Raw genomic sequence first — 57,671 nt, 5'->3', positions numbered from 1 at the left:
CACGCCGACGACACCGGGATGGAGCTGACCGACGCGCTGGCGCAGCTGCCGCGGGTCTTCGCCGCGCAGCCGGACCTCGACGAGGCGACCGACACCGACGACCTGCCCGCGGCGACGCGGATCGCGGACGGCGTGCTGGCCGCGGACGGGCTCCGCGTCGTGCGCCTGGTGGAGGACGACCAGTCGTGGCCGCTCGTCGTGCTGCCGGAGGAGCGGGTGAAGGACGTCCTCCGGGCGACCGCCGCCTGCGGGCAGGAGGCGTCGCTCGGCGGCTGAGCGCTCAGGCCTCGGCGAGGCGCCCGAAGAGCGCGGAGTACTGCTCGAGGAGCCGGCCGGTGGACTCGCGGACGAACTCGGTGTGGTCCGGCTTCGGCGCGGCGAGGTCGATGGCTGCGGCCGCCGCGAGGTTCTTGCTCGTCCGGAACGATCGCGCGAGGCGGGCCAGGGTCTCGTCCTCGGCGGGGCTGAGTCGAAGGGTCATCGCCATGCCTTCAACCTATGGCTGAGGGTTAGGGCCTCGGGCAGGACACGCTGCGGTGCCGGAGAACGTAGAAGGGGTGAGAGGCAGTGCCTCCCACCCCTTCTACTGACCAGCGTCAGCCCGCGGCGCCCCGCGGTGGCTTCGCGGGATTGATCTTCTTGCCGAAGAAGTCCCGGGTGACGCTCTTCGGGATCGCCACGCCCTTCGGGAAGGTCGACGGGTGCCTCGGCTTGTAGCCGCTGAGCGTCTTGAACCCAGTTCGTCCGGATCCGGGGTGCTTCAAGCCCGGGCTCGCCCACGAGGTCTTCGAGTCGGTCGGGCGTCCGGCTCCGTGTAGACCGACGAGCGTGTTCGCCTTGGTGGTTCGCTTCGTGGGCCAGAGGTACGTGCGGTTGCCGTAATTGATGAGCACGTTGTTGTTGAACGATATCTTGGAGCCGTGTGCGCCGTTGAAGTAGCGGACGATCTTTGCGCCGCTCTTGCGTGAGTTGTACACGGTGTTGTTGTAAATCCTCGTGTCCTTCGCGGGGATGGAGCCGATAAAGGCGAAGGCCGACCTCTGATTGTTCTGCAGGATGTTGAATCGGGCCGTCGTGCGCAGAGATCCGCAGAAGAGGATGCCGCCGCCCTGATTGTCGTGGAGATAGTTGTACTCGACGACCGTGTCGACCGCGCTCCGGTCGACGTCGATGCCCTCGCCGTCCCCGCCGAGTGCGTGCTCTCCGTACACCTCGTTGTGGTCGATGCGCGTGCGCTGCGATTCCGCTGGCCAGATGCCGGCGTTCGCGGTGTCCGGGCTGATGCCGCCGCAGCGAGTGCAGGGGAACATGTTCGAGCCGTTCACGCTGAGGTTGTGGTCGATCCGGCTGTCCCGCGAGCCGCGCAGGATGATACTGTCGCCCTTCACGGCGCGGACCGCGTTGTAGGCGATGCGCACTCGATCGTCCCAGGCCCGGGGCTCGGCGGTGTGGTTGGCGACGACGATGCCGGAGCGGCCGACGCCCGTCACCTGATTGTGCAGAATCTTGAGACCGTCATAGCCGCCGCCAAGATGGCCCCAGGTCTTCGCGATGATGCCGCCGAACTCGCGTGAGTCGGCGCCCTTGGAGGCGAGGTTGCTGACGACGTGATCGACGGTGAGGCGCTGCACCGTCATGCCGGGCAGCGTTCCGACGTTGTCGTTGAGGAGGAGGACTGCGCTGCGGTAGGCCCCCGTCGAGCTCGCCTTCCCGGCGTTGGTCACGTGCAGGTCCTGCACGGTCCAGTCGTGCACGTTCTTCAAGGTGAGCGTGGCCGTGTTGGAGGGCGTTCCGTCCCCCCGCAGGATGGGCTTAGCCCCACGACCGAAGGCGCCGAGGACGATCTTCCGCGCCGATGTGCCGGATCCGCGGGGTTGCAGCCTGCCCGTGCAGGTGGTGCCTCGGCGGACGAGAATCCTGTCACCCGGACCGAAGGAGGCGTGCCGGTTCACGGCCGAGAGCGAGTTGAAAGGGCGAGATCGACCGTCGCCGGTCTTTCGCTGTGAACAGTCCACACGATAGGTGGTCCCGGTCTTGGCGGAGCTCGCCGCACTGGCGGCGGTAGCGGGCAGCGTGGCTCCCATCAGCGCGACGGAGAGTGCTCCGGCGAGCACGGTTGCACGGAGGGCCTGAAGCCGGCGCATGAAAGGTCCTTCTGTCGTCGGAGCCGCGAGGCGGCGCATCAGCGTCGCAGGTCGCGACCCAATCGGTCTCGGACTCGATCGGCGTTGCGCAGATGGTTCGCGGGATTCAGCGATCTGCGTCGAGGTGGTGCTGGAGCGCCGTCCGCCAGTCCTCCGGCTCGAAGCCCGTCCTGGTCAACTTCTCGAGGTCGAGCGTCGACCTGAGCGGGCGCTCCGCCTGCTCAGGTCGCAGGTAGTCCTTGGACGACACGCTCTTCACCGCGGTCGACTCCCTGCCGACGCTCGTGAAGACACGGCGTGCGACGTCCGCCCAGGACGCCGGAGGTCCGCCGTTCGACAGGTTGTACGTCCCGAAGGGGGCGTCGGAGGCGAGCAGATGCGCGATGCCTCGGGCCAGCTCCGTCGCGAAGGTGGGCCGACCGACCTGGTCGTCCACCACCTGGGGAGACAGGCCTCGAATCGCCAGGGATTGCATCGTTCGAACGAAATTCTTGCCATCGCCGATCACCCAGCTCGTCCGCACGATGTAGTGGAACGGGGCTGTGGAGATGACGGCGTCGGCCGCGGCCTTGGTCTGTCCGTACACGCCGAGCGGGCTGAAGGGCTCGTGCTCGTCGTGCTCCCGCGCACGCCCGTCGAAGACGTAGTCGCTCGAGATGTGGACGATCCTCAGGTCGTGGGCGACCGCGACCCGCGCCAGGGCGGCGGCGGCGGAGACGTTGACCGCCCAGGCGCGCACGCGCCCCTCCGGCGTCTCGGCCTCGTCCACTGCCGTGTAGGCGGCGGCGTTGATGATCGTGCCGTAGTCGCGCCAGCGGCGTGACGAGAAGGCGGCCGGATCCGTGACGTCGAGCTCGGCGCGCGTGGTGAACTCCGCGTCGGGGAAGACCTCGCGCAGCGCCCGGCCGAGCTGTCCGTTCCCGCCGAGCACGAGCGTCTTCCTCGCCGCCATCGGGACCACGTCGGCGAGCCGCGGATGCGCCATGTCCTTCGCGGAGATCTCGACGCTGTCGAGCGGGATCGGCCAGTCGATGGCCACGGTCTCGTCCGCGAGGTTCAGGAACGTGTAGGCGGCGTCCGGCGACCAGTGGTCGTTGACCAGGTAGGTGTACGCCGTGTCGGGCTCGAGCGTCTGGTAGCTGTTGCCGACCCCGCGAGGCACGAGGATCGCGCGGGACGGATCCAGCTCGGCGGTGAAGACCGCGCCGAAGGTCTCGCCCTCGCGGAGGTCGACCCATGCGCCGAAGATCCGGCCGGTCGCCACGGAGACGTACTTGTCCCACGGCTCCGCGTGGATGCCGCGGGTCGTGCCGGCGGCGTCGTTGAACGAGATGTTGTTCTGCACCGGGCCGAGGTCCGGCAGGCCGAGGGCGAGCAGCTTCTCCCGCTGCCAGTTCTCCTTGAACCAGCCGCGGTTGTCGCCGGGCACGGGGAGGTCGACGAGCAGCAGCCCGGGGATCGGTGTCTCGTGAACCGCGAGCGCCTTGTCGTGCGCGAACGCGGCGCTCATGCCTGCCCCTGCTGCTGGTAGCGGGCCTCCGTCGCGGCCTTCTGCGCCCGCCACCAGTCCTCGTGCTCCCGGTACCAGGTGATCGTGTCCGCGAGCCCTGCGCGGAAGTCGCCGTAGGCGGGACGCCAGCCGAGCTCGGTCCGCAGCTTCGTCGAGTCGATGGCGTAGCGGAGGTCGTGGCCCGCGCGGTCGGTGACGTGGTCGTAGGCGTCCTTCGGCTGTCCCATCGCCTCGAGGATCGTCTCGACGACCGACCTGTTGTCCTCCTCGCCGTCGGCGCCGATGAGGTAGGTCTCACCGATGCGGCCCTGCTCGAGGATCGTCAGGACGGCGCTCGAGTGGTCGGAGGCGTGGATCCAGTCGCGCACGTTCTGCCCGGCGCCGTAGAGCTTCGGGCGGACCCCGTCGATCACGTTCGTGATCTGGCGGGGGATGAACTTCTCGACGTGCTGGTAAGGCCCGTAGTTGTTCGAGCAGTTGGAGATCGTCGCCCGCAGCCCGAACGAGCGCACCCATGCACGGACGAGCAGGTCGCTGCCCGCCTTGGTCGAGGAGTACGGGCTCGACGGGTTGTAGGGGGTCTGCTCGGTGAAGCGGTCCGGATCGTCGAGCTCGAGGTCGCCGTAGACCTCGTCGGTCGAGATGTGGTGGAAGCGGGTGCCGTGCTTCCGGGCGGCCTCGATCAGCGTGTAGGTGCCGACGATGTTCGTGTCGAGGAACGGGCGCGGGTCGTGCAGCGAGTTGTCGTTGTGGGACTCGGCGGCGTAGTGGACCACCGCGTCCGCCTCGCCGGTGAGGCGGTCGACGAGCACGGCGTCGGTGATGTCGCCGACCACCAGCTCGAACCGGTCGTCGGGCAGCCCGTCGAGCGACGCACGGTTGCCGGCGTAGGTGAGCGCATCGAGCACGACGACGGAGTGGTCGGTCGTCTTGAGCACGTGGTGCACGAAGTTCGAGCCGATGAAGCCCGCGCCTCCGGTGACGAGCAGCTTCATGCGTGGACCCCTCTCTCGAGCAGCCCGAGCAGGTATTGCCCGTAGCCCGACTTCGTCAGCTTCTCGGCCCGCTCCCGCAGGCCCTCGTCGTCGAGGAAGCCGAGCCGCCAGGCAACCTCCTCCGGCGCCCCGATCTTCAGGCCCTGCCGGTGCTCGATGGTGCGCACGTACTCGCCGGCGTCGTGCAGCGAGTCGTGCGTGCCGGTGTCGAGCCAGGCGGTGCCGCGGCGCAGCACCTCGACCTGCAGCCTCCCGGCGGACAGGTAGGCCTTGTTCACGTCGGTGATCTCGTACTCCCCGCGCGGTGAGGGGGCGAGGTCGCGGGCGATGGCCTTCACGTCGTTGTCGTAGAAGTAGAGGCCGGGCACCGCGAAGCTGCTCTTCGGCCGCGCCGGCTTCTCCTCCAGGGACACCGCCTTGCCGTCGGCATCGAACTCGACGACGCCGTAGCGCTCCGGGTCGGCGACCCAGTAGGCGAAGATCGCCCCGCCGTCGAGGTCGTGGTACCGGCGCAGCTGGGTGCCGAGGCCGTCGCCGTAGAAGATGTTGTCGCCGAGCACGAGCGCGACGGAGTCGTCGCCGATGAAGTCCGCGCCGATGACGAAGGCCTGGGCCAGGCCGTTCGGCTCCGCCTGCACCGCGAACTCGATCGAGATGCCGAACTGGCTGCCGTCGCCGAGCAGACGCCGGAACTGGTCGGCGTCGTGCGGCGTCGTGATGACGAGCACGTCGCGGATGCCCGCGAGCATCAGGGTCGACAGCGGGTAGTAGATCATCGGCTTGTCGTAGACCGGGACCAGCTGCTTCGAGACGCCCATCGTGATGGGGTGCAGGCGCGTGCCGGAGCCGCCCGCGAGGATGATGCCGCGCATTGCGGCCATTGTTCCGGAATCCAGAGGTCGGCGCTCGTTCAGGCTTCGTGGAGCGCCGTACCATCGGGCGGCATGGCCCGAGGAACGCTCGCCGGGGCGTTCCGCGTGCGGTTCGTCACCGTGCTCGCCCTGATGTACGTCGGGGTCGTGCTGCTCGTCACGCTGTGGCCGACGACGGTCGACCGAGGCCTCGACCCCTACATCGAGCGGTTCCTGCAGGAGCTGCACGAGCGCGGCGTCCCGAGGTTCATCGACTACGGGTTCGTGGAGTTCGCCGCGAACATCGTGTTCTTCGTGCCGGTCGGCTTCCTCGGCGGGCTCCTGCTGCCGCTGCGCTTCTCCTGGCTCGCGGTGATCGCCGGCGGGCTCTTCTCCGCCGCGATCGAGACGACGCAGCTGCTGCTGCTGCCGGGGCGGGTCGCGAGCCTGGCCGACGTGGTCGCCAACACGTCGGGGGCGCTGATCGGGTTCCTCGTCGCGCTCGCGGTCCGGCTGCTGATCCTGCACCGCGACGTCCTCGTGATCCGCGATGTGCTCGAGGGACGGCGTGCCTCGGACGGGTTACCCGTCCGGCACTAGACGCTGAAGGCCTCATTGGTTCGACGACACGGGAGGCAGAGGTGGCAGTGACGACCGAGCGTCCGACCCTGCGTGACGAATTGCCGCGCGTCCAGCCCGTCCGACGATCTGCTCTCCGCGTTATGCCGCCTATTGGGGCGGCGATCGGACGGTCCCGGCCGAAGTGGGAGCGGGCGTACCAGCGGCGGCTCCTCGTCACGGATTTTCTGATCCTCGTGACGGTGCTGCTCGGGTCGCAGCGACTCTGGATCGGACTCGACGCCTCACAGAACGTGGCGAGCGCGGGGCGGGCAGCGGCCGTTCCGTACTGGGCCGCGACTCTCGTGCTGCTGGCCGTGTGGCTCTTGGCGTTGAAGCTCGCAGATTCACGCAGTTCGCGCATAATCGGCTCCGGATTCGCGGAGTACACCCGTATCGCCGACGCGAGCTTCCGCCTCTTCGGTCTTGTCGGGATCGTGGCGCTGCTCTGCCAGTTCTTGCCTGCCCGCGGCTACATCGTCACCGCCTTCCCGGTCGGCGTCGTGCTGCTCGTCGCGTCTCGATGGGCCTGGCGTCAGTGGCTTCGGCGTCAGCGGGGGCGAGGGCGCTACCTGGTGCGCGTTCTGCTCGTCGGGGCCGCGGCGTCCGTGGACCACGTCTATGACGAGTTTCGGCGCCGCAGCTACCTGGGCTTCGAGATCGTTGGAGCATGCATGCCGCCCGATGCCTCGGGCACGGGCCTGCCCCTGCCGCGGCTCGGCTCCTTCGAGGAGGTCGCTGCGATCGCCAGGAGAGAGCGGGTACATGCCGTCGCGCTCGCCGGCTCTGCCGAGCTGCCTCCCGAGGCGGTGCGGCGTATTGGCTGGCAGCTCGAGTCGACCGGCGTTGATCTGATGGTCGCGCCTGCGATAACCGAGGTCGCGGGCACTCGCATCCACACCCGGCCAGTAGGCGGAATGCCGCTGATGTACGTCGACTCGCCGGCTTACGAAGGGGGCAAGAAGGCGACCAAAGCCGCGATTGACTTTGGTGTCGCATGCGTCGCCATCCTGTTGTCGGCCCCGATCATGATTGCCACGGCCATCGGGGTGCGACTCACGTCCCCGGGCCCGGTCGTGTTCCGGCAGCAACGGATCGGTCTAAACGGCAAGGCATTCAACGTGTTTAAATTCCGCTCTATGCGGGTGGGAGCCGACGCGGAACTCGCAACGCTCCTTAAGGATCAGGGCACGGACGACAAGCCACTCTTCAAGGTAGAGAACGATCCGCGAATCACCCGCTTTGGTGCGTTCATCCGCAAGTACTCGCTGGACGAGCTGCCGCAGTTCTTCAACGTGCTGCGAGGCGAGATGAGCATCGTCGGACCGCGACCGCAGCGGGCAGAGGAGGTCGCGCTCTACGACAACGCGGCGGGCCGCCGGCTGCTCGTCAAGCCGGGCATCACTGGCCTCTGGCAGGTCAGCGGGCGCAGCGACCTGTCATGGGAGGACACGGTGCGCCTCGACCTCTACTACGCGGAGAACTGGTCGCTGCTCGACGACTTCGTCATCCTGCTCTGGACCGTCAAGACGGTGCTGCAGTCGCAGGGCGCGCGTTGAAGGACCGCTCGGCCTGACCCCGAGATGAGCGAACCCCAGACGCCTTCAGCCTCGCGCAGTCGGTCCACCTATTGGCGAACGAGTTCAGCAGCTGCAGTTGACGATCGGCAGGGCTCGTATCGCGCGCTTCCGAACCGTCAACCTTCTGCAGAGTCTCTGCGTAGGCGGTCGATGACTTTTCCCCCTGAGGAGGCAGTTGTCGGCCCGCGACACAAGGGATGGGTTACCCATCTTGTTCTCGGCTTGAACGGGGGCCGCCTGCCGCATCTGAATCGAGCGGGAATGCTGCTCCGGCGCGATCCATCGGGTGGAGCAACCGGTCCTCGTGCTGTATGTCGGCTTAGGGGTTTCTGCGCGACGATGCACTCCTCCAGGGGCCGAGCGGCGGCGAGGGGCCACCTGCGGGCGGTCCCCTGTCCGTGGCCGCGATGAGCACTTCACCTCCGCGCGAGCGGACGCGCCTTGATTCGCTCACCGGCTTGCGTGCTCTGGCTGCCTGCGCCGTATTCTTCGGCCATATCCACGGAATGCTCGGTGGATCGATCGCCGCCTACACTCTGCCCCTAAGTAGGCAGGGGTATCTCGGTGTGTCGTTCTTCTTCATTCTGTCGGGCTTCGTGCTCACCTGGTCGACGCGTCAGGAGGACTCAGCGAGGAGCTTTTACCGCCGCCGTTTTGCACGGGTCTACCCGCTCCACATCGTCACCTGGGCGCTTGCGGCGCTCCTGCTTCCCGCGCTCGGACTGCAGACCGGGCTCGCCTTTGGGGTCCTGGCGGGAGTGCCTCTTCTGCAAGCGTGGGTGCCGGACCAGCGCGTGTTCTACGCCGTGAACGGCGTCGCTTGGTCGCTCTCAGCGGAGGCGTTCTTCTATCTAGTTTTTCCCCTCATCCGGCGACGTCAATTCGACCTCCGACAGCGCACCCGGTGGGCGCTTCTCAGCGGCCTCTTTTTGATGATCGTCGCCGTCGCCGCTGTAGCGGCGCTGCACGTACCGAACGCCCAGATCGTCGGATCCGACCCCTCCGGCCGCTGGTTGTGGTTCTTGTACAACTTCCCGCCGACCCGACTCCTCGAGTTCGCTGTCGGATGCCTGCTTGCGGCAAGTGTCCGGGCGGGTCTTCGGCTTCCGGGCTTCTGGCGCTGGTTTGTCATCGCCCTCGCTGCTTACGTGATCTGCGGCGTCTGGCCGTCGACGTTCGCTCGAGCGGCCCTCACGCTGGCGCCCTTCTGCGCGCTCCTGGTAGCCGGCGCATCTCGCGATCTTGCTGAAAGGCCCACCTTCTTCGCTCGCAGACGACTCGTCCGACTCGGCGAGATCTCCTTCGCGTTCTATCTCGTGCACCAGATACTCATCCATGCGTTTTCTGCTCGAATTCCTGCCATCTCCTCGCCCGTCATCGCAAGTTCAGTCCTAGCCGCTTTCTTGGGGGCCGGTTGGTTCCTTGCCTGGGTACTCCATCGCTTCGTTGAAGTTCCTGCCGAGGTCCTGCTTCGGGGCGGCAGGAGAAGTGCTTCGGCACAAGGGCGACGCTCACCGAACAGCTCGGCTTCTTCCTCGCCTCGCGCGGCAGATGAGGGCTCCGTTGTTGTAGCGGAGCCCACCAGCCGGGGTCGATGACACTGGTGCTCAATCGTCGTGCGTATCCCGGACCTGTCGACGTTCGAGGAGATTGTGCCAGCGGCTCGATTCGGGGCAGGTGCCGGTGGTGCCTGAGTCCTTACTGCGTTCTCGTCAAAAGGCGTCGACGGGCGCCTGTTGTGCGACTACGCAAAGTGCTCCGTTGCTAGAGGTGCTGAAGCGTGCGACACGCAAGCTCGGCGTCAGGCGACGAGGCTGTGGCCGTTGAAGCGCGACAACGCTGAGGGCCACCCGCTCCTCAGCTGAGTGCGCCGTCAGTCAGGCCTTCTTGCACCCAGGCCTTCAGCCGCGACTCGAACATCGCGGTCGAGAATCTGTCGGCGTGGCTCGCCACCGGCGCCCTGTCGAGGGTAAGGAGTCGGTTCACCGACGCTCGGATGCCCGTCGCGCTCTCATCCTCAATGAAGATGCCGGTGCGTCCATCGATGACCGTCTCTGCGGTTCCGCCCAGGCGGCGCGCGAGGACGGGGGTGCCCGTCGCCATCGCCTCCACGGGCATGATTCCGAAGTCCTCTATCGCAAGGAAGACGAGGGCTGCCGCGCGTGCGTAGAGCGAGGCAAGCATCGCATCGGTTGGCTCGAGAACGAAGTACACGGGCACGGTCGCCTCTGCGGCACGAGCCCGCAACGCGATCTCCTCGGGGCCGCCGCCGGCCAGTACGACGGGAAGATCCGCAGCCTCTCCGACCTCGATCGCACGGTCGAGCTGCTTGTACGAGACAAATCGGGAAGCTCCGAGGAGGAACACCTCGGGAATCTGCTCCAGCGCCGAACGCTCGGCATCGCCGAGCTGCTCGGGCGCGGCTGCGAGTCGCCTCACCCGGTCGACATCGACCGGTGGGTGGATGACGGTGGAGTCCCGACCCCAGGTGCTCTTGATGCGGTCACGCACGAAGGCGCTGTTCGCGGCGATCCGCCGCGCTTCTTGTGCCCGCCGACGGTCGAGCGGCTTCAAGACGCTACTGGCCGTCCGCGCGAGCAGATTCGCGCCTCGAGCATCGAGGTCGGGGTTCCAGATATAGCGCGCCGGTGAGTGCACATACACGAACTTCGGAGCTGGCCCATCACGTCCGGGGACCCGGACGTGATGTGAGAAGAGATGGCTGCTCGCGATCACCCACTCGTACTGAGTGCCCGTCGGCACCATCGTCCGCCACGCGAGCGGCAGCACCAGTGCCGCGAGGGGCTTACTGCGTCGCACCGGCGTCCTGGCCAGGATGCTCTGACGAACGTCATGCCCAGTCAGGCGCTCGGGAGCGTTGGACCAGGGCGTCAGGACCGGCGCGTCCGGGTAGGCAGCTGCGATCGCCTCGAGCACGTTCTCAGAGCCTCCCCGTCGTTCGATCCATTCGTGAACGATGAGACCGGTCATCGAGGCGCCTTCCTGGTCCTGCATGTGCTTTCGATGTCCTCGTGACCGCTTTTCAGTGGCGAGCTTGCGCATCCCCGCGGCCTCTGCCTAATCAGCCCCTTGTCCTAGTCCCGGGGGCCAGGAGCAGGTCGTTGCCGGTCGCATTCAACAGCGCTCCCCGTTGCCGGGCCATGCGTGCGAGCGGGATCCAGAGCGCGCAGCCGACGAGGACGGCTTGCATCAGAGCCAGGAGAGGGAGCGGTAGCACTCCTTGTCGGAAGAGGAAAAAGCTGTACGAGAGAAGTGCGGTGACCTGAAGCGCCCCGGCAAGTGGGATGTATCGCCGATCCGTCAGCGCGCAGATCGCCGCCAGGCAGTTGCCGATGAAGAAGTAGCGTTCGTGCATACTGGGCAGGCTGTATGTCATGAGCAGCGCGCACGCGCAACTCAACTGCAGGACGTCCCTCAAGTCGAACGATCTCGCCCCCGTTAGGCGGAGCACGGCGACGCACAATAGTGCGACGAGGCCGAGCGCGAAGAGCACGCCTGAGGACCGAAAGAAGTTGGTCCACACTTCGGGCAGCAGGGCGTAGAGCGTCGGCGCATTGAGCGTCAACTGCGGATACTCGCCCGCCTGCTTCGTGTAGATGTTCAGCAGTGACTCGACCGACCGGCCGGCGATGAGTGCTGGGACGAATGTGAGGAGCCCGCTCGCGACGCCGATCAGCGGGGCTTTCCAAGGATGCCGGTCCTTTACGAAGAGCAGGAGCATCACAGGCAGGACGAACAGTGCCTGCAGCTTGAAGGACAGTGCCAAGACGTAGAGTACCCAGGCGAGGGTGGCTCGTCTCGTCGAAGCAGCCCATGCCGCCCACACGATCATCGCCGTGTAAAGCGAGTCGGCCTGCCCCCACACGGCCGAGTTCGTCAACACCTCGGGCAGCAGCAGCATCACGGCCGCAAAGGCGGCTGCGAATCGCGGCGTCCGGCCGGCGCGGATGGCGAGCATCGCAGCGCCGGCGGCGAGGGCCACGTCGCTCAACCCTCCGAGGAGCTTGACCCAATGCAACGCGGACGCCGGCGTATTGGTGCCAACGTAGAGGAGGTAGAGGTAGGGCACGTTGTAGTCGGCGAACTCGTCGCCGAGCCCCGCGAATCCGTGCGTGCGCAGGTAGTCGAACCAGTGCACCAAGAAGGCGCTCATGTCGATGCTGACGGTCCCGAGCAGTGCGAACCTCACCCCGATGCAGGCGCCCAGGATGGCGAGCCACAGTGCGCCCTCGGCGAGCTGCTCGCGCGTGCAGCTCCTGAGAAGTTTGCGAACTCGAGGTGCGAGGAGTTCGAGCGGCGCCCCTGCGGATCGGCTCGTCGACGACACCGTCATGGCAGGGTCTCCTTCGGATTGAGGCGAACCAGATAGAGGTCGTCCTGCTGGACGATCCGGCGGAAGCGCAGCGGCTGCTCGTCTACCGCCTTGTCGGTCGACGAGCCCCGACGGATCAACATCAAAGGCAGGGTCGACGAGGAAGCGGCAGCTTCAAAAGCCTGCAGCCCGCCGTCCCGGGGTGCGAGCCCCCCGCTCATCTCGGCGGTGGCGACCATGCTCTGCGTCCATGAGGCTGCGTCGGGGTCGAGGAACACCGGATGGAGGCGCCCGTCGTCCGGCACCTTCGTCAGCGCGACCTGCGCCGCGACGGCCGGCTCATCGTGGCGAAGTCCGGCTATGAGCTGTTGGCTCTGCACGAAGGCGAGGAGGAGCGCGAGGACGAGAACCGGACGGAGCGCGCTCGATCCCTTGAACGAGGACGCGGCGGAGCAGCCCGTGAGGGCGCAGACCAGTGGCAGACCAGGCGTCGCGTACCACCCGAGCTTCGTACCGGCGAGCGAGAAGGCCAACAGCACGAGCGCCGGCCAGAGCGCAAGCGCCAGGATTGTGAGGCGCCGATCCGACCAGTGGGTCAGATGCGGGCTCACCCGCGTCGATCGACTCAGGACGACGCAGACGGTCGCCGACCCGACCGCGAGCCACGGGCCCCACTGCTCAAACCAGAGTGTCAGGTAGTACCACCCGTCCCCGGTGTGGCCCTCGATCGCGTTGCTGCCGCGGTTGAGCAGGTCGTACTGCACCATGCCGTCGAAGAACCGCAGACCGTCGAATCGGAAGCGCAGGCCCGCCCAGACGAGGACGGGGAGGAGGCCGAGCGATGCTGGCAGGAGAGATGCACCCCGCAGCCGTCCCCGCAGCCCCGGAGTGAAGGCCAGAAGCGCGATGAAGACCAAGAGAAGTCCTGCGTGCCAGGACTTCGTGAGGAAAGCGAGGCTGAAGGCGATGACAGCGACGACGAGCATCCGCGGCCTCGATCGTGCCTCGATCCCGGCGACGACCCCCGCCGTCATCGCGAGGATGAAGAGTGCGTCGGGGTCGCCGGTGCGTCCGGAGTGCAAGTTGAGGAGCAGGTTGCAGGAGGAAAAGGCGGCCAGGGCGATGACGCCGGCGGCTCGACCGAAGCGTCGTGTCGTCCAAGCCCAGATCAGCAGTCCTGTGCCGAAGGTGAACGCGGCCGACGGGGCACGCAATCCGAGGGGCGTGAAGCCGAACACCTGGTAGCCAGCCATGATGGCCCAGAAGCTCAGGGGCGGTTTGAGGTTCCAGTAGTCCGGCGACCCGCGCCAGGTGTTAACTAGTAGGTCGCCGCGCTGGGACATCTCGTAGGCGCTCACCGCGTGTCGCGACTCGTCCCAGTCATGCAGATTTTGCGTCGCGATCCCGCTGAGCAGCGTGTGGGCGGTGAGAAGGAGAAGACCTCCGCTCGCAGCCGCGAATGCGATCGAGCGCACCCAAGGGATGCGAGTGATCTCGGCGAAGAGCAGGCCGCGTCCTGCTGCTGCTCCCGGACGAGCACGGACCGAGATCGGCTCCGAGAAGCCCGTCATGCGTCGTCCCGCGACATGACGCCGGTCTGCCCGGTCGTCATTGCGACGCGCGAGCGGAAGACGAATCTCGAGTACCAGAGGTAGTTCCACACGAGCCCGACGAGCACCGCCGCCAGCTTCGGTACTACGGTCGCCATCAGGTCGGACCCGCTCAGGGCGCGCTCCGCAGGAGCCGCGAAGGCGAGCAGGACGAGAGGCTGCACGCACCACAGTCCGACGCCGGTGACGAGGAGGAACAGGACGGCCTGCTTGCGGGGCGCCGACGACACCCGGTCGCTAAAGGTGAAGCCGCGGTTCGCGGCGAAACTGAAGGCGAGGCCGCAGCACGTTGAGACGAGGTTCGCCAGCACCACGGGTGTCCCGAAAGCGCTGAGAAGGAGGTAGATGCCGACGTCAATGCCGGTGTTGATCACTCCCACTGCGGCGAACCGCGCCGGCTGCGCGAGCCCGCGCAAGGAGGCGTCGAGGGCGGTCACGAAGCGACGAGGACGTGCTCGGCGCCCTTGGGTGCGGAAGCCAGCTGCCCGCGCGCCGTCACCGACACCGTGTAGAGCGGACGGTTCTGTGATTCAACGTAGATCCGGCCCACGTAGTTGCCGAGCACGCCGAGCATGAGCATCTGCACGCCGCCGATGAAGAACACGGAGACCATCACGAAGGCCCAGCCGGGAACGGTGGTCGCGGGTGCTAGCAGGCGCTGCGCCAGCACGTACACGACGCCGAGCGCTGCGACGGCGGACGTCAAGGCGCCGAAGCGGCTGATCAGCTGCAGTGGCACGGTCGAGAAGCCGAAGATCCCGTCGAGCGCGAAGCGCACCATCTTCTTCAGCGGATACCCTGTCGAGCCGGAGAACCTGGCATCGCGGTCGAAGAGCACCGCCTCCTGCTGGAATCCGACGTGGCTCACGAGCCCCCGGAGGAATCGGTCGTGCTCGCGGTACTTCCGCAGCTCCTCCACGACCTTGCGGTCGAGCAGACGGAAGTCGCCCGTGTTGCGCGGGATCTCGATCGAGGCGAGCCGAGCGAGCGCCCAGTAGAAGGAGTGCGCCGTGAAGCGCTTGAAAAAGGTGTCCTTGCGGGACCGGCGCTGGGCGTACACGACGTCGGCGCCCAGCTCCCAGCGCTCGATGAGTTCGATCGCGACGCGAGGCGGGTCCTGCAGGTCGGTGTCCATGATGATCACGGCGTCCGCCTCCGCGGCGTCGAGGCCCGCCGTGACGGCGAGCTGGTGCCCGAAGTTGCGCGAGAACGAGAGCACGGTCGCCCGATCGTCCTTCGCTCGCAGCTCGAGGAGCGTGCTCAACGAGTGATCGGAACTGCCGTCGTCTACGAAGATGAATTCAAAGTCGTAGCCCGAGGTGATTCGAGAGGTCACTGCGACGAGTTCTTCATACAGCGGCAGGATGTTGGTCGCCTCGTTGAAGATCGGGAGGACGAAGGCGATGCGCTTCTTGGTGAACACTCGGCGTCCCTGCTTTCGGATCATGTGATTCCGTGCCCCTGTCGGGGACGCGGAGACCATATGAGCGGCGAGGGCGGGTGCCTCGTTCGGGGGCGGCGTGTCGAGCGATCCGGCCGTGCTCAGTGCACCGCTGTGGTGGCCGCCGGCGTTCCATCGAGCAGCTCAAGGTAAGAGACGGCCGCGGCACGCCAGGTCCTGTCCTGCACCGTGCTCCGAATCGCCTGCGGATCCGTTCCGAGCGAGTTTGCGGCGAGCAGCTGATCGGCGATGTCCCTCGGGTCTACCCGACAGGCGAAGCCGTTCACTCCCACGTTGAGCAACTCGTCTACGGGGCAGTGTTCACTGAGGACCGCCGGCAGCCCTGTCGCCAGCGCTTCAAGGGCGACCATGGGCGTTCCCTCATAGTGGCTCGGCAGGCAGAAGACGTCCATGGCGCGGAGGAAGGCCGGGGTGTCCTCGACAGTGCCCAGAAAGTGGACACGCGAGCTCACGCCGGCCTCGTCCACAAGGTGCTGGAACGCATCGATGTTCTGGGATTCTCCTCCAGCGACGAAGAGCTCGAAGTCTGCGGGTAGCAGAGCGAAGCCCAGAATGAGCTCTGGAAGGCCTTTGCGTTTGAACTCGTGACCGATGAAGCCGACTGCGCGCGTCCCGTCCTGCACCTTGAAAGACATCCGCGCCTCACGGCGGTCCTCTTCGCCAGCGGGATGGAAGCGATCAAGATCGATCGCATTCGGAATCGCCGCTACATGATGCCGTCCTCGCGTGAGCTCCTCGACCTCGGGGACGGCCTGTGAGGACACGGCGACGAATGTGCGCCGGCCGATCGGTGCTGCGAGGATGTGCTCCTTCAGCACCCGCATCGCGCGAGTCGGGTTCGCGAGCGCGAGCAGCAGACGCAGGCGGCTGAGGCGTCGCCTGCGCAGCTCCGCGGAGAAGACGTTGTGCATCACGATCACGCTGCCCACTAGACCCTCGCAGTTGTGATTTATCACTGACCACCCCGAGCGCTGCAGACGTCGACCGGTCCATGACCCTGCCGCCGTGAATACAGCGATCTGCAGAGCGTGACGCGCGTGCCAACCGAGGCGGATCCGCGGACGCCAGGCGAGCAGCCGCCCGCCGAGGGGTGTGGAGATGACGCGGATGCCATCAGGAAGGTCGGTGAGTTCCTCCTTTGGAGTATCAGTGACGATGCAGACCTCAGAGCCCAGGTCGTGCATCTGCTTCGCGAGCTGACGGACGACCTCGCCTCCGCCCGTTCGTCGGATGTCCCGGGCGAGGTGGCAGACGGCGACGCTCATGCGCCCACGTTGTCATGTGCTCGCCGCGCCGACCACTCGCCGACTCCGTGTCGCGCTCCGGCTGAATCCGCGACGCTCCGGCGCGGTGCCCTATTCGGGGGTGACCCGTTCTTATGGTGTGGCCATGCGTGCCTTTGCGACCTGCGGGGATCGTCGTCCGTGACGGCCGACCTCATCCGGCTCGCCGTCTTCGGCGCGGCAGCAGTGGTCGCGTGCTGGCGGCTGAGCCCGGCAGCGGTGCTTACCGCGACGCTGGCGCTCGACGTGCTACAGGTGTTCGCGACAGATGCGTTCGCAGTCTCGTTTGCAACTGTGTGGCAGCTCGCGGCGGTCGTCGCGCTCGTTCGCGCACGCGGGCAGCTGCCGCGGCTGCGGCTCGTCGCAGGGCTGTTCTCCGCCTACCTCCTGCTGTCGGTCGCGGCTCTCGCGTGGAGCCCCGACCGCGAGGCTGGACTCGCGCTCTGTGCGCAACTCTTCGGTCTCGGGGTGACCACCGCACTGGCGGTCGTGGTGATCCGGCAACGACGCACGACGCTGCCGCTGGCCGTCTTCACGGCGCTCCTCGGCGTCTCAGCGGTCAGCATCCTGATTTTCCGATTCGTTCCCTCGCTCGAGGACCAGTACTTCCACTCGGCGCTTTTCGGCCTGCTGAACGGGCACGGCCTGGCCGACGGGTTCTTCACGACCGATCGCAACAACGTGCTGGACAAGGCGAAGTCCGGCGGACTCTTCTTCGTCAACGCGAACGCGGCGAGTCTGTTCAGCGGCGCTGGGGGCGCCCTGGCGGCACTGCTCGCGCTACGGCAGCGCGGTGTCGGGCGAGCCGCTGCGGGCAGCGTCCTCGGCCTCGATCTCGCCGCCGTGCTCGCGACCGGCTCGAAGAGTGGTCTCTACCTGTCCGTGCTCGCGATCGGTGTGCTCGCCCTCGTCATCGTGGTCCGGCTGCGTCGCCGGGCCGTCGTCGCGCTCGGTCTGCTGCTGAGTGGTGCGCTCGCTGTCTTCGTCGCAGTGCTCGTGGTCGCTCCGGGCGTCGCGCAGCAGACCTCCGCGGTGCAGAGCGCGTCTCCCGCAGCCGAAGTGTCGGTACCGCCGACCGAGCCGTCAGTCGCTCTAGATCCGAAGCCTGCTTCGGAGCCTGCTGCGGAGCCGCCGCTCGTCCTCGTCCCCGCAGCGGCACCGCTTCAGCCGGACCTGGCGGTGCGTTCGATGGACGCCATCGGCACGAGGTTCGACATCTGGAGGATCGGGCTGCGGCTTGCGCAGCAGCATCCCTACGGTGGGTTCGGGTTCGGGGGCTGGGCCGGACAGTACGGCCCCCTGGCCCCGGCCGGGGACCTGAACCCTGCCTTCCCGCCTCATAATTGGCCGCTGCAGGTCTGGTCCGACACGGGTGCGCTGTCCCTCTTCGTCGTCCTGCTGCTGCTCGCCGCGATCGTTCGCACCGCGGTCTCCCATCGACGGGGCGGCTCTCCTGACGCCGCAGCGTCTCGAATTCTCGGCGTGATCGCGTTCGGCTGGGTCCTGCTGCACGGCCTGGCGGACAATACCGGCGTCTACGGCGGACCGCGCCTCATCGCCATCACCGCAGTCGCGATCGCCCTGCTCCTCGAGCGCCGTCCGGGCCGTCTCGATCGATCGTCCCTAGTGACCCGGAGGCTGTCGGTCGAGAGACCTGTCTCCGATCGAGCTCGGGTGGAGCTCGTCGGTGATTGAGACGGATCAAGTTCGGAGTCGTGCGATCGATTTCCGAGCGAGGCAGAGGCTGCAGTGAGGATCGCGGTCATCACGCGTGCGCTCCCGGCGCACGGCGGCGGCGGCATGGAGCGGCTCACAGAGGACCTGATGAATAGTTGGACGGAGGGCGGGCACGACGTCGTCTGCTACACGACCCCACCTCCGTCGGGAGCCCACTTCGAGCGGTCCGACGTCGTGATACGAGCCCTCCCTGGTCGCAGCGGGCATTACTCGGCGGGGTGGCGACGTCGTGTGCGTCAGACTGTCCGGCCCGAGGATCACGACGTGATCCTCGGGGTCAGCTCAGGTGCCGCCTCCTTGGCGGGACACGCCGGCCGCACGCCAGTCGTGATGCAAGCGCACGGAACGGCGCTCGCGGAGATCCGCACGAAGCTCGCCGGCCCGACGGCACGAGGGCTCGCCGGTGTCGCCAAGAACTGCATCAACCTCGCGTCGGATCTCCGGACCTACCGACGTTACGACGGGCTCGTCGCGATAGGACGAGGTGTCGCGTCGGATCTGCAGTCCGTCCCGCGTCCTGTGCGGCCGAGAGACGTCCAAGTGATTGTCAACGGCGTGCCGAGCTTCATCGAACCGGGGGTGGAACGCGCACACGGCGATACGGAGCATGTCGTCTTCGTCGGCCGACTTAAGCGGGAGAAGGGGGTTGACCTGTTGCTGCGCGCTGCACAGGCTCGGGCGTGGCGCGTCTCCGTCGCCGGAGACGGACCCGAGGAGCAGGGACTGCGCGCGCTGGCAGGGCAGCTCGATCTCGAACACCGGGTCGAGTTCCTTGGGAGCGTCAGCCGTGACGAGGTCGGTGCGCTGATGACGACCGCGGACGTCGTGGTCGTCCCGTCCCGGCGACGCGAGGGGCTGCCTCTCGTCGCGCTCGAGGCGCTCGTCCTCGGACGCCGTCTTGTCGTCAGCGAGCAGGCTGCGCAGTCCATCCCCGCCGGTCATGGCCTCGTGAAAACGGCGAGAGCGACTGCTGAGGATCTGGGCGCCGCGGTGGACGAGGTGTTGTCGCAGCCTGTGCCGGCTCCGGAACCGGCGTTCCGCATCGAGGAGTGCGCGGCCTCGTACATCAAGTACTTCGAGCGACTTCGTCGGAAGCAGGCAGCTCGGTGAAGGCGTCGCAGGACCGGAGCCACTTCTTCCGGGGTTTCGTCGTCCTCTTCATCGGCAGTCTCATCGGCAAGGTCGCAGGGCTGGCTCGAGAGGTCGTGTTCGCCGCGGCATTCGGCTCAGGGCCGATTGCGTCGGGATTCAAGAGCGCGCAATCGAGCGTGCTCGTATCGGCCAATCTGGTTACCGGGGACGTCCTCTCCTCCGCCTTCGTGCCCGCGTACGCTGAGACCCGCGCCGCGGATCCGCTGGGTGCCAGGCGGCTGATCTGGGGCTACCTGCTCGGGTACGGCGGGGCGATGACCGGCGTCGCTCTGCTGGTCTTTACGCTCCGACGCGACGCCATGAGCCTCCTGATTCCGGGTGCCTCGCTGCAGATTCAGGCACTCGGCGCCGACTTCCTAGGGGTCCTCGCCTGGTGTATTCCGCTCTTCGGCGTGGCCAGCATTGCGGGCTACGCGCTCGCAACGACGGGCAAGTACACCGCGACATCACTGCGATCGACCCTGCAGACTGCTGGGCTGCTGATTGGCACGATGCTGGCCGTCACCCTCCGCCAGCCCGTGTGGCTCGCTTCCGGCTTCGTTCTCGCTTGGCTGATCTACGCGACCTGGTGCGTTGTCCTGCTGGTCCGCTTCGACCTGCTCGGCCGGCTCGACGCGAGGGGCCTGCCGGCTGCGTTGCGGGTCGTCTTGCGGAACCTGTGGGCGGTCCTGCCGCTGGCAGTCATTCCTGCGGGCATTCAGATCGCGGCCGTGGTGCAGAGGATCATCGCTTCGCACGGTCCTGACGCCCTAATCGCCTCCGTCGACTACGCGCAGACGCTCAGCGACTCGCTGGTCACGCTGGTGTCGGTGCCGCTCGGCTTCGTCGGGCTCACGCAGATGGCCACGCTCGACGAGGAGGGTTTTAAGCGGGCGAGCAGCCGCATCCTGTCCTCCGTGGTGGTCATCGGGCTGCCCCTGACATTCGTAGTCCTGCCGTTGACCGGAACAATCGTGAGAGTCGTGTACGGACGCGGAAACTTCGGGCAGGAGGCCGCGCTGCTCACCTCCCAGGTCGCATTCGGCCTGTTCTGCGGGATCGCGGTGCAGATCGTCGGTTATGCCCTCACGCGGGCGCTCACCGCACGTCGTCGGAACCGCGCCGTGCTGGTGATCACCGTCAGCGGACTGGCCGCCGAGGTCGGGGTGCAAAGTCTCGCGCTTATGCTCCACGCGCCGGTGTTCATCGGCCTCGGTGTCACCGTCTACGGGCTCGTGCTCACGGTCGTGGCGGCACGCCTCCTGCACCTGCACAGGCTGCTGCTGCGGCTCGCCGTCGTGGCCCTGCCGGCGGTCGGCGTCAGCGTTGGTGTGCTCGTGGTTCCCGGCCTACCGGTGGTCCTGCAGCTGGTCGTCATCGCTCTGGCGTGGGCCCTCACGCTGGCCGTCGCCCGGACGTACCGCGGGGTCATCGCCGAGGTGATCGCTCTGTTTCGCCGTTCTCGCTCGCGTACCCCGACTGAGGAGCGCACCTGTGGCGAGCAGCGCGAGGTCGTGCGGCGCTGAGTTCGAGTTCCTCGCGGTCAACAGAGATCGTTGAGGACCGCGAGCGCCTGCTCGGTGCGTGACTCCCAAGAGTGCGACGCTGCGAGAGCGCGCCGTTCCATCGCCTCGGCCTCCTCGAATTCCTCGATCGCCGAAGCCGCGGCCGCGCCAAAGCCCACCGAACCGCTCCGCACTAGAAGTGCGGGATCTGTTCCGTCAAGGCTGCCGAGCGGCGTCGTCACGATGGACAGGCCGGCAGCCAGGTACTCGTAGACCTTGAGAGGAAAGACGCCGCTCGTGTACGGGTTGGTGAGGTACGGGATTAAGCCCACCACACACTCGGAGAACACCTCCGCGAGACGCTCAGGAGGCAGGTTGCCGAGGTACTCGGTACGAGGATGCTCGAGCAGCGCGCGGATGTCATCGGGCAGCGACGTCCCGTCCTCGGGTAGGGGCCCGCACACCACGAGGTCGACCTCCGCGTCGACGACCGAGCGGAGCGCGGCAATATCGATCTTGGTCGGTGTCAGATGGCCTGCGAAGACCGCCCGAGGTCGTCTGCGTGGCTGCGGCGCCGCGAAGAGTCGGGTATCCGCGACGTTCTCCCACAGGCGCACGGCTGGCGCGCCGATCTCCAGCAGGTGATTCCTCACGCCGGTGCTGCTGGCGATTACGACATCTGCTCGGCGGACTGCGCGCCGCTCGGCGGTGACGATGCTGCGTGAGGGCATGTGCGGCTGATGGTGAATGAGATCGACCGAGTGGTAGACGAACGAGTTCGCGCCGTCTTCAAGACCGTAGGTGAGCGGGCTGAAAGACCAGAGGATGTACTCGCGCGGTAGACGTGGCACGACCAGCCGGTCCACGAGCTGCCGATTGAGTCGTCGAATGATGTGCGATCCGTGAAACGGGACGACGACCGGCGACACGACCTCAGGACGGTGCTCGACCTGGCGTCGCTCCGTCGGAGTCTCTTGCGATTGAAGGAGTCGGCGAGCAATACGCCCGGCGTCAGCTCTCGTCAACGTGGGACGGCGGAGCCCGAAGGACTCCACGTAGGTCACCTCTCGGTGCTCGGCCAGGCGTGTCGCGAGGTGCTGCTTGTTGGTCCAGACGGTGCTGTCGAAGTCGGCTGTCGACAAGATCACGACCGGTGTCGAGCGGCTCACGCACATCTCCTCTGCGAACGGCGCGGAAGAAGCGCCTGGGTTAGCGTATGCGGCGAGCCGACTCCTCTGTCCTGCGGTGTCGGACGGCTCGAGGGAGGTCGGACGTGCGCGAACTCCGCGTCGGGGTCCTGCGTCACACCGTCTACTTGCCGTCGGAACGCTTCATCCCGGACCAGGTCCGAGCGCTGGAACGCTGTAGTCCGATAGTGCTCGCTCGAGACTCGGTCATAGATCCGGTACCCGGCATCCGGACCCGTCAGTTGCCGCTGCACTCGACGCCGGCTCGTGCCGCCTACATCACGGGTGTGGCCGCGAACCGTTCACTTCAGTCGGTGATCGCGGACGAGCGGCTGGAGCTGCTGCACGCGCACTTCGGTGTCGAGGGCCTGTACTCCCGTCGCGCCGCCGAGCGGGCGGGGATCCCGCACGTCGTCACCCTTCACGGGTTCGACGTCTCTTACAGTCGCGAGGCGTTGCTGCGCGCCCGGACGCCGTCCTGGGCACGCTACGCGTTGCTGCGGGAGGGGCTGCTGCGGTCCCCGTCGCTCTTCGTCTGCGTGTCCGAGCACGTGCGCCGTCTCGCGATCGGACTCGGGGCGTCGGAGGAGCGCACTCCGGTGATCACGACCGGCGTCGACACGACGCTGCTACTTCCGACCCCGGTGCCGGACGAGCCGCGCGTTGTCCATGTGGCGCGTCTGGTCGAGAAGAAGGGGACCGAGTACCTCGTCGAAGCAGTCCGACGAGCGCGCCTCAAGGTCCCGGACCTGCGGCTGGACGTGATCGGGGACGGGCCGCTACTCGGCAGGCTCACGAGCCAGGTCTCTGAGGCGGGACTCAAGGAGGCCGTGACGTTCCACGGAGCACTTCCGCACGCGTTGGTGCTCGAGCTCATGCGCCGAGCTGCGGTGGTCGCGGTTCCGAGCGTCACGGCGAGGAGCGGAGATACGGAGGGGCTGCCGCAGGCGGTGCTCGAGGCGGGAGCGCTGGGCCGCCCAGTCGTCGGGACACGCCACGCCGGTATCGGCGAGGCCGTCACCGACGACACGGGGGTGTTGGTCGGCGAACGCGACGCCGGCTCGCTCGCCGATGCGCTCGTCCAGGTGCTGGGGTCTCACGTGGTTGCAGCCGACATGGGAGCGAGGGGGCGGGATCGCATAGTCGAGCACTTCGATCTGCAACGTCAGGCACGGAGGCTGCGTGACGCATACGAGGCCGAGGTGGCGGCTGGAGCGGGTTGACAACGATCTGCGTCGTGCGTGCAGGGTAAGCGGAAGCTATGACTCGAGCGTCTCTTCGCGACGCTCCGAGCAAGGGTCTGCCGCTGCCGCGCCCCTCGAATAAGGTGCACCAGCCCGCTTGACACGACCTCCTCCCGAAGGGACGCCGTTCCACCGTGCCGAAGGACCCCCGACGCAAGAAGCAGCGGACGCCCGCCCAGCGGGTGCGCCGTCGCATCGCCATCGGCGGCTCCGTCGCCCTGATCCTCGGCGTCGTGGCCGCCGCGGTGCTGACCCTCTACGTCGGCAACCGGGCGCTGATCGCGAAGGACTCGCTCGAGGCCGCGCAGGGGCAGCTGACCTCGTTCAAGAGTGCGCTCGGGCAGCCGAACGCGCCGAGCACCGCCGAGATGTACCGGGGGCTGCAGGCGAACACGACGAAGGCGGCGCAGCAGGTCGACGACCCCGTGTGGTCGCTCTACGAGAAGCTGCCGGTGCTCGGTCCGAACCTGAAGGCGTTCGGGCAGACGGCGGACCTGGTGAACGCGCTCGTGCACGACGGCGTCGGTCCGCTGGCAGAGGCGGCGGACGGCATCAGCGTCGAGAGCCTGAAGCCGCACGACGGCGGCATCGACATCCAGCCGCTGAAGAAGCTGACGCCGGCGATCGGGGACGTCGACGACGCCATCCAGGCGGCGGACAAGAGCGCCGCGGCGATCGACACGAAGGACGTGCTGCCGCAGCTGAAGCAGCCCATCGAGTCGCTGCGGTCGACGCTCGGCGAGGCGGCGCCGGTGACCGCTGAGCTCCGCAAGATCATGCCCGTCCTCTACCCCGCCCTCGGCGGGGAGGGCAAGCGCCACTACCTCATGATCTTCCAGAACAACGCGGAGGAGCGCGCGAGCGGCGGCAACCCGGCCTCGATGGCGATGCTCGTCGTGGACGACGGCAAGGTGAAGCTCGGACAGCAGGGCGACTCGGGGAACTTCCCGCGCCTCCAGGAGCCGATCCTCACGCCGAAGGGCTCGTTCAACAAGGACTTCTACAAGTTCTACGGCACCTACGCGATGACCTACGTGACGAACATCACGATGACGCCCGACTTCCCGACGACGGCGAAGGCCGCGCGGAAGTACTGGCAGCGCGTCTACCCCGGCAAGGTCGACGGGGTCATCTCCTTCGACCCCGTCGCGCTCTCGTACCTCATGAAGGCGACCGGGCCCGTCAAACTGGCGGACGGAGAGACGATCACGTCGGACAACGCCGTCAGCTACCTGCTCTACGACGTGTACGCGAAGTACACGAACCCCGACGTGCAGGACGCGATCTTCGCGTCGGCCGCCCAGGGGATCTTCTCCGCGGTCACGAGCGGTGCCGGTAGCCCGCAGGCGTACCTCGACCAGCTGAAGCCGATGATGGCGGAGCAGCGGCTCAAGATGTGGTCCACGCGGAAGGACGAGCAGGAGCTGCTGATGGACAGCCCGCTCGGCAACATGCTGCCCGAGGACAACACGGACAAGACCGTGCTCGGCGTCTACAACAACGACGATGCGACGAGCAAGATGTCGTACTTCATGGACGAGCAGGTGTCGGTGAAGACGAACACCTGCTCGCCGACGCCGAAGTACACGGTCTCCGCGAAGGTGATCAACACGCTGCCGGCCGCGAAGGCGTACTCGCTGCCCGAGTACGTCAAGGCGCACCAGCCGCGCATCGTGCCGGGCGGGGACCGCCAGTGGGTGCAGCTGTACGGGCCGGTCGGGGCGAAGCTGGTCAGCGTCACCATCGACGGCGAGAAGGTCGTTTGGGGCACGAACTTCAAGTACGACGAGAACACGGTCTGGGACGCCACCGGCATCGCCGACCGGCGCCCCGCGGTCAAGGGCACGCTGTACGACCGACCGGTCGGCCAGGTCAGCCTGAACATCGGACCGGGGGAGTCGAAGACCGTGAAGGCCGTGTTCTCCGGCGGCACCGACAACTCGTCGACGGTCGAGGTCAGCCACACGCCGAAGGTCCGCGAGGTGCCGGTCGAGATCACGAACGCCACCTGCTCGTGAGCGAAGGTCGATGGCGCTGAAGGTCGTGCGCGCAGCCGGTCACGTCCGTGACCGGCTGCGCCGCTTCGTGGCCGACGCGCCGCCCGGACGCGGGCCCGTGCGGCTCGTCGGGCTGGTCGCGCTCGCAGCGGGCGTGGTGTTCGTGCTCGGCTCCGCGCTCTGGGTCGCGGGCCGAACGGCCGCGACGGTCGTCGCGCTGCAGCAGGCGCAGGGGCAGCTGGAGCAGTTCCGCTACCGGCTGAGCGCCTCGCAGACCCCGAGCAGCACGGCGCTGCAGGAATCGGTGCAGGCGCGGACCGACTTCGCCGCCGGCGCAGCAGGGGATCCTCTGTGGCGCGCGGCCGAAGGTGTGCCGGGCATCGGGCCGAACCTCCGTGCGCTGCGGGAGACCTCGCAGGTCCTCGACGGCCTGGTCGTCGCCGCGAAGCCGCTCGCGATGGCCGCCGAGGGCCTCAGCCTCAACAGCCTGAAGCCCTCGAGCGGCATCGACATCGAGCCGCTGAAGCGGATGCCCGAGCCCATGAAGGCGCTGAACGCGGCGCTGATCGCGGGCAGCGCCGACGCGGACCGGATCGACACGGACGGCGTCGCGGGCCCGCTCGCCGACCGCGTCGTGCAGCTGCGGCAGGGGCTCGCGACCGCGAAGCCGATCAGCGCGCAGGTGACGAAGGTGCTGCCGATCGCGTACTCCGCCCTCGGCGGCACCGGCCGGCGCTACTACCTGCTCATGTTCCAGAACAACGCGGAGGAGCGCGCCAGCGGCGGCAACCCCGCGGTCATCGCGATGCTGAAGGTCTACAAGGGGCGCCTGACGCTGGACCAGCAGCTGAACTCCTCCGAGTTCCCGGGCCCGTACCCGGAGCCCGTGCGCACCTTCGGCGCGCAGTTCCAGAAGATCTACGGCCAGCACGTCGAGACGTACGTGCAGAACACGACGTTCACCCCCGACTTCCCGACCACCGCGCGGCTCGTCCGCACGATGTGGCAGCGGCAGGCGGGGACCCCGGTCGACGGCGTGATCTCGTTCGACCCCGTCGCGCTGTCCTACCTGCTGCGCGCGACCGGCCCCATCGAGCTGAAGGGCGGGGACGTCCTCACCGCCGACAACGCGGTCGACTACCTGCTCTCCGGCGTCTACGCGAAGTACGCCAACGTGAAGGTGCAGAACCAGGTGTTCGCCTCCGCGGCGGCCTCGATCTTCTCCGCGGTCACGCACGCGCAGGGCGGCATCCAGGCCTACCTCGACCAGCTGCCGCAGATGCTCGACGAGCAGCGGCTGAAGGCGTGGAGCGTGCGGGAGTCGGAGCAGACGCTGCTGATGGACTCCCCGCTCGGCACCATGCTGCCCGCGACGAACGACCCGAAGACGGTGCTCGGCGTCTACAACAACGACGACGCCACGAGCAAGATGAGCTACTACATGGACGACACGATCCGCGTGGACGCGGACACGTGCCGGCCGACGCCGCGGTGGACGGTCACGACCGACGTCACCAACACGCTCACGAAGGCGCAGGCGAAGCGGACGAGCGACTTCGTGCTCGCGCACCAGAAGCGGATCCCGTTCGGCGGCGACCGGCAGTGGGTGCAGCTGTACGGCCCGGTCGGCTCGAAGCTCGTCGACATGTTCATCGACGGGAAGAAGGTCGTCTGGGGCACCGACATCGAGCACCGTCTGAACACCAACCCGGACGCGACCGGCGTCGACGACTTCCGGCCCGCGGTGCGGGGCGTCCTGTACGGCCGCCCTGTCGGCACGGTGAGCATCATCATCCCGGCGACGGAGACGGTGCGGGTGAGCGGGACGTTCTCCGGCGGCACGGACCCGTCGAAGACGGTCGGCGTCAGCCACACCCCGCGGGTGCGCGAGGTCCCGGTGACGATCGCGGAGCGGCGCTGCGGCTGAGGCCCTCACCGCGGTGCGAGGGGAGACACGCCCGCGATGTCCCCCGAACGGGGGTCACGTCGTCGTAGCGTCGGCCGACCCCACCGGCAGGAGCCCTTCATGACCTCGCGACGCGTGCTCGTCCGCGCCGGGAAGCACCCCTTCACCGTCCTGCGCCCGGAGGCCGCCCTCGCCTTCGACCGCGGCGGGACCTTCGCCGGCAACATCGGCAACGTCCTCTTCATCGACTCGGTCGTCAAGGCGCTGAGCGCTCCGGGCGTCGAGGTCGTGCCGAACGCGATGCTCACCGAGCGCCCCGCCGCCATGGCGCCCGGCTACGCGGCACGGCTCGACGACGAGTTCGACGCCCTCGTGCTGCCGATGGCCAACGCCTTCAAGCCGAAGTTCCTGCCGCAGCTGACCGCGCTCGCGACGGTGGTCGAGCGGCTGACGATCCCCGTCACGATCGTGGGGATCGGCGCGCAGTTCGACGACTACCGGCCGGACGCGGCGCACTTCGGCGACGAGGTCAACGCGGCCGTGCGCCGGTTCGTCGCCGCCGTCCTCGAGCGGTCGGCCTCCATCGGCGTGCGGGGCGAGCGCACCGCGGAGTACCTGCGCGACCTCGGCTTCGCCGACGACCAGGTCGACATCATCGGCTGCCCCTCCGTCTTCCGCGACGCCGACCCGGAGCCCGTCGCCGCCCCGGCGCCGCTCCACGCCGGCAGCGCCGTCGCCCTCAGCGTGACGCCGAAGCTGGAGCCGTTCTGGCCGATCCTCATGCGGAACCTGGAGCGGTACCCGAACCTGACGTACGTGCCGCAGGAGGCCGCGGACTACGCGCTGCAGCTCTACGGCCAGCCGGTGCCGTACTACCGCAGCAGGGCGACGGGCACGGGCAAGCTGGTGCTCGACGAGCGGTCCCCGATCCACTGGGACCACCCGCTGTACCAGCAGGACCGCGTGCGCTGCTTCGTGGACGCCAGCACCTGGTTCGACTTCATGCGCCGGCAGGACTTCGGCTTCGGCACCCGCCTGCACGGCACGATCGCCGCGCTCGCGAACGGGGTGCCGGGCGTGCTGCTCACGCACGACTCGCGCACGACCGAGCTCGCCGAGTACCACCGGCTGCCGTCGATGCCGCTCGAGGACGCGGCGCCCGACCTCGACGCGGCGGACCTCGCGGCGGGGGCCGACTACGCGTCGTTCAACGCCGCGCGGACGGAGGGCTTCGCCCGCTACACGGCGTTCCTCGAGAAGAACGGCATCGACCACGTCTTCAAGCACGACGGCGCCGCGGACGCCTGGGAGACGGAGCTGCGCTCACGCGCCTTCCCCGGCCCGATCCCGACGCTGATGGCACCGGACGCGGAGTTCCGGCGCCAGGTGGCGTCCCGGCTCACGTGGCTGCGGCAGGGCGCTGCCGAGGACGAGCGGCGTCGCGCAGGCGCGGCGAAGCCGCCCTTCGACGGCCACGTGAAGGCGGCGCCGAAGCCGAAGCCGTCCCCGAGGCCCGCACCGCCGCGGACCCCTGGGCTGCTCGAGGTCGTCGGCGTCGACCTGCGCCGCGCCCGCCGGGCCGCGGCCCGGCTGCTGCGCCGGACGCCGCCGACCCGCTGACCGCCCGCGGTCAGCGCGTGGCGATCCCGATCGTCGCGAGCTGCAGGTTGTGGTCCGATCCCTGGTGGCTGCGGACGAAGTCGCCGTGCCGGTCGAGCCGCAGCACGTTGCGGTACGCGTACGCGTGCGGCGAGTTCCGCAGCAGGATGTAGTCGATCCGCCGCGCGATCGAGCTCGCCTTCTGGGCGTGCGCCGCGTACCCGGAGTCCTTGCCCGTCGCCCCGTTCGCGTTCGCGGTGGGGTAGCGTGCACCCTTCCGCTTCGCGGCGGGCACCGCGGCGGCGTCGAACCAGCCGTGGCGCACCAGGTCGAGGTTCACGGCCTTCGGGGTGTCGAGCGCGTCGCTGTTCAGGTCGCCGCCGAGCACCACCGGCTTGTCACCCGCCAGCCGGTCGATCGCGGCGCGCACCGCCGCGGACTCCCGTGCGCGGGCGTCGCGGATCCGCTTCGCGCCCCCGGTCGGGAAGTGCGCGGCGACGGCGAAGAAGGTGCGCTTCGCGCCGTCGGTCGTCTGCAGTTCGGCCCAGGAGAGCCAGCGGTCGGGGCTGCCGCTGTCCGCCCAGCGGGCGACGCCGAGCCCCTGCACCCCCTGCACGGACCGGTCGCCCGGTGCCATGGCGGGGGAGAGGAACCCGCGCCGGATCACGCGCAGCCGGTCGGGGTTCACGAAGATGTGCTCGCCGACCGTGACAGCGCCGCCGCCGGACCGCCGCCGGTCCGCGGCGCGGTCGTAGGCGTCGTGGTCGACGAGGCGGAGCCCGTTGAGACGCTGCGCGAGGTCGCCGAGCTGGGTGTGGTCGCGGCAGCGGTACGGCTGCGGGTCGCTGCGGCTGTTCGGGTGGTCGACGCACGAGTCGGTCTTCGTCGTCGTCAGCTCGGAGGTGAGCAGCAGGTCGAGCTCCGCGTCTTCGATCGTGCGGGCGACCCGCGGGGCCCGGGCCGGCCAGCGGAACTCGGGCGAGAAGTCGCGGGTGGCGGCGATGCTCTGCACGTTGTACGCCCCGACGCGCAGCCGGGTGACGGGCTCGACGGGCGGGGTCGCGCCCGCGAAGGACCAGGTGCCGGCGGCCGTCGCCCGGTAGGCGCGGGACGGCACCGAGATCGGCGAGGACGCCCGCGCGGCCGACGGCCCGTTCGACTGCACCACCTTGATCCAGACCGGGTTGCCGGTCCCCGCGCCGAGGAAGGGGCGGTAGCGCTTCGGCACCGTGAGGGTCAGCGTGCGCGTCCCGGCCGGCGCCCAGGCGGAGGCGAAGAAGTGCGAGCCGAGGCCCGGCTTCGAGCCGGCCACGACCGCGACGCGCTTCGCCCGGCCGCCGCCGCGCCAGGCCACCACCACCTGGTCGGCAGCGGAGCGCGGCCGGGCGACGACCTTCGTGATGGCGACCGGGTACCGCGGGGCGGAGGTCGCCGGCGCGACCGCGCCCGCCACCAGGGCCCCGGTGACCCCGAGCGCGCAGACCGCCGCGGCGAGCAGGCCGCGCATCGACCGGGACCTCACGGCAGCCGGCTCAGACGGCGCCGAGGACCGCGCGGCGGGCCTCGCGCAGGAACGCGTCGGCGTAGCCCTCCGCCGGGAAGTCCCCGAGGAAGTAGCGCTTCGCGTCGCACCGCGCGTCGGCCAGCGGGTCGTCGCCCGTCATCGCGTCGAGCACCGCGTCGATGTTCTCGCCCTCGCGGTCGAGCACGTACGCCGCCCGGGCGATCGGGAAGGACTCCGGGAACTCCTCGGGCGCGCACTGCATCGACGCCACCGCGAACGGCTTCTCCGAGTAGAGGAAGTCCGGCACGACGCTCGACACGTCCGACACGAGCAGGTCCGCCCGGTTGAAGCAGTCGACGACGTCCGACTCGGCCGTGGCGGCCGCGCCGAAGCGGTGGCGCCGGCCGGTGGTGCGCGCGTCGGCGGCGAGGAGGGCGTGGATGCGGTCCTCGATCGCCGCGTGCTCCGGGTTGCGGCGCGTGTACGGGTGCGGCCGGAAGACGACCTCGTACCCGCGGTCGAGCATCGCCTGCACGATCGGCACCCCGATCGGCAGCGAGCAGTAGTCGGAGTCGGCGTTCGCCCCGCCCCAGGTCGGCGCGTACAGCGCGGTGGGCCGGTCGGACGTCGAGCGGCCGACCAGCACGTGCTCCACCTGGGGGCGCCCGACGATCGTGAACAGCCCGTCCGGCACGCGGACGCCGTTCTTCGCGAACCGGTCGATCGCCGCCTGGCCGGCCACGAAGTCCTTGTCGTACAGGCGGAACACGGGGCTGTAGCTCGGCGCCTTGTCGCTCTCGCCGTGGTTCAGCTGCACGTGCAGCAGCCCGGTGAAGCGCACGAGGTGCGTGTTGCGCGCGGCGTTGTTCACGTAGAAGACGGTGCGCAGCGACGGCGGGACGACCGCGTCGATGTCGCGCGGGTCCTGGCGCAGCACGACCGGCACGCGCGTCCGCGCCGCGATGCCTGCGAGCGCCGCCGGGTTGCGGACGATCAGGATGAACCGCTCCCCGATGCGCTCCAGGTACGGCAGCCACATCGTCACCTGGTACTCCGTGCCGGGAGGGGCGTCCCAGTGCAGCGCGAAGACGGGCGCGTAGGCGGCGACGGCGTCGGGAAGCAGCGCGAGGTTGCGGCGGCTCGCGCGGAAGGCGAGGCCGGTGAGCACCCCGGAGACGCCCGTGACCAGCACCGCCAGCGCCGCGACCGCGGCGTGAGCGGGCGCCACGTCCTCCGTCAGGTCGGCGCCGGCGGCCACCGCGATGCAGACGAGCGTGTTCACGAACCAGATCAGCTTCGGTCCGGGGCGCACGGCGCTCGCGGGCACGACGCCCGGCAGCCCGACGGCGGGCCCGACCGTGACGCGGAGCACGCGGACGATCACCGGCTCGCTCAGCACGGCGGCGGCGACCAGCGCCGCGACGATGAGGCTGGGCACGCTCTCCCACGAGAGCGGGACGACCGCGAGCAGGACGAGCCGCGGGATCACTCCCTGCCCGGCGGCACCCTTGCCGCGCAGCAGGGAGGACTGCGCGGCGACGTTCACGACCTGCAGCACGAGCCCGAGGAACGCGAGGGCGAAGGCCTTCCACTCGGAGCCCGTCGCGATCCCGGTGAGCAGACCCACCACGGCGACCACCGTGCCCGCCTGCTCGACCGCGCCGGAGCGGAGCACGTGCCGGACGGTGATCCGCGGCGGCGCCTCCGGCGCAGCACGCGTGACCTGCTGCTCGGCGGGGCGCACGAGGGCGATCGGCGCGGTGCGGGCCTCGTCGAGCTCCGGCCCGGAGCGCATGGTCTCCTGCTCCGCGACGGCCGCGGCTGCGGCGTCGATGCGGCTGCTCCCGCCGCCGAGGCGCGCCCGGTGGTCGAGCCGCGGCTCATGGTTCTCGAGCGTCCGCATGTCGCCCCTCTCCGCCACCCCGCACGGCGGGACGGCAGATGAACGGTAGGTAAAGAAGTCCTTTGAGGACCGGCGACGCGCCGCGGCGCTACCCCGATCCGGGGGACGCGGCGGAATGGTGCGCGTCCGTCGTGCGTCAGGCCGCGCCGATGCCCGCGTGCTTCGACAGCCGGTAGCGGCGGCGTCCCACCGCGCCGGTGGTGAGGCCGAGGATCAGGGAGGCCGAGCCGTCGGCCTCGCGCTGCACGCTCGCGCCCTGCGGCTCCGCGACGCCGTCGTCCCACGGCTGCCACAGACCGGCGTAGGACCCCGTGGCGACGAGCTGGCCCGTGGCCCAGCTGTACTGCTCCAGCACGATCGGGTCGGCGGGGTTCGCGACGCCGCCGGAGGTCCCGGCGCCGAGCCAGCGGAAGAAGGTGTCGTTCACGGTCGCGAAACCCTGCGTCGTCGGCGGCGAGGCGCGCAGCAGGATCTCGTCGAGGCGGTCGTCGACGCCGTTCCGCAGGTCCGAGATCCGACGGCGGACGAACGTCTCGGTCGCCGCCTGGCCGGGCTGCGGCCAGTTGAAGTGCCGCTCCACGGCCAGGTCGCGGGCCCAGTCGAAGTGGTGGACCGCCTCCGGGTGGTCCTGGAAGGGCACGAGCGTCAGGCCGAGCTGCGCGTTCGCCTGCCCGCGCGTGAAGGTGCCGGGCGTGTAGCGCAGGCGCACGAAGTCGTTCTCGCGGCCGCCGCTGTCGGCGTTCGCGCCGTGCCACGTCATCCAGATCCACGTGCCGGTGCCGTCGGGCTCCGCCTCGAACCCGAGGCCGTGGCCGCCGTCGACGAGCACCATGGCGTCGACCAGCGACCCGTCGTTGCGGACGCGATTGATCACCGTGCTCTCGTAGGGCAGCTCCGAGCCGTTCGAGCCGGACATCTTCTGGGTCACGAAGTACACGCCCTGGGCGGGCACCGCGACGACGTCCTGCATGACGCCGCCGATCGCGAGCCGCGGGATCGTCACGAGTCCCGCCGGCAGGCCGAGCTGGGTCAGCAGGGTCGTGCCGAGCGCAGGAGCCGTCGGGGTCGGCGCGGCCGTCCGCGCGGGAGCCGGCGTCACGACCGGGATCGGCGGCCGTGTGATCGGCGGTGCAGCGGATCGGTCCGCGAGCGCGCTCCACGGCTTCGTCAGCAGCGCGGCCGTCCCGGCGCCGGCGGCGCTCAGCAGTGCACCGCCGCCGAGCAGCAGCGTGCGCCGCGAGAGGTCCGCCATCCCAGCGAGCGTAGGGGGCGTGGACCTCGCCGGGGCCAGGCCCGGCCGGGCACGCGCTCGAAAACCTTGGGCGGCGCCGGCGCCCCGCTTATAGGCGGAGGTCATGGGCAGGAGGGTGTATCCACCCACCCATGACCGTCTTCAGGCCGCTTCTCTGTGCGTTACCTCCGACACTGTCGTCGTCGATCGGTCTTCGCGTACGAGACGGTGGTTCGCGTCCCGCTTCTCGGTGCGCTCCCACACGAGGCCCCGGTCGCGACGCCACATGTCGAATCCAATCGCGATCGGCACAGTCCACCAGAGCCAATAGCCCAGCATGAAGACCGGATTGACCAGGAGGAGGTACAGCAGACGCCGCGCGCGAGAAGGCATGACGTCCCGCAGCAGCGTCCACGAACTGAGCCAGCGGGCCACGATGAGCACAGCGGCGAGCAGCAAGGTGACCGCGGAGAGCACAGCCACCCAGAGGGGGAAGGCTGCACCGGCCGACCGGATCATGGCGACGATCGCGATGATGCCGACGATCCAGCCGACCGGGTTGAAGGCGAGAGAGAGCGTCGGGAAGAAGTTCAGCCGAGCCTTGAATCGGTCGAGCGGTCGCATCCCCATCGAGGTCAAGGGCTGCGCGAGCGACTGGAAGAAGCCCGCGACCCATCGCTTGCGCTGCGTGACCCCTTGTGCCCAAGTGGCCGGCACCTCCTCTACCAGCGGCGATTCGACGACGCCAAGGCGACGCCCGTTGGTCCAGAGGCGCATCCCGACCTCCGGGTCCTCGATCGTCAACCACGGGTGGAAGCCGCCGAGCTCGATCAGGTCGCTGAACCGGAAGAACAGGCCCTTGCCGAGCACGTAGAAGGGGTGCTTCCCGTCAGCGGTCATATGCCGGTACAGCGACGAGTCCCAAGACATGTGGTCCATCGCGTAGAAGGCGGTCGGCCAAGTCGCGAGCGGGTTCCCGGTGATGTTCGTGTTCTGCACCACGTCGTAGGACTCCATGCCGACGGCGGCGGTGTGCCAGTAGTCCGTCGGCACGGCGCTGTCGGCATCGATGTAGGACAGCAGCGATTCCCGGTTGTCCGGAGCTGTCTGGTACATCGCCCAAATCAGCTGCCGGGTCTTCTTGGGTGGGAGATCGCGTTGACCTGCACGTCGGCCCTCGTGCCACCAGTAGGCTTTGGGATTGGCGTCCCAAGAGGACCAGACGGCGTTCCAGGACGGGTGCGTGGTCGGCGGAACCGGCATCACCTCGAGGAAGTCGAACTCAGTGGTGAGCCGCTCCAGAGCCTGGACCGACCCGCTGTCATTGGAGTTCGGGATGCCGATCACGCGAACCAGACCAGCCGGGTACGGTGCACGCGCGATGCTCATGAAGGTCGTGCGCATCGTCTCCTCGAGCTCGTTCAGTACCGGGTAGAAGAGAACGATCTGAGGTGGATCCGCCGGAAGCGGAGCCGTTCGATCGACGCGGTTCACCGGCTTGAGGAAGAACCACAGCGTGACCAGGATCGACGTCAGATAAAACGCCTGGACCGCGACGAGCGCCCAGACCAGGATCGGCGAGGTCATACCGTGAGTCCCCGCTTTCGCAGCTCGTCGTTGGCTGCGACGGCGTTGTCCTCGGCGGTCTGGTGCGACACCCAGCCGATGAGTTCCTGCACGCCCCGGTCACGGAATCGGTACTCCGGCTCGAAGTCGAGCAGCTCCTTCGCGAGCGACGGATCAGCCCAGCAGTGGCGAATGTCGCCGGCCCGGTACTGGTGCGTGATGTCCGGCTCCAGGTCCTCGCGGCCCAGCGCCTTCGCCAGGGTGCGCGCGACTTCCGTGATGGAGATGGGGTCTCCGACCCCGACGTTCACGGCCTTGCCCGCAGCCTTGGGAGCGGTCAGCGCCAGCACCGTCGCCCGGGCGACGTCCTTCACATGGATGAAGTCACGCATCTGCTCGCCGTCTTCCATCACGATCGGACGCTGCCCGTTGAGGAGGCGTCCGGAGAAGATCGCCGCGACGCCCGTGTAGGGGTTGGAGAGCGCCTGCCGCGGTCCGTAGGCGTTGAAGTACCGCACTGCGGTGACGTCGATACCGTATGCAGCGCCGACGCTGAGGCAGAGCAGCTCCTGATCCATCTTGGAGATGGCGTACACGGAGGTCGGGAAGAGCGGCTTCGACTCGGCGGTGGGCAGGGGAGCGAGGGCTCGACCGCAGACCGGGCAGCCAGGCTCCCAGTTGCGTTCGCGCAATTGCTCCTCCGTCCGCAGCCGCGGGGCCTGGTCGCCGTGCTCCGAACAGGAGTAGGAGCCCTCGCCGTAGATCGACATCGACGACGCGACGACGATCTTCCCGATCTTGTGCGGGCCGTTGACGATGACGTCGAGCAGCAGCGCGGTACCACCGGTGTTCGCATCGACGTAGCGCTGGATCTCATACATGGACTGCCCCACTCCGACCTCGGCCGCGAGGTGGACGACCTGATCGATGCCGGCGAGCGCATGGTCCAACGCCGCCCGATCGCTCATGTCGCCCTGCACGAATTCGACGTCGTTTGGGAGGTAGCGCGGTCCGCTCCCGCCGTGAACCTGGCCGACCAGCTTGTCGTAGACGCGGACGGTGTGGCCCTGCTCGAGCAGCAGCTCGACGACGTGCGATCCGATGAAACCGGCTCCGCCGGTGACGAGGATGTTCATGCGACTTCTTCCTTGTTGGAGTCGGCGGCGGCCGACAGCGGGAACGGGACGGCGCTGGTCACGCCGGCCCAGGGGCCGACCGACGGGCGGCCGAGGGAGTGACAGGTCCAACCGGCGGCGCTCCATGCGTCGCGATCGAGCGCGTTGCGCCCGTCGATCAGCAGTCGCTGGGATACGACCTCACCGAGCTCCCTCGGGTCCAGGGCCCCGTACTGACGCCACTCGGTGAGGTGCACGACAAGATCCGCGCCGCGCGCGGCGACCTCCACGTCGTGCTCGTAGCTCAGCTCAGGCGCCGCTTGCCGGGCGTTGGAGATTGACTCGGGGTCGTGCACGACCACCTGCGCGCCCGCAGCGTGGAGACGCCGCGCGACGGCGAGCGCGGGCGAGTCCCGCACGTCGTCGCTGTCGGGTTTGAACGAGGCGCCCAGCACGGTGATGCGTCGGCCCGCGAGCTCGCCGAGTAGACTCGAGGCCAGGTCGACGACGCGATCCCGCCTTCGATCGTTCACTCGATCCGCCTCGGCGAGGAAGGCGAGGGAGTCGGCGAGACCGAGTTCTGCGCCGCGCGCCTGGAACGCTCGGATGTCTTTACCGAGGCAGCCGCCACCGAAGCCGACTCCTGCATTCAGGAAGCGACGTCCGATCCTCGCGTCCTCGCCGATCGCGTCGGCGAGGGTTACGACGTCGCCGTCCACCTGCTCGCACACCTCGGCCATCGCGTTGATGAACGAGATCTTCATGGCGAGGAACGAGTTCGCGGCGACCTTGACGAGCTCAGATGTCTCGAGGTCGGTCACATAGCAGGGAACGCCGGTCTGAAGCACTGGCCGATAGAGGTCTCGAAGAATCTCCTCGGAAGGCGAGTCCTCGACGCCGAACACCAGCCGGTCCGGTCGCAACGTGTCCTCGACGGCGAATCCTTCGCGGAGGAACTCGGGGTTCCAAGCGAGTCGGGCCCCCAACCCCGGGCGGGCGTGGTCGTGAAGCAGGCCCGCGAGCTGCCGGGCGGTACCGACGGGGACCGTCGACTTGCCCACGACCAGTACGGAGCGATCGAGACGTTCCGCAATGTCGCGGACCACCGCTTCCACGTAGCGCAGGTCAGCGCCGTTGCCGTCGCGCAGCTGCGGAGTTCCGACGCACACGAAGTGGACGTCCCCGAATTCGACCGCCGTATCGATCGAGGTCGTGAAACGCAATCGACCCGACTCCACGCCTCTCGAGAGCAGCTCCGGGAGCCCCGGCTCGAAGAACGGCGCCTCGCCGCGCTCGAGAGGTCCGATCCGCATCGGGTCGACGTCCATGCCGACGACCTCGTGACCCATCGCCGCGAGCCCGGCGGCGTGCACCGCTCCGAGGTAGCCGGTCCCGTACACCGAGATCCTCATCAGGCTGCCTCGTTCGTGTTCATCTCGGACCCGACGATGAGGACCGGACCGGTCGGCTGCGCGCCGGCGATCGCCGTCGCTGCAGCCCGGACCTCGTCGCGTCTCGACGCGAACCAGCGCACCGTCGCCTCGAGTCCATCGAGGATGCCCACGTGCGGCTCCCAGCCGAGCTGCTGCCGGGCAAGAGTGATGTCAGGACGTCGTCGGGTCGGGTCGTCCTGCGGAAGCGGGTGGAACTCGATCCGCGATGAGGACCGTGCCAGGGCAATGACGAGCTCCGCGAGGCTGTCGACGGTGCGCTCTGTCGGGTTGCCCAGATTGATCGGTCCGGGCACGTCGGCGTCCACCAGCGCGATCAGCCCGCGGATCAGGTCGTCGACGTAGCAGAAGCTCCGGGTCTGCGAACCGTCCCCGTAGATTGTGATCGGGTCGCCGTTCAGCGCCTGCGCGATGAAAGTCGTGACCACGCGGCCGTCGATGGCGCGCATGCGGGGCCCGTAGGTGTTGAAGATTCGCGCGATGCCTGTGTTCACCCCGTGAGAGCGGCGATAGGCCGCGGTGACGGCCTCTGCATAACGCTTGGCCTCGTCGTAGACGCTGCGGGGCCCGTTCGGGTTGACATGACCCCAGTAGTCCTCCCGCTGGGGATGCACCTCGGGATCGCCGTACACCTCGCTTGTGGAGGCGAGGACGAAGCGTGCCCTCGAGCGTTGAGCGAGTTCGAGGAGGACCTCGGTGCCGCGACTTCCGACACGCAAAGTCTCGAGCGGCAAGCGGTGGTAGTCAGCAGGCGAGGCCGCGCTCGCCATGTGGACCACCGCATCGAACGGCTCGTCAAGCCCGAGTGGTTCGGTGACATCCGCGACCACGAGTCGGAAGCGCGAATGCTGATTCAGCGCGGCGAGGTTCTCCGTCCGGCCGGTCGAAAGGTCGTCGACCGCGACGACGGAATCGCCTCGCGCTACGAGCGTCTCACACAGGTGGGAGCCGAGGAAGCCGGCCCCACCGGAAACGAGGACGTGCATGGATAGGCCTCCCGGCATGTTCGATCCGGCTGGGTGACCGGAAGCGAGTGCGCGTGGGTGCGCGCGGCGCTCGGGGGAGGAGCGCTGCGACGAATCTGAACATGTGAGGGGCCTTCAGTGCAACTTCTGTCGCATGACCAGGAAGTGAATGGTCTGCTCCCCCGTTATCCGGGTGCCATGAGGTCATGCGTTGTCTGGCCGGGACCGGCGATATCGAGCCTTCCCAATCTCGGTATCACGACGTTGTTGCGATGCACGACGCCTGACACGTCCGCCTCATCGACCGACGCAGAAACCTCGACCTCCGCAGCTCCCTCGAAAGCGGGACTGAGGGTTCTCAGGTTTCCGATGTACACGTTCCCCTCGTGCTCAAGGTTCCCGGAGTCGAGCACGTGCAGACCTCGGCCGCCGTTGCGCTGCACGAGGTTCCCCACGACGCGACCGAGTTTTCGGTACGAGGGCAGGGCTGGAGTGAGCGAGTTGCGGCGAGCGAGGCAGTCCACGGAGATGCCGTTGCCGTCGGTGACGAAGTCGAATCCACCGATGGAGTACGGCACGTCGCACTCGCAGTCCTCGATCGTGTTGTGGAGGGCGCGGTACCCGAAAGCCTCCGGCATCTCGGCTCCCTCCAGGTGCTCCGCTCCGAAGAAGCTGATACCGGAGGTGTTGTAGGCGCTCCGCCTGCAGCACCCGGAGATGTGGTTGAACGCGACGTCGACGCCGTCCCAGCCGCCAGCCGGAAGTCGGGTGCCTTCCCAGTCGGTGGCGGATGTGTAGAAGCAGTTGATCCCCCCGCCCGGGAAGTTCCTGACGTCGCAGCTCCACACCCGGACAGCCTTCGAGCCCCGGAAGACGGCGACCCCGGAGCTGTCCGGATTGCGGCCGTCGACGGCACCGACGATGCGGAAGCCGAAGAGCGCTACGAAGGAGCACTGCTGGATGTCGATGCCGTTGCGGATTGTCTCGCGCGCGTCGATGACCGGCGGGTCGTCGAGGTCAGCGGCTTCGAACGAGATCCAGGCGTCCGGCCGTCCGTGGAGCCCGTAAAGGTCGAGGTGGCTGTAGCGCCCCGCAGGCACGAGTATTCGGTCGCCCGCCTGCGCCCCGAGGTCGCCGCCCGAGATGCCACCGAGGGGAGCGAAGGAACCCGGCGCCTCCAGCCGCACTGTGCGCGTGGGTGCGGGAAGGGTGGCGCTCCAGAGCCGGTGGACGTCTCGTCGTTTGATCATCTGCTCAGAGTGTCGCTGTCGAGTGATGGGCCTCGCTCGCGGTGGTCGTGCCGCGGTGGCCGCCGAGCGGTACTCGGATCAGGCGGGGGAGTGGCGCTCCGCCTCCACACGAGCGCCCCTGTCCAGGGAGGCTAGCGCGCGACGCAGCACCGTCGACGAGGTCGACGCGGTGTACGGGAAGTAGACGACCTCGACGCCGACCTTCGCGAACTCCGCCTCGAGGCGCAGGCCCTTCTCGGTGCCGCGCCAGTCGTCGCCCTTGAAGAAGTGGGTGAAGCCGACCTGCCGCCACGTGTCGAGCTTGTCCGGCAGCGTCTCCGGCCACACGTCGTCGACGTAGGTGATCGAGCGAACGATCTCCATCCGCTCCGCGTGCGGCACGACGGGCTCGATGCCCTTCACCTCGCGCAGCATCTCGTCGCTGACCACGCCGGCGATCAGGTGGTCGCACTCGCTCCTGGCATGGCGCAGCAGGTTCAGGTGCCCGATGTGGAACAGGTCGAACGCCCCGGCGGCGTATCCGACGCGGAGCGTCGGTGCCGTGGGCGCAGCGCCGACGCGGAGCGTCGGCACCGTGGGTTCAGCGCCGATGCGCGGTCCGCGGGTCATGCGAGCACCGGCTCGTCGGCGGGCACGTGGGCGACGGCGGCGATCGCACCGGCGATCTCGCGTCGGTAGCGCTCGGGTGCGAAGCGGGCGGCCGCGACCGGTGCGAGCCGAGCGGCGTCGTCCCGGAACCCGGGCCAGTCGTTCGCGATCCGAGTCAGCGCCGCGGCGAGCGCGGCCGGGTCGTCGGGCTCGACGGGCAGGGCGGAGGCGAACCCGTCGATCGCCTCCGCCAGGCCGCCGATCGCACTGACGACGATCGGACGTCCGGCGAGCACCGCCTCCACCGCGGTGTTGCCGAACGGTTCCTCCTCACGGGAGGGCACGACGCCCGCATCGGCGCGCGCCAGCGCGCTCCAGATCGACGGGCGGAAACCGGTGAAGACGACGCGGTCGCCGAGGCCGAGGCGCTCGACCTGCTCGTGCAGGTCGCGCTCGTACCACTCGTAGCCGCTGTAGACGCCGCCGACCAGCTCGAGGCGGGCGTCGACCCCTGCCGCGACGAGCTGCGCGAGCGCGTCGACGACGACGTCGGGGCCCTTGCGGGGCGACAGCCGGCCCACGTAGACGATCCGCAGCGGCCCGTCGATCTCGTGACGGGCGGGCACGACCTCGGTCGGTCCTGCGACGCCGTTGTAGACGACGGTGGAACGGCGGGTCAGGCCCGGGGCGACCTCGAGCAGGCCGTCACGGCTGAACGCGCTGTTCACGACGACGCGGTCGGCGAGCAGCAGCGGCCAGGCGAGCGCCTCCCGCAGCAGGCGGTTCGCGCGGCGCTCGCTCTCGTGCACGTGGCAGAGGACGGGGATGCGACGGGCGCGGGCGACCGCGACCCAGAGCGGCAGGGTCAGGGTCGAGACGTAGACGACGGTCGGCTCGACGTCGCGCAGCAGCCGCGCGATGCGCACGGCACCGGCGAGGGAGGAGAGCGCCGTGCCGGCGAGCGCGGTCGGCCTGAGCAGGCTCTTGCGCAGCACGGGCACGTCGACGAAGACCACGTCGGCGCCGAGCAGCTGCGCCTCCGCGACGAGCGGACCGTCGTTCGGCACGGCGAGCACGACCCGCCAGCCGTGCTCCACGAGGCCGGCGACGGTCTCGAGCAGCATCCGGTCGGAGCCGTACAGCTCCGCTCCGGGGTGGGCGAGCAGCGCGGTGCGTCGCTCAGCCACGAGCGGCGTCCGCGGCCTGCGGGTTGCGGACGGACCACGCCGACTGCGCCCGGCGTCCGCTCGACATGCCGCGGGTGCTGTACCCGCGCGCCAGCTTCGCGGCGAGCGATTCGTAGCACTCCGTGACGGCGTCCCAGTCGTAGCGCTCCCGCGCCCGCTCCTGCATCAGCTCGCCGATGTCGCGGAACCGGAACGGGTACCGCTCCACCTCCTCGATCGATCTCGCGAGCTCCGCGGCCGACGAGAAGTAGAGGCCCGCCGTGCCGGCGACCTCGCGGTTGAAGACGACGTCCCAGCCGACGACCGCGGTGCCGGCGCCCATCGCGCGCAGCAGGGACGGGTTCGTGCCGCCGACGCTGTGGCCGTGCAGGTAGCTGAGGGCGTGCGAGTACAGCTGGTCCAGCATCCGCTGGTCGTAGACGCCGCCGAGCAGGCGGATGCGGGCGTCGCCCTCCGCGAGCCGCCGGATCCGCTCGGTGTGCTCCGCCGCGTAGGGCGCGCTGCCGACGACGACGAGGGGCATCGTCGCGCCGCTGCGGCGGTACCCCTCCACGATCACGTCGACGTGGTTCTCCGGCTCGAAGCGCGCGACGACCACGTGGTAGTGGCCCGGCACGAGTCCGATGCCCTCGATGAGGTCGGTGGGGCTGTCCTTCAGGATCTTGGTGCCGTAGGTGATGAGGTCGGTCTGGATGCCGAACTCGTCCGTGTAGTAGTCCTGGATGCCGCGGGCGTCGGCGATCAGCGCGTCCGCCTCGCGGACGGCGACCTGCTCGGCCATGCGGTAGTAGCGGCGGCCCCAGGCGCCCCACTTGTCGCGCTTCCACTCGAGGCCGTCCACGTGGACGGCGACGGCGGTGCCACGGCTGCGGATCATCGGGATCAGCGGCGCGTTCGCGGCGTTGAAGACGAAGGCGACGTCGTGGCGGCGGGTCGCGCCGAGGTGGGCGGCCGACAGTGCGGTGTGGCTGAGGGTCTCGAGGGTCTTCGTGCGCAGCGCCGGCAGCGTGACCAGCTTCATGCCGAGGTGCTCGCGCGGCGCCTGCTCGCCCGTCGAGCGGCCGTAGACGGTCACCCGGTGCCCCTGGCTGACGAGCCGCTGGCCGACCTCCTCCACCGCCGTCTCGAAGCCGCCGTATGCGGCCGGGACCCCGCGGGTGCCGAGCATCGCGATGCGCATCGGTGCGATCCCCATCCGGTGCTTGGGGGGAGCTGAGGCGAGTGAGGTCATGGGTCCCTCGGGTGGGTGCGCGCGCCCGAGGCGGGTCGGTCGTGCGCTGCCGCGATCGGGGCGCGGCGGCGGGTAGCGGGTGCCCCTCGGGCGCGCACGGACCGGGTAGTCCGCGTGGGTCGAGACCGAGTGGTGAGGGGGAGCCTAGTGAAGGGCCCGATCGCGCACGCCCCCGTGTTCGGGGGCGGTGGAGAGGTCGCGTGAGGTCGACGCGGCGGGGACGAGCAGCGAGAGCGTCACGAGCAGCGCCCAGTTGCCCTCGATCAGCAGCCGGCTCTCCGCCAGCGCCTGCGTCAGCAGCGCCACGACGAGCAGCAGCGGCAGCGCGGAGAAGGGCCGCGGCACGACGGCGAGGCGGAGCGCGCGCCAGATCAGCGAGCCCAGCACCATGGCGAAGAGCAGCAGTCCCACGGCCCCGGTCTGCATCAGCACGTCGAGGTAGGCGTTGTGCGCCTGCAGGTACTGCACGCCGGCGCGGACGACCAGGTTGTCGAACGGGTAGACCCATGGCGCCCAGTAGCCGATCCAGCCCCAGCCGAGCGCGGGATGGTCGGCGACGAGCTGCCCGACCAGGCGCCAGATCTCGAAGCGGCCGGTGAAGTCGTCGCCGCGGCCGAGCACCGCGAGCAGCGGCTCCGCGAGGCGGGAGGACCCGAGCGCCACGACCGCGATCGCGAGCACGCCGCCACCGATGAGCACGCCGCGGACCGCCGGCCCGGCGCGGCGGTAGCCGAGGACGAAGACCGCCGCGGCGGCGACCGCGATCAGCGCGATGAGCGCGGTCGCGGAGCGGCTGAGCGCGATGGCGACCAGGTCGAGCGCCGCGCCGGCGACGACGAGCCGCAGGCGGAGCCGGCCCGCGCGCCAGAGGGTCGCGAGCAGGATCAGCGCGAGCACGGCGATGAAGCAGGTGAGGTTCGCGTTGCCGACGATGCCCTGGATGCGGCCGCCGGAGAAGATGAGCCCCTGGCTCCAGTAGTAGGCGCCCGGCACGTTCGCGCCGTAGTCGGTCCAGAGCGGCAGGATCTCGCCGGCGGGGGAGAGCGCGACCGCGACCTCGAAGACGATCGCGAGCGCGAGGTGCACGTGCAGCATCAGCGCGCCGATCGCGATCAGCCGTCCGGGCGGACGGGCGACGGCGAGCGCGACGGCGACCGTCGCGGTCGCGGCCTGGATCGTCCAGCCGAGCAGCGTCGCGAGGCGGTACTCGGACCACGCGGTCGACAGCAGGCAGAAGGCGATGAAGCCGAGGATCGGGGCCGCGCTCCAGCTGCGCAGCAGCGGCTTCAGGCGCGCGCGCTCCTGCCGCAGCACGACGACGCCGACGACCAGCAGCGCGAGCGAGACGGCGCCGAAGCCCCACCAGCTGAGCGCGTTGCGCATGCCGTCGCCGTCCCACAGCGAGAACAGGGCCACGAAGACGAAGACGTCCCTCGCCCGCTCGCTGCGCACCCGCCGAGTCTACGGAGCCTCCCGCCTCCCGCCCGGCTCCGCGCCGTCCCGCTTCCGCTGGTCGACCCTGTCCCGCTGGTCGCCCCTGTCCCGCTGGTCGCCCCTGTCCCGCTGGTCGACCCTGTCCCGCTGGTCGAGCCTGTCGAGACCACCGCCCGCATCACTCGCTGTCGGAATCCGCGGCAGGGGCGCGCCTCGGCGTCTTCGACCTGCTCAGCCCTGGAAGCGCTGCCCAGTCGCCACGGATCACGGCTTCCCGCTTCGCGCGGCTCCAGCCCTGCAGCCGCTTCTCCCAGGCGAAGGCCTCGTCGATGCGGTCGAACTCGGCCGCGTAGACGAGTTCGACGGGGCGTCGGCGCTTCGTGTACTCGGCGCCCTCACCGGAGGCGTGCTGCGCGAGGCGGACGTCGAGGTTCCAGGTGCTGCCGACGTAGTAGGACCCGTCGGCGCAGCGCAGCATGTAGGTCCAGGGCATGGCGGACGGTATCGAGCGGACTCCGCAGCCGGTCGACGTTCTCCACATGCGGCTGGCCTCGACAGGCTCGACCAGCGGGGCGGGGCGGGGCGGGTGGTCTCGACGGGCTCGACCAGCGGGGCGGGGTGGACGGGCGGGTGGTCTCGACGGGCTCGACCAGCGGGGTGGGCGGACGTCACCCGCTGGTCGAGCCTGTCGAGACCACCGCTCGCACTCGGGCACGGAGCGGAGGTCCGGGGCGGACCGGTAGGAATGCGGGGCGACCGGAACCGATCCGGCGGGAGGGGGGCGGCCGTGTTCGTCGGCATCGAAGGCGCGATGAAGGACTACGCCTGGGGGTCGCGCAAGGCGATCGCGGACCTCACGGGCCGCGAGCCGAGCGGCGGGCCGGAGGCCGAGCTGTGGTTCGGCGCACATCCCGCAGGCCCGAGCACCGCGACCGGGGCGACCCCGGGCTCCGCCGGCCGACGCCTCGACGACCTGATCGCCGAGGACCCCGCCGCCGCGCTCGGCCCGCGCTACGAGCGGCTCCCGTTCCTGCTCAAGCTGCTCGCGGCCGACGAGCCGCTCTCCCTCCAGGTGCACCCCGACGCGGAGCAGGCGAAGACCGGCTTCGCCCGCGAGGAGCGGTCCGGCGTCCCGATCGAGGCGGCGGAGCGCAACTACCGCGACGACTCCCCGAAGCCGGAGCTGATCCTCGCGCTGTCGCCGACCTTCGAGGCGCTCGCCGGCTTCCGGCACCTCAGCGAGACGCGGATGCTGCTCGCCGAGCTGGGCGCCGTCGCCGAGGGCGACGACCGGGGCGTGATCCGCGGGCTCGCGGAGCGCCTCGAGGCCGGGGACCCCGCCGCGACCGGCTCGACCGGCAGCTCGTGGCACGTCGTCGAGGACGGCATGCCGGGCGAGGGCACGACGGTCCCCGCGCACAGCGGCTCGGGCAACGCGCTGCAGGACTTCGTGGAGCACGCGCTCCGCGGCGGCGAGGACGTCGACCGCGAGGTCGCGGCCGTCGTGCGCGCGGCCGCGCGGATGTCCGCCACCAGCAGCTTCGCGCGCGAGTGGGAGACGATCGGCGTGCTCGCGGACACGTCGCCCGGCGACCCCGGCATCCTCGTCGCGCTGCTGCTGAACCGCGTCTCGCTCCAGCAGGGGCAGGCGCTCGCGCTCGGTGCCGGCGTGCCCCACGCCTACCTCGAGGGCTTCGGCGTGGAGCTGATGGCCGCGAGCGACAACGTCCTCCGCGGCGGGCTGACCTCCAAGCACGTCGACGTCGACGAGCTGCTGGCCATCATGCGCTTCGAGGCGCTGCCGGTGCCGGCGATCCGTCCCGAGGAGCCGACGGACGGCGCGGTCGTCTACCGGCCTGCCGAGGGCGACTTCGAGCTGGCGCGGATCGCGATCGGCGACGAGGCGGCGGTGCACGGCTACCGGTTGAGCGGACCGGCCGCGGTGACGATGCCGCTGAACGGCCCGGCGATCGTGCTCGTGCTGTCCGGCACCGCGCGGGTGGCGGGCACGGAGGGCGCGGTCGACCTGGCGCGCGGCGAGGCCGCGTTCGTCTCGCCGGACGAGGGGCCGCTCACGTTCACGGGGTCGGCGATCGCGGTGGTCGCGACCACGCCCTGAGAAGGTGCGTGCCGCGTCCGCCCCCCCCCGATCAGCCGGGCGGACGCGCCCGCCCGGCTACGGGTTCGTCACGGCCGGCTGTCGGTCGACACCAGGTTGGGACTCAGTCCCCGGACGGTCGCTGCAAAGGTCTGGGGCCCGTCAGGGGCATCGGGGGAACCCCCTGTTGAGGGGCCTCTTGCGGAACTCGAAGAACCCTCTACAGTGAGCCGGTCGCGTCACCCAGCGCGATCTGACAGAGGACCCGCCTCATGCCCTCCCCGACGGTCCACGACGCCCGCCCGGCCTTCGACGCGCCCGAGATCGAGACCTACCGGTCCGTGCTGCAGCGCCTGCGCGGCGCGCAGAAGCCCGCTGGCCGCGGCGCGCCCGCGTACTCGATCTACGTCAACCGGCCGCTCGGTCGGCTCATCGCCGCGGCCGCGTATCGCGCCGGGCTCACGCCGAACCAGGTGACCGCGATCAGCGCAGCCTTCAGCGGCATCGCGATCCTGCTGCTCGCGCTCGTGCCGCCGAGCCTCGCGCTCGGGCTCGCCGTCGCGCTGCTGCTCGCGGCCGGCTACGCCTTCGACTCCGCCGACGGTCAGGTCGCCCGCCTGCGCGGCGGCGGCAGCGCGGCGGGCGAGTGGCTCGACCACGTCGTCGACGCCGTCAAGCTCGCGACCCTGCACGCCGCGGTGCTGATCGCCGCGTACCGCTTCCTCGTCCCCGCGGGCGAGCGCGCCTGGCTGCTCGTGCCGATCGGCTTCGGCGCGGTCGCCGCGGTCTCGTTCGCGGTCTTCCTGCTGAACGACCTGCTGAAGGCCGCGCGCCTGCGCAGCTCCACGACCGCGGTCATCCGCGGCGGGAGCACGCCGCTGCGCGCGCTGCTCGGCGCGCCGACCGACTACGGCGTCCTGATCCTCGCGTTCCTGCTGCTCGGCTGGCCCGACGCCTTCCGCCTCGTCTACACCCTGCTGTTCGCGGCGTCCGCCGCCTACCTCGCCCTCGCGCTGCCGAAGTGGTACCGCGACATCGCCCGACTCGACCCCGTCAAGGAGCCCTCCCGATGAACGCCCCCGCGTCGTCGCGCCGCGCCCGGATCACCACCGCTGCGGTGGGCACCGGTGTCGCGGCCGTGATCGCCGTCACCGCCTTCGGCGCCGTCCAGTCCTCCAGCATCGGCGCGGAGGCCGACCCGACCGCCGCACCGTCGACGTCGGCGCCCGCGACCTCCGCACCCGCTGCGACCCCGAGCCCCGTGCCGACGCCGGGCGCGACGGTCTCCACCCCGATCACGAGCGACGCGCCGATCCGCGCGGACCTCACCGCCGAGGTGACCTCGATGAAGGCGGTCACGGTGAAGACGTCGAGCCCCGGCGAGATCGGCGGCCCCGGCGTGCGCTTCGCGATCACGGTGACCAACACGACGGACAGGACCGTCTCGCTCGTCGACACGGTCGTGAACGCGGCCGCGGGCAGGTACGGCGACCCGGCCTACCTCATCGACAGCAGCAGCCGCCCGTTCCCCTCGAGCGTGGCCGCAGGGCGCAGCGTGACCGGCGTCTACGTCTTCACGATCCCGCGGTCGGACCGCGGCAAGGTCGTCGTCTCCCTCGACACCTCCACGAGCAACCCCGTCGTCGCCTTCACCGGCAAGGCTCCGCGCTGACGCGCGCCGCACCGACCGCACCCGTGCCCCGCACCACGACCCGGCCCGTCGCCGGAAAGGACGTCCCCATGCCCGCGAGCCGCCGTCCGCTCGCCCTGCTCGTCGCCGGCGCGCTCGCCGTGACCGGGCTGCTCGCCGCGCCGACCGCGGCCTTCGCCGACACCCGCCCCGCGAAGGGGACGCCCGCGACCGTCTCCACCGACTCGCTGCCCGCGCCGCAGATCAACGGCGTCGTGTGGACGCAGGTCGTCATCGGCGACACCGTCTATGCCGGGGGCCGCTTCAGCCGCGTCCGGAAGGCGGGCGAGCCGACGTCGGCGTCGGGCGTCCGGCGCTCCAACATGCTCGCCTACGACATCCGCACCGGAGAGCTGCTGCCGGGCTTCGCGCCCGGGTTCAACTCCGAGGTGCGCTCGCTGGCCGTCTCCAGCGACAAGCGGACCATCTACGCCGTCGGCAACTTCACGGCGGTCAACGGCGCCAAGCACACCCGCATCGCGGCGATCGACGCGGTGACGGGCCGGAACCGCACCTTCAAGGGCTCGCTGAACTCGCTGCCCTACACCGTCGCCGTGAAGGGCGGCACCGTCTACGCCGGCGGCCAGTTCACGAGCGCCAGCGGCAAGAAGCGCACCCGCCTCGCGGCGTTCTCCACCACCGGATCGCTGAAGTCCTGGCGTCCGTCGGCGAACCGCGCGGTGCAGGGCATCGCCGTGTCGCCGTCCGGCACCAGCGTGGTGGTGGGCGGCCACTTCAGCACCATGAACGGCAAGAAGGCGCTCGGCAGCGCCCGCGTCAGCAGCGGCACCGGCCGTTCGAACCTCAGCTGGGCGGTGAACAAGTCGGTCACGAACAGCGGGCCGGACGCCGCCATCTACAGCGTCTCGAGCGACTCGAACTACGTCTACCTGAGCGGCTACTCCTACCACCCGACCATCAGCGGGCTGAAGCGCCTGGAGGGCCTGGTGGCCGCGAAGTGGAGCGGCGGCGGCATCCACTGGCTGGAGGACTGCAAGGGCGACACCTACGACTCGTTCCCGATCGGGGACGTCGTCTACACGGCGAGCCACGCGCACGACTGCAGCACCACGGGCGGCTTCAAGCAGACGAAGCCGATCCGCTACAACCACTCGCTCGCCTTCACGAAGTCCGTCGAGGGCACCGTGAAGAAGCAGACCAAGAAGCAGTACACGAACTTCGGCGGCAAGCCCGCACCGGGCCTGCTCGACTGGTACCCGGCCTGGACCGTCGGCACCTACACCGGCCTCAAGCAGGCGGTGTGGAGCGTGTCCGGCGACAGCCGCTACGTCGTCTACGGCGGCGAGTTCAAGGCGGTCAACGGCAACGCCCAGCAGGGGCTCGCCCGCTTCGCGGTCTCCTCGATCGCCCCGAACGCCGACGGCCCGCGCCTCTCCGGCTCGGCCTTCACGCCCACGGTCTCGGCGCTCGGCGGCGGCAAGGTGAAGATCAGCTGGAAGGCGAACTTCGACCGCGACAACAAGTACCTGCAGACCCAGGTGCTGCGCTACCAGCCGAACGGCTCCTCGGCCGTCGCCTGCACCGTGAGCACCCCGGCCCGGTACTACTGGAGCCGGCCGACCTACAGCTGCACCGACACCACGACGGTCGGCAGCCAGGTGACCTACAAGCTGCGCGCGGTCGACCCCTTCGGGAACCGCGCGACCGGCGACGGCAAGGCCATCACGGTCAAGTGATAGAGCCCGAGGTCCGGACGAGCACTCGTCCGGACCTCGGGATCTCGACCGCACGGGGAGGGTGCGCATGCGAGCGACGGAGGTGACGGACCAGACGTCCGCCTCGGCCTTCCGCGGGCGCGCCGCCGCGACGGCCGTGCGGTGGAGCAGCCTGTCCGTGCTCGGCCGGCAGGGCTTCCAGATCCTGCTCGCGCTCGTGCTCGCCCGGATCATCGGACCGGAGGCCTACGGCGCGGTCGCCGCGGCCACGGTCGTCGTGACGCTCGCGGCGCTGCTGCTGGACCAGGGGCTCGCCGCCGCGCTCGTGCAGCGACCCGACCTGCCGACCGGCTCGGCCGGCGCCACCGCCACGATCAACCTGGCGAGCGCCGCCGTCCTCGGCCTGCTCGCGGTCGTGACCGCGCCGCTGCTGTCCGCCTTCCTCGGCGCCCCCGGCCTCGCGGCCCTGCTGCTCTGGCTGGGGCCCGGCCTGCTGCTGAAGGGTGCGGCGATCGTGCCGCGGGCGATGCTGCTGCGCAGGCTCGCGCTGAAGCCCGTGGCGGTCGTCGAGATCGCGGGCGCGGCGCTCGGCACCGCGGTCGGGCTCGCAGCGGCGCTCTCGGGCGCGGGCGCCTTCGCGATGGTGCTGTCGGTCCTCGTCGCGGACGGCGTCGTCGCCGTCGCGCTGCTCGTCCTGGAGGGTGGGCCGGTCCCGAACCTCCGCCTCGCCGCCTTCGCCCCGCTCGCCGGCTTCGGCGGCCGGGTCTTCGCCACGAACGGCGTCGCCTACCTCTCCCGCAACACCGACACCGTGCTCGTCGGCCACCTGCTCGGCGCGGCCGCGCTCGCCCAGTACGCGATGGCGTACCGGGTGCTCGTGATCCCGGTGCAGTTCCTCGGCCAGTCGGTGAACCGCGTGCTCTTCCCGGTGCTGTCGCGCGCGCAGGGGCGCCGCGACGAGCTGGCGGAGCAGCTGTCGCGCGCGACCCGGCTGCTCGCGCTGACCGCCGTGCCGCCCATGGTGCTCGTGGCCTGCGCCGCACCCCAGCTGGTCGAGGTGCTGCTCGGTGCCGCCTGGGCGCCGACCGCGCCCGTCATGGCGGTGCTCGCGCTCGCCGGGGCCCGCGAGACCGTCTTCTACGTCACCCCCGTGCTGATGCGCGCGACGGGCCGGGCCGGCCTCGGCCTCCGCTTCCAGGTGCTGTCGACCGTCGTGCAGGTCGCCGGCATCGTCGCCGGGCTGCCCTTCGGGCTGCTCGGCGTCGCGGTCGGCTACGCCGTCGGCGGGTTCCTGCTCGTCCCGGTGCTGCTCGTCGTGCAGCACCGGCTCGCCGGCGTGACGGCCCGGCAGCAGCTCGGCGCGATCCTCCCGCCCGTCCACGCGGCCGCGTGGGGCGCGCTCGGCTACCTGCTGGTCGCGCTGCTGCCGATGCCGGCGATCGCGACCGCGCTCGCCGGCGGCGTCGTCTTCGCCCTGCTGGCGGTCGGCGTGCTGCGCCTGGCGCACCCCGCCGCGGCGCGAGACGGCCTGGCGCGCGTGCGCGCGCTCGCCGGGCGCGGATGATCGGCACGATGTCCGCCCCGGTCCGCGTCGCCCTGGTGACGCCGAACTTCGAGAACAACTCCCTCGGGCGCACCTGGTGCCTCTGGGCGCTGAGCCGCGCCCTCGGGTGGCGGACCGAGGTGGTCGGGGTGAAGGGGAGCGCGCTCTGGGCGCCGCTCGCCGGCAGCCCGTTCGCGGACGACTGCGTCGTGCCCGCCTCCGCCGACCGCGCCGCCGCGCTGCCCGCCGTGCGCGCGGCGATCGGTCGCGCCGACCTCGTGATCGCGGTGAAGCCGCTGGTGCCGAGCCTCGGCGTCGCGCTCGCGGAGCGGGACGGCACCCCGCTGCTCGCCGACGTCGACGACCCGGACGTGGAGGTGCGGACCACCTGGCGCCCGCCGCTCGAACGGCTGCGCCGGCCCGGCTTCCTCCCGTCCCGCCGAGCCGTCACCGCGCTCGGGGCCGCGGTCCGCGAGGTGCCGCGCATCGTCAGCAACCCCGTGCTGCAGCGGATGTACGGCGGCGAGGTGATCCCGCACGTGCGCGCGGCCGGGCCGGAGCCGACCTGGGCGGAGCGGGACGAGCCCGTCGTGCGCTTCGTCGGGTCGGTCCGCGGCCACAAGGGCGTCGACGTGCTGCGCGTCGCGGCCGCGAGGGCCGGGGTCGCGCTCGAGGTGACGGCTGCGCCGCCCTCGGACGCCTCGGCGGGGGAGCGCTGGCTCGGCACCACGACGCTCGCCGAGGGCGAGGCGCTCGTGCGCGGCGCGGACGTCGTCGCCGTCCCGAGCCTCCCGACCCTCTGGACGCCCGCGCAGCTGCCCGCGAAGCTGGTCGATGCGATGATCGCAGGCCGCGCGATCGTCGCCTCCGCCGCGGAGCCCGTCGTCTGGGCGCTCGGCGGGACCGGGATGACGGTGCCGCCGGGGGAGGTCGAGGCGCTCGCCGAGGCGATCCGCGGCCTCCGCGATCCGGTGCGCCGTCGGGAGCTGGGCGCCGCGGCGCGGGAGCGGGCGCTCGAGCGCTTCACGATCGACGCCGTCGCGCCGGCCTTCGAGCGCGCCGCGCATGCGGCGATGACCACGGCGGTGCCGGCATGAGCGGGCGCACCGCCCTCGCCGCCCTCCGCGCGAGCGCGCCGAGCGTCCGGACGCGGATCACCGCCGGGCCCGCGCTCGAGGCGGGGCTGCTCGTCGCCGGCGCGCTGCTCGTCGCGGTCGGGGCGGGCAGCGCTCGAGCCGACCCGGGCGCGCTGCTGCTCGGCCTCTACGCCGGGGTGCTGCTGGTCGGCGCCGCGGCGGTCGCTCTCGCGATCGGCGCCTCCGCGGACGTGCGGCGCGTGGTCGCGCTCGAGACCGTCCTGCTGCTGCTCGTCGCGGTCCCGGTGACCCGGGTCGCGTCGGGCGGCGAGCTGATCGTGGCGATGGGGCTCGCGATCGCGGTTCCGACGGTGCTCGCGCTGTGGCGCGGCGGGCCGCTGCCGCGTCGCTGGTGGCTCGCCCTCGCCCTCGCGCTCGTCGTCGTCCTCGGCGGTGCCACGCTGGTCGCTCCCGACCGGTACGGGCTGCTGCGGATGGCGCCGTTCGTGCTCGCCTTCGGGTCGGTGTTCCTCCTCTTCGGTGGCGCGTCCTCCGCGGTCCGACGCCGGGTCCTCCGCTTCCTCCTGCTGCTCGCGGTGGTGCAGGCAGTGCTCGCCGTGGTGGAGCCGCTGCTCGGCTCCCCGGGCCTGTGGGCCGCGGCCAAGACGACTGCGGCCGGCGTCGCGAAGGGGCTGCCGAACCCGCTGCTGGCGGGTCTCGAGCGGTCGCAGGGCACGCTCGGGCACCCCCTGCCGCTCGGGGTGCTGCTCGCGGTCGCGGTCGCGCTGCTGGTGCGGAACGCGGTCGCGCTGCCGGTGCGCGTGCGCCTCGCGGCGGCGGTGCCGCTCGCCGCCGGGCTGGTGCTCTCCGGCAGCCGCAACAGCATCCTGCTCGCCGTCCTCGTCGCCGTCGTCCTCGTGCCGCGGTGGCGGCTCGGCCGGCGCGCCGTGATCGCGGTCGCCGGGGCCGTGGCGGTGCTCGTCGTGGCGGCGCTGGTCGCCGCCCCGCTGCTCGGCGTCTGGCTGGGCAGCGGCTCCGCGACGCACCGCGCCGGCGCGCTCGACGCGGTGCCCGGGCTGCTGACGGAGCAGACGCCGCCGGCCGTGCTGCTCGGCAACGGCTGGGCGTCGACGAGCCGCATGTTCGGCGCGGGGCTGCTGCAGCAGGACGGCCTGCGCGCGGTCGACAACGAGCTGGTGCTGCTGCTCTCCCAGGGCGGCCTGGTGGCGGTCGCGCTCTTCGTCGCGCTGCTGGTGCTCGCGCTCGTCCGGGCCGAGCGCACCCTGCTGCCGGTCGTGCTCGTCATCGCCGCGACCGCGCTGGTCTTCGACGTGCTCGCCTGGCCGTCCTCCGCGGCGCTGACCGCCCTCGCCCTCGCCTCCGCCCCCGCGCGTGCTCGGTCGTCCCGCACCCGCGCAACTCCCGCCGCACGATGAGCCCGACCCGCTGATACCGCGGACTTGCCACTTGTTGCTGGCGCCTGCGGCGTGTCGCGACAACGAGGCGCAAGCGTGCGCTTCCGCGACCGCGCACTTGCCACGTTCTGCTGCACGGCTCGGCGTGTCAGGACAACGTGCGGCAAGCGTGCGTCCCCGCAGTCGCGCCCTGGCCGCTCCTCGCGTCCGGACACGTGCGCGAGCGGGCGGTCCGGCTGGCCGGCTCGAGACCGGTCCACGTCTCCCGGATCGGGGACTCCGCTCCTCCCCAGGGCGGACCCGGGCCCGGATCGCCACGTCCGCGGAACTCGCCGCCCTGAGGTCGGCGCGGGCGGGCCACGCTCCCGCGCATGGCTCGGAACGCTCCCGGACTCGGCGACGCCTTCACGTACTCGGACGGCCTCGCCGCCGGACTGACCCCCGCCGAGCTGCGGCACGACTCGTGGGCGAAGCCGTTCCACGGCGTGCGGGCGTTCACGGCACCGACGACAGTCGTCGAGCTCGCCGAGCACTACGCGCCGAAGATGCCGGTCGGCCAGTTCTTCTCCCACACCACGGCGGCCCTGCTGCACGGGATGTGGCTCCCGCTGGTCGTCGAGCAGCGCACGGAGGTGCACGTCGCGGTCCGGCCCGGCCAGCGGCAGCCACGCGGGCGCGGCGTCCGCGGCCACCTGCTCGTCGATCGTCCGGGGCTCGTGACGGAGGTCCAGGGGCTCCCCGTCGCGCGGGCGGAGGAGGCCTGGTGCCAGCTCGCGACGGTGCTCGGGCTCGACGACCTCGTGATCGCCGGCGAGAGCCTCCTGGCGAAGGGGCGACCTCAGCCGCTCACCCTCCACGCCCTTCTCCGCGCTGTCCGGGCCGGCGATCGTCCTCGGCAGTCGTTGCTGAACCGCGCGCTGCCGGAGCTCCGGGCGGGGGTGCGCTCGCCGAAGGAGACGGAGTTGCGTCGTCTCATCGTTGCGGCCGGCCTGCCCGAACCGCTGATCAACGAGGACGTCCTGGACGAGCAGGGGCGGTGGATCGCGGAGTGCGACCTCGTGTACCCGCAGTGGCGCATCGTGATCGAGTACGAGGGCGAGCTGCACTTCGTCGACAAGGCGATCCTGCTGAAGGACGTCCACCGGTACGAGCTGCTGCAGGCGCTCGGCTGGCGCGTGATCCGGATCACGAAGGACGACCTGGCGCACCGCCGCGACGACATCCCCCAGCGCATCCGAGCCGCGATCGCCTCCCGCGCCTGAGCTCCTCCGATCCGCCTCGACGCGCGCTTGCCACTCGTTGCTGCGACGCGCCGGAAGAATCCGCAAAAGGAGGCAAGTCCGCGTCGCGAGTGACGCGGACTTGCCTCGGTTTGTCATGACGCGCCGGAGCGATCCGCAACACGAGGCAAGTCCGCGTCCTCGGAGGCGCGGGGTTGCCTCTGGTTGTCGTGACGCGCCGGGGCGAGCCGCGATTCGGGGCAAGTCCGCGTTGTGGACAGGGGTCAGCGCTTGTACTCGCGGTAGAGCAGGCCCGTCGCGCCCATCACCATGCCCGTGCCGCGGGCGACGGAGCGGATCCCGCGCGCCCGGTGCGCCTCCGAGCGCGCGACCGCGCCCCACGCCGCCCGCGCAGCGCCGCCGCCGATGCGCACCGCGCCCCGCCCCACGAGCCGAGCGCGCTGCAGCGGGCCGCCCTGCTCGAGCCGCAGCGCGGTCACCGACCAGCTGTTGCCGCTGCGGAGCGCGCGCCGCAGGTTCCACGAGGTCGTGGTCCGCTCGGCGGGCACCACGTCCACGACGACCGCCTCGTCGCACCACACCATGCGGCCGCCGGCCTGCACGAGCCCGCGGGTGAAGAGGGTGTCGCTGCCGCCGACGGTGCCGAGCGTCGTGTCGAAGCGGAGTCCCGCCGCGCGCACCAGGTCGAGGTCGAGTAGCAGGTTGTTCGTCGCGGCGACGGTCACCGCGGTGCCGCTCGGCAGCCTGCGGCGGTCGAAGAACCGACCCGCGCGGACGAAGGAGGGGGGTTCGACGGCGAACGTCGAGACCACCGGGCCCACGACGCCGGCCGCGGCGTGGCCGAGCCAGGTCTCGAGCAGCAGCCGCAGCCAGTGCGGCTCCGGCCGCTCGTCGTCGTCGATGTACACGAGCAGGCGCGCATCGGACGAGCGGTCGAGCGCCCGGTTGCGCGCGGCGGCGATCCCGGGCTCCGCCTCGTGCTCGTACCGGACGGGTACCGATGCCGCGAACGCCTCGACCTGCTGCCGTGCGCCGGCCGCGGGGTCGTTGTCGACGACCAGGACCTCGACGGCGAACCCGTCCGGCACGTCGACCGCCTGGTCGACGAGCAGCGGCAGGACGGCGGCGAGGTCGTCCGGCCGCTTGTAGGTCAGCACCGCGACCACGACGCGGGTGTCGGTCATCAGCGCTCCTCCCGCCTCAGAAGTGGGTGACCCATTGGACTACTTCGTCCGTGCGGTCGACGCCGCTGATGATCACCTTCACGTCCGACCGCTTCTGCAGGTTGGCGTGCCCCATGTACTTCGCGGTCATCAGGATCTTCAGCTTCGGCCCGTCGAACACCGGGTCCACGATCCGGTAGTCGGCGCTGCCCTGGTCGCTGTTGATGCGCAGGTGCGCGAGCCGGTTGCCCTTCACCGTCACGTGGTCGAGCAGCACGTCGCCGCTGACCCGCTCGAAGTTGAAGCCGGTGTCGTAGTTGCCCGTCGAGCGCGTGTCCCGCACGGTCACGTTCCTCGTCTGCCAGAAGGTCGCGCCGTTCGCGTGGCCGGAGTCGTGGAACCAGGAGTCGACGATGGTCGTGTTCTTCGAGCTGTTCGTGCCGAAGTTCGCGCTCGCGATCCCGTTCCCGTCGACCTCGACCCCGCTGTACCGGCTGCCGTCGGTGTGGAAGTCGTTGATGCCGAACGTCTCGCCGGGCGGGATGTCGTCGTTGCCGGGCACCGAGAGCACCTTCACGTCGGTGATCCTCGTCCCCGAGCTCTTGCTGATCCGCAGCCCGTTGTAGAGGTGGCCCTGCTCGGTGCCGCGCAGCGTGAAGCCGCTCAGCCGCGTCGCGCCGCTCACCTTCAGCAGCGAGAGCTGGTTGGTCGTCCACGCCTTCTTCGGCACCGAGGAGCGCTTGGACGACGACTTCGGGGTCATGGCGATCGTCGTGCGCGACGACCCCGCGCCGACGAGGGAGCCGGACAGGTGGACGCCGAGCAGGTCGTCGCGGAAGTCGTCGAACCGCCAGGTGCCGGCGCCGAGGTCGAGGTTCTTCCCCCCGGCGTCGGAGGCGGCCGCTCGTATGGAGCGCACCGCGGAGGCGTCGCCCGTCGGCGCGGCGGTGGGCCTCGACTCGGGTGATTCCGTGGGCGCAGCCGACGCGGACGGGCCGTCGGAGGGCTGGGCGGTCGTCGACGCCGGGGCGGAGGGCGACGCCGAGGTCGACTGCGAAGGACGAGCGGGACGGGAAGGAGCGGACGAGGTCGCTCGGCTCGGGTCCGCGGAGGGCGAGCCGGCGTCGACGTCACCGGGCGACGGGACGGGATCGTCGCCGCGTTCGCCGGCCGCGCCCGGCTCGGTCGGCTGCTCGCCCGGCAGCACGGGCACCGCCACGAAGGGCGAGCCGCCCGAGGTCGTCGGCGTCGGGACGCCGCTCGACGACGCGGTCGAGCCCGGGCCGCTCGAGGACGGCGAGGCCGGTGCCGTCGTGACTTCGTCGGTGGCGGTGGTCGGGAGGTCCGACGTGTCGGTGTCGGCGGCGCGCACCGCCGCGGCCGGTTCGGCGACCGACTGCTGCGCGGTCAGCTGGGCGACCACGCCGCCGGCGACGACGAGGGCCGCCGCGACCGCGAACCACCGGCCCACCGGGCGGCGTACGCGCTCCTGCCCGACGACGGGGATCGGTCCGGTGCGCAACGACGGTGCAGCGATCTGCGGGACCGGACCTGTGGCGGGCAGCGCCGCCACCGTGCCGCGCGCCTCGCGCGGGCCGAAGGGCGCGGGCGGCGCGCTGCGCGGGACGGCGGTCGCCGGCCGGCGCGCCGCG

General features: G+C 70.3%; 46 protein-coding genes (1 of these 46 running past the window's edge). 19 read left to right on the top strand and 27 right to left on the bottom strand.

Going from position 1 to position 57,671, the window contains the following annotated elements; genetic code table 11:
- Positions 1-276, top strand: the 3' portion of a protein-coding gene (locus ACFSBI_RS04790) for a DUF6630 family protein (RefSeq protein WP_377932572.1). 153 nt of this gene lie to the left of the window's left edge; only the last 276 of its 429 coding nucleotides appear in the window; its start codon lies off the left edge, out of view; the stop codon is at positions 274-276.
- A 4-nt stretch (positions 277-280) separates the two neighbouring features.
- Here the strand turns inward: ACFSBI_RS04790 and ACFSBI_RS04785 are convergent, their stop codons facing one another.
- The 5 genes from ACFSBI_RS04785 to rfbA all read right to left on the bottom strand — a co-directional run bounded on the left by ACFSBI_RS04785 (position 281) and on the right by rfbA (position 5,521).
- Positions 281-487 (bottom strand): CopG family transcriptional regulator, encoded by a 207-nt coding sequence (locus ACFSBI_RS04785; RefSeq protein WP_377932570.1) that lies wholly within the window; start codon positions 485-487, stop codon positions 281-283.
- A gap of 109 nt (positions 488-596) precedes the next feature.
- Positions 597-2,144: a right-handed parallel beta-helix repeat-containing protein gene (locus ACFSBI_RS04780; RefSeq protein ID WP_377932568.1), complete on the bottom strand. Its 1,548-nt coding sequence runs from the start codon at positions 2,142-2,144 to the stop codon at positions 597-599.
- A gap of 106 nt (positions 2,145-2,250) precedes the next feature.
- Positions 2,251-3,654, bottom strand: a complete 1,404-nt coding sequence (locus tag ACFSBI_RS04775) for a sugar nucleotide-binding protein (protein ID WP_377932566.1) — start codon at positions 3,652-3,654, stop codon at positions 2,251-2,253.
- Positions 3,651-4,649 carry a dTDP-glucose 4,6-dehydratase gene (gene rfbB / locus ACFSBI_RS04770; RefSeq protein WP_377932564.1) on the bottom strand — a complete coding sequence of 333 codons (999 nt, stop codon included), beginning with the start codon at positions 4,647-4,649 and terminating at the stop codon, positions 3,651-3,653. The genes ACFSBI_RS04775 and rfbB overlap by 4 nt, the downstream gene beginning before the upstream one ends.
- On the bottom strand, positions 4,646-5,521 hold the full coding sequence (rfbA, locus tag ACFSBI_RS04765; protein WP_377932562.1) for a glucose-1-phosphate thymidylyltransferase RfbA: 876 nt from the start codon (positions 5,519-5,521) through the stop codon (positions 4,646-4,648). Before rfbA ends, rfbB begins: the two co-directional genes overlap by 4 nt.
- 72 nt (positions 5,522-5,593) lie before the next feature.
- Between rfbA and ACFSBI_RS04760 the strand changes: the two genes are divergently transcribed.
- The 3 genes from ACFSBI_RS04760 (at position 5,594) to ACFSBI_RS04750 (ending at position 9,296) form a co-directional block, all read left to right on the top strand.
- Positions 5,594-6,100: a VanZ family protein gene (locus ACFSBI_RS04760; RefSeq protein WP_377932560.1), complete on the top strand. Its 507-nt coding sequence runs from the start codon at positions 5,594-5,596 to the stop codon at positions 6,098-6,100.
- A 41-nt stretch (positions 6,101-6,141) separates the two neighbouring features.
- The gene (locus ACFSBI_RS04755) at positions 6,142-7,677 is read left to right on the top strand and encodes a sugar transferase (protein ID WP_377932558.1); all 1,536 of its coding nucleotides are present in this window, start codon (positions 6,142-6,144) and stop codon (positions 7,675-7,677) included.
- Between the two features lie 428 nt (positions 7,678-8,105).
- Entirely contained in the window at positions 8,106-9,296 is a 1,191-nt protein-coding gene (locus ACFSBI_RS04750; RefSeq protein ID WP_377932732.1) for an acyltransferase family protein, read from the top strand.
- A gap of 259 nt (positions 9,297-9,555) precedes the next feature.
- On the opposite strand, the gene ACFSBI_RS04745 is transcribed toward ACFSBI_RS04750, so the two are convergent.
- From ACFSBI_RS04745 to ACFSBI_RS04720, 6 genes are all read right to left on the bottom strand, one after another.
- Positions 9,556-10,761, bottom strand: coding sequence for a glycosyltransferase (locus ACFSBI_RS04745; protein WP_377932557.1), 1,206 nt, complete (start codon positions 10,759-10,761; stop codon positions 9,556-9,558).
- 19 nt (positions 10,762-10,780) lie between these two features.
- Entirely contained in the window at positions 10,781-12,052 is a 1,272-nt protein-coding gene (locus ACFSBI_RS04740) for a hypothetical protein (protein ID WP_377932555.1), read from the bottom strand.
- On the bottom strand, positions 12,049-13,602 hold the full coding sequence (locus ACFSBI_RS04735; protein WP_377932553.1) for an ArnT family glycosyltransferase: 1,554 nt from the start codon (positions 13,600-13,602) through the stop codon (positions 12,049-12,051). Before ACFSBI_RS04735 ends, ACFSBI_RS04740 begins: the two co-directional genes overlap by 4 nt.
- Positions 13,599-14,078, bottom strand: coding sequence for a GtrA family protein (locus ACFSBI_RS04730; protein ID WP_377932551.1), 480 nt, complete (start codon positions 14,076-14,078; stop codon positions 13,599-13,601). Before ACFSBI_RS04730 ends, ACFSBI_RS04735 begins: the two co-directional genes overlap by 4 nt.
- Positions 14,075-15,064 carry a glycosyltransferase family 2 protein gene (locus ACFSBI_RS04725; RefSeq protein WP_377932549.1) on the bottom strand — a complete coding sequence of 330 codons (990 nt, stop codon included), beginning with the start codon at positions 15,062-15,064 and terminating at the stop codon, positions 14,075-14,077. The genes ACFSBI_RS04730 and ACFSBI_RS04725 overlap by 4 nt, the downstream gene beginning before the upstream one ends.
- 119 nt (positions 15,065-15,183) lie before the next feature.
- Positions 15,184-16,014, bottom strand: a complete 831-nt coding sequence (locus ACFSBI_RS04720) for a glycosyltransferase (protein ID WP_377932730.1) — start codon at positions 16,012-16,014, stop codon at positions 15,184-15,186.
- 126 nt (positions 16,015-16,140) lie between these two features.
- Here ACFSBI_RS04720 and ACFSBI_RS04715 point away from each other — a divergent pair, with 126 nt between their 5' ends.
- The 3 genes from ACFSBI_RS04715 to ACFSBI_RS04705 all read left to right on the top strand — a co-directional run bounded on the left by ACFSBI_RS04715 (position 16,141) and on the right by ACFSBI_RS04705 (position 20,780).
- The gene (locus ACFSBI_RS04715) at positions 16,141-18,081 is read left to right on the top strand and encodes an O-antigen ligase family protein (RefSeq protein ID WP_377932547.1); all 1,941 of its coding nucleotides are present in this window, start codon (positions 16,141-16,143) and stop codon (positions 18,079-18,081) included.
- 105 nt (positions 18,082-18,186) lie between these two features.
- The gene (locus ACFSBI_RS04710; RefSeq protein ID WP_377932728.1) at positions 18,187-19,233 is read left to right on the top strand and encodes a glycosyltransferase family 4 protein; all 1,047 of its coding nucleotides are present in this window, start codon (positions 18,187-18,189) and stop codon (positions 19,231-19,233) included.
- The gene (locus ACFSBI_RS04705) at positions 19,230-20,780 is read left to right on the top strand and encodes a lipid II flippase MurJ (protein ID WP_377932545.1); all 1,551 of its coding nucleotides are present in this window, start codon (positions 19,230-19,232) and stop codon (positions 20,778-20,780) included. Before ACFSBI_RS04710 ends, ACFSBI_RS04705 begins: the two co-directional genes overlap by 4 nt.
- Positions 20,781-20,797: 17 nt before the next feature.
- On the opposite strand, the gene ACFSBI_RS04700 is transcribed toward ACFSBI_RS04705, so the two are convergent.
- Positions 20,798-21,928, bottom strand: a complete 1,131-nt coding sequence (locus ACFSBI_RS04700) for a glycosyltransferase (RefSeq protein ID WP_377932543.1) — start codon at positions 21,926-21,928, stop codon at positions 20,798-20,800.
- Positions 21,929-22,032: 104 nt separating this feature from the next.
- Between ACFSBI_RS04700 and ACFSBI_RS04695 the strand changes: the two genes are divergently transcribed.
- From ACFSBI_RS04695 to ACFSBI_RS04680, 4 genes are all read left to right on the top strand, one after another.
- A complete protein-coding gene (locus tag ACFSBI_RS04695) occupies positions 22,033-23,169 on the top strand; it encodes a glycosyltransferase (protein ID WP_377932541.1) in 1,137 nt (378 codons plus the stop codon).
- Positions 23,170-23,324: 155 nt separating this feature from the next.
- Positions 23,325-25,208 carry a DUF4012 domain-containing protein gene (locus ACFSBI_RS04690; RefSeq protein ID WP_377932539.1) on the top strand — a complete coding sequence of 628 codons (1,884 nt, stop codon included), beginning with the start codon at positions 23,325-23,327 and terminating at the stop codon, positions 25,206-25,208.
- Between the two features lie 10 nt (positions 25,209-25,218).
- Entirely contained in the window at positions 25,219-27,114 is a 1,896-nt protein-coding gene (locus tag ACFSBI_RS04685) for a DUF4012 domain-containing protein (protein ID WP_377932537.1), read from the top strand.
- Positions 27,115-27,213: 99 nt separating this feature from the next.
- The gene (locus tag ACFSBI_RS04680) at positions 27,214-28,713 is read left to right on the top strand and encodes a polysaccharide pyruvyl transferase family protein (protein WP_377932535.1); all 1,500 of its coding nucleotides are present in this window, start codon (positions 27,214-27,216) and stop codon (positions 28,711-28,713) included.
- Between the two features lie 10 nt (positions 28,714-28,723).
- Here ACFSBI_RS04680 and ACFSBI_RS04675 read toward each other — a convergent pair whose 3' ends face one another.
- The 13 genes from ACFSBI_RS04675 to ACFSBI_RS04615 form a co-directional block, all read right to left on the bottom strand.
- Positions 28,724-30,214, bottom strand: a complete 1,491-nt coding sequence (locus tag ACFSBI_RS04675; RefSeq protein WP_377932533.1) for an endonuclease/exonuclease/phosphatase family protein — start codon at positions 30,212-30,214, stop codon at positions 28,724-28,726.
- A 10-nt stretch (positions 30,215-30,224) separates the two neighbouring features.
- Positions 30,225-32,099 (bottom strand): CDP-glycerol glycerophosphotransferase family protein, encoded by a 1,875-nt coding sequence (locus ACFSBI_RS04670; RefSeq protein ID WP_377932531.1) that lies wholly within the window; start codon positions 32,097-32,099, stop codon positions 30,225-30,227.
- 136 nt (positions 32,100-32,235) lie between these two features.
- A complete protein-coding gene (locus ACFSBI_RS04665; RefSeq protein WP_377932529.1) occupies positions 32,236-33,351 on the bottom strand; it encodes a phage baseplate protein in 1,116 nt (371 codons plus the stop codon).
- A 141-nt stretch (positions 33,352-33,492) separates the two neighbouring features.
- Positions 33,493-34,917, bottom strand: a complete 1,425-nt coding sequence (locus ACFSBI_RS04660; protein WP_377932527.1) for a glycosyltransferase family 2 protein — start codon at positions 34,915-34,917, stop codon at positions 33,493-33,495.
- The gene (locus ACFSBI_RS04655) at positions 34,914-36,032 is read right to left on the bottom strand and encodes an NAD-dependent epimerase/dehydratase family protein (RefSeq protein WP_377932525.1); all 1,119 of its coding nucleotides are present in this window, start codon (positions 36,030-36,032) and stop codon (positions 34,914-34,916) included. Before ACFSBI_RS04655 ends, ACFSBI_RS04660 begins: the two co-directional genes overlap by 4 nt.
- Positions 36,029-37,423, bottom strand: a complete 1,395-nt coding sequence (locus tag ACFSBI_RS04650; RefSeq protein WP_377932523.1) for a UDP-glucose dehydrogenase family protein — start codon at positions 37,421-37,423, stop codon at positions 36,029-36,031. The genes ACFSBI_RS04655 and ACFSBI_RS04650 overlap by 4 nt, the downstream gene beginning before the upstream one ends.
- Complete coding sequence (locus ACFSBI_RS04645) at positions 37,423-38,448, bottom strand: UDP-glucuronic acid decarboxylase family protein (RefSeq protein ID WP_377932522.1); 1,026 nt, start codon at positions 38,446-38,448, stop codon at positions 37,423-37,425. The genes ACFSBI_RS04650 and ACFSBI_RS04645 overlap by 1 nt, the downstream gene beginning before the upstream one ends.
- A gap of 164 nt (positions 38,449-38,612) precedes the next feature.
- Positions 38,613-39,677: a hypothetical protein gene (locus ACFSBI_RS04640; protein WP_377932520.1), complete on the bottom strand. Its 1,065-nt coding sequence runs from the start codon at positions 39,675-39,677 to the stop codon at positions 38,613-38,615.
- Between the two features lie 78 nt (positions 39,678-39,755).
- Positions 39,756-40,286 (bottom strand): FAD synthase family protein, encoded by a 531-nt coding sequence (locus ACFSBI_RS04635; RefSeq protein ID WP_377932518.1) that lies wholly within the window; start codon positions 40,284-40,286, stop codon positions 39,756-39,758.
- Positions 40,283-41,452, bottom strand: a complete 1,170-nt coding sequence (locus ACFSBI_RS04630) for a glycosyltransferase (protein WP_377932516.1) — start codon at positions 41,450-41,452, stop codon at positions 40,283-40,285. The genes ACFSBI_RS04635 and ACFSBI_RS04630 overlap by 4 nt, the downstream gene beginning before the upstream one ends.
- A complete protein-coding gene (locus ACFSBI_RS04625) occupies positions 41,445-42,632 on the bottom strand; it encodes a DUF1972 domain-containing protein (RefSeq protein WP_377932514.1) in 1,188 nt (395 codons plus the stop codon). The genes ACFSBI_RS04630 and ACFSBI_RS04625 overlap by 8 nt, the downstream gene beginning before the upstream one ends.
- Positions 42,633-42,827: 195 nt before the next feature.
- Positions 42,828-44,135, bottom strand: a complete 1,308-nt coding sequence (locus ACFSBI_RS04620) for an O-antigen ligase family protein (protein ID WP_377932512.1) — start codon at positions 44,133-44,135, stop codon at positions 42,828-42,830.
- Between the two features lie 160 nt (positions 44,136-44,295).
- Positions 44,296-44,610: a GIY-YIG nuclease family protein gene (locus ACFSBI_RS04615; RefSeq protein ID WP_377932510.1), complete on the bottom strand. Its 315-nt coding sequence runs from the start codon at positions 44,608-44,610 to the stop codon at positions 44,296-44,298.
- 294 nt (positions 44,611-44,904) lie between these two features.
- Between ACFSBI_RS04615 and manA the strand changes: the two genes are divergently transcribed.
- From manA to ACFSBI_RS04575, 8 genes are all read left to right on the top strand, one after another.
- Positions 44,905-46,236 carry a mannose-6-phosphate isomerase, class I gene (gene manA, locus ACFSBI_RS04610; protein WP_377932508.1) on the top strand — a complete coding sequence of 444 codons (1,332 nt, stop codon included), beginning with the start codon at positions 44,905-44,907 and terminating at the stop codon, positions 46,234-46,236.
- A gap of 251 nt (positions 46,237-46,487) precedes the next feature.
- The gene (locus ACFSBI_RS04605) at positions 46,488-47,288 is read left to right on the top strand and encodes a CDP-alcohol phosphatidyltransferase family protein (RefSeq protein ID WP_377932506.1); all 801 of its coding nucleotides are present in this window, start codon (positions 46,488-46,490) and stop codon (positions 47,286-47,288) included.
- On the top strand, positions 47,285-47,887 hold the full coding sequence (locus tag ACFSBI_RS04600) for a hypothetical protein (RefSeq protein ID WP_377932504.1): 603 nt from the start codon (positions 47,285-47,287) through the stop codon (positions 47,885-47,887). Before ACFSBI_RS04605 ends, ACFSBI_RS04600 begins: the two co-directional genes overlap by 4 nt.
- A gap of 68 nt (positions 47,888-47,955) precedes the next feature.
- Positions 47,956-49,602: a hypothetical protein gene (locus ACFSBI_RS04595; protein WP_377932503.1), complete on the top strand. Its 1,647-nt coding sequence runs from the start codon at positions 47,956-47,958 to the stop codon at positions 49,600-49,602.
- A gap of 67 nt (positions 49,603-49,669) precedes the next feature.
- Complete coding sequence (locus ACFSBI_RS04590) at positions 49,670-51,145, top strand: oligosaccharide flippase family protein (RefSeq protein WP_377932501.1); 1,476 nt, start codon at positions 49,670-49,672, stop codon at positions 51,143-51,145.
- 8 nt (positions 51,146-51,153) lie between these two features.
- A complete protein-coding gene (locus tag ACFSBI_RS04585; protein WP_377932499.1) occupies positions 51,154-52,221 on the top strand; it encodes a glycosyltransferase family 4 protein in 1,068 nt (355 codons plus the stop codon).
- The gene (locus ACFSBI_RS04580; protein WP_377932497.1) at positions 52,218-53,636 is read left to right on the top strand and encodes a hypothetical protein; all 1,419 of its coding nucleotides are present in this window, start codon (positions 52,218-52,220) and stop codon (positions 53,634-53,636) included. Before ACFSBI_RS04585 ends, ACFSBI_RS04580 begins: the two co-directional genes overlap by 4 nt.
- A gap of 350 nt (positions 53,637-53,986) precedes the next feature.
- A complete protein-coding gene (locus ACFSBI_RS04575; protein WP_377932495.1) occupies positions 53,987-54,877 on the top strand; it encodes a DUF559 domain-containing protein in 891 nt (296 codons plus the stop codon).
- Positions 54,878-55,119: 242 nt separating this feature from the next.
- Here ACFSBI_RS04575 and ACFSBI_RS04570 read toward each other — a convergent pair whose 3' ends face one another.
- Positions 55,120-56,040 carry a glycosyltransferase family 2 protein gene (locus tag ACFSBI_RS04570; protein ID WP_377932493.1) on the bottom strand — a complete coding sequence of 307 codons (921 nt, stop codon included), beginning with the start codon at positions 56,038-56,040 and terminating at the stop codon, positions 55,120-55,122.
- Positions 56,041-56,056: 16 nt separating this feature from the next.
- On the bottom strand, positions 56,057-57,671 hold a 1,615-nt coding region (locus tag ACFSBI_RS04565; RefSeq protein ID WP_465252513.1), incomplete at its 5' end, for a right-handed parallel beta-helix repeat-containing protein.

Origin of the sequence: Amnibacterium endophyticum (assembly GCF_042680685.1) — a bacterium.
GTDB lineage: Bacteria > Actinomycetota > Actinomycetes > Actinomycetales > Microbacteriaceae > Amnibacterium > Amnibacterium endophyticum.
The sequence above is the reverse complement of the archived record's forward strand: the minus strand, read 5'-3'. Positions and strand labels throughout refer to the sequence as shown.

Bases quoted from the DNA above. Each gene is read 5' to 3' on its own strand.
- ACFSBI_RS04785 (WP_377932570.1), bottom strand. From the start codon at position 487: ATGGCGATGACCCTTCGACTCAGCCCCGCCGAGGACGAGACCCTGGCC.
- ACFSBI_RS04780 (WP_377932568.1), bottom strand. From the start codon at position 2,144: ATGCGCCGGCTTCAGGCCCTCCGTGCAACCGTGCTCGCCGGAGCACTC.
- ACFSBI_RS04775 (WP_377932566.1), bottom strand. From the start codon at position 3,654: ATGAGCGCCGCGTTCGCGCACGACAAGGCGCTCGCGGTTCACGAGACA.
- rfbB (WP_377932564.1), bottom strand. From the start codon at position 4,649: ATGAAGCTGCTCGTCACCGGAGGCGCGGGCTTCATCGGCTCGAACTTC.
- rfbA (WP_377932562.1), bottom strand. From the start codon at position 5,521: ATGCGCGGCATCATCCTCGCGGGCGGCTCCGGCACGCGCCTGCACCCC.
- ACFSBI_RS04760 (WP_377932560.1), top strand. From the start codon at position 5,594: ATGGCCCGAGGAACGCTCGCCGGGGCGTTCCGCGTGCGGTTCGTCACC.
- ACFSBI_RS04750 (WP_377932732.1), top strand. From the start codon at position 8,106: ATGAGCACTTCACCTCCGCGCGAGCGGACGCGCCTTGATTCGCTCACC.
- ACFSBI_RS04745 (WP_377932557.1), bottom strand. From the start codon at position 10,761: ATGCGCAAGCTCGCCACTGAAAAGCGGTCACGAGGACATCGAAAGCAC.
- ACFSBI_RS04740 (WP_377932555.1), bottom strand. From the start codon at position 12,052: ATGACGGTGTCGTCGACGAGCCGATCCGCAGGGGCGCCGCTCGAACTC.
- ACFSBI_RS04735 (WP_377932553.1), bottom strand. From the start codon at position 13,602: ATGACGGGCTTCTCGGAGCCGATCTCGGTCCGTGCTCGTCCGGGAGCA.
- ACFSBI_RS04720 (WP_377932730.1), bottom strand. From the start codon at position 16,014: ATGCACAACGTCTTCTCCGCGGAGCTGCGCAGGCGACGCCTCAGCCGC.
- ACFSBI_RS04710 (WP_377932728.1), top strand. From the start codon at position 18,187: ATGGAGCGGCTCACAGAGGACCTGATGAATAGTTGGACGGAGGGCGGG.
- ACFSBI_RS04685 (WP_377932537.1), top strand. From the start codon at position 25,219: ATGGCGCTGAAGGTCGTGCGCGCAGCCGGTCACGTCCGTGACCGGCTG.
- ACFSBI_RS04680 (WP_377932535.1), top strand. From the start codon at position 27,214: ATGACCTCGCGACGCGTGCTCGTCCGCGCCGGGAAGCACCCCTTCACC.
- ACFSBI_RS04670 (WP_377932531.1), bottom strand. From the start codon at position 32,099: ATGCGGACGCTCGAGAACCATGAGCCGCGGCTCGACCACCGGGCGCGC.
- ACFSBI_RS04665 (WP_377932529.1), bottom strand. From the start codon at position 33,351: ATGGCGGACCTCTCGCGGCGCACGCTGCTGCTCGGCGGCGGTGCACTG.
- ACFSBI_RS04660 (WP_377932527.1), bottom strand. From the start codon at position 34,917: ATGACCTCGCCGATCCTGGTCTGGGCGCTCGTCGCGGTCCAGGCGTTT.
- ACFSBI_RS04655 (WP_377932525.1), bottom strand. From the start codon at position 36,032: ATGAACATCCTCGTCACCGGCGGAGCCGGTTTCATCGGATCGCACGTC.
- ACFSBI_RS04650 (WP_377932523.1), bottom strand. From the start codon at position 37,423: ATGAGGATCTCGGTGTACGGGACCGGCTACCTCGGAGCGGTGCACGCC.
- ACFSBI_RS04645 (WP_377932522.1), bottom strand. From the start codon at position 38,448: ATGCACGTCCTCGTTTCCGGTGGGGCCGGCTTCCTCGGCTCCCACCTG.
- ACFSBI_RS04640 (WP_377932520.1), bottom strand. From the start codon at position 39,677: ATGATCAAACGACGAGACGTCCACCGGCTCTGGAGCGCCACCCTTCCC.
- ACFSBI_RS04635 (WP_377932518.1), bottom strand. From the start codon at position 40,286: ATGACCCGCGGACCGCGCATCGGCGCTGAACCCACGGTGCCGACGCTC.
- ACFSBI_RS04625 (WP_377932514.1), bottom strand. From the start codon at position 42,632: ATGCGCATCGCGATGCTCGGCACCCGCGGGGTCCCGGCCGCATACGGC.
- ACFSBI_RS04615 (WP_377932510.1), bottom strand. From the start codon at position 44,610: ATGCCCTGGACCTACATGCTGCGCTGCGCCGACGGGTCCTACTACGTC.
- ACFSBI_RS04605 (WP_377932506.1), top strand. From the start codon at position 46,488: ATGCCCTCCCCGACGGTCCACGACGCCCGCCCGGCCTTCGACGCGCCC.
- ACFSBI_RS04600 (WP_377932504.1), top strand. From the start codon at position 47,285: ATGAACGCCCCCGCGTCGTCGCGCCGCGCCCGGATCACCACCGCTGCG.
- ACFSBI_RS04595 (WP_377932503.1), top strand. From the start codon at position 47,956: ATGCCCGCGAGCCGCCGTCCGCTCGCCCTGCTCGTCGCCGGCGCGCTC.
- ACFSBI_RS04590 (WP_377932501.1), top strand. From the start codon at position 49,670: ATGCGAGCGACGGAGGTGACGGACCAGACGTCCGCCTCGGCCTTCCGC.
- ACFSBI_RS04585 (WP_377932499.1), top strand. From the start codon at position 51,154: ATGTCCGCCCCGGTCCGCGTCGCCCTGGTGACGCCGAACTTCGAGAAC.
- ACFSBI_RS04580 (WP_377932497.1), top strand. From the start codon at position 52,218: ATGAGCGGGCGCACCGCCCTCGCCGCCCTCCGCGCGAGCGCGCCGAGC.
- ACFSBI_RS04575 (WP_377932495.1), top strand. From the start codon at position 53,987: ATGGCTCGGAACGCTCCCGGACTCGGCGACGCCTTCACGTACTCGGAC.
- ACFSBI_RS04570 (WP_377932493.1), bottom strand. From the start codon at position 56,040: ATGACCGACACCCGCGTCGTGGTCGCGGTGCTGACCTACAAGCGGCCG.